General features: G+C 46.0%; 48 protein-coding genes and 1 pseudogene (1 of these 49 only partly in view). 8 read left to right on the top strand and 41 right to left on the bottom strand.

Annotation, left to right across the window (positions count from 1 at the left end; genetic code table 11):
- The 10 genes from mraY to B2751_RS13635 form a co-directional block, all read right to left on the bottom strand.
- Positions 1-239, bottom strand: partial view of a phospho-N-acetylmuramoyl-pentapeptide-transferase gene (gene mraY, locus B2751_RS13590; protein WP_290775296.1) — the 5' end (the start) only. Its footprint begins 724 nt before the window's first position; only the first 239 of its 963 coding nucleotides appear in the window; its start codon is at positions 237-239; its stop codon lies beyond the left edge, outside the window.
- Positions 240-261: 22 nt separating this feature from the next.
- The gene (locus tag B2751_RS13595; protein WP_290775298.1) at positions 262-1,581 is read right to left on the bottom strand and encodes a UDP-N-acetylmuramoyl-tripeptide--D-alanyl-D-alanine ligase; all 1,320 of its coding nucleotides are present in this window, start codon (positions 1,579-1,581) and stop codon (positions 262-264) included.
- Between the two features lie 108 nt (positions 1,582-1,689).
- On the bottom strand, positions 1,690-3,702 hold the full coding sequence (locus B2751_RS13600) for a penicillin-binding protein (protein ID WP_231496838.1): 2,013 nt from the start codon (positions 3,700-3,702) through the stop codon (positions 1,690-1,692).
- Positions 3,703-3,824: 122 nt separating this feature from the next.
- Positions 3,825-4,211, bottom strand: coding sequence for a cell division protein FtsL (gene ftsL / locus B2751_RS13605; protein ID WP_023468808.1), 387 nt, complete (start codon positions 4,209-4,211; stop codon positions 3,825-3,827).
- Between the two features lie 13 nt (positions 4,212-4,224).
- Positions 4,225-5,163: a 16S rRNA (cytosine(1402)-N(4))-methyltransferase RsmH gene (gene rsmH / locus B2751_RS13610; protein WP_056062348.1), complete on the bottom strand. Its 939-nt coding sequence runs from the start codon at positions 5,161-5,163 to the stop codon at positions 4,225-4,227.
- 161 nt (positions 5,164-5,324) lie between these two features.
- Entirely contained in the window at positions 5,325-6,887 is a 1,563-nt protein-coding gene (gene bshC / locus B2751_RS13615; protein WP_290775301.1) for a bacillithiol biosynthesis cysteine-adding enzyme BshC, read from the bottom strand.
- 29 nt (positions 6,888-6,916) lie between these two features.
- On the bottom strand, positions 6,917-7,273 hold the full coding sequence (locus B2751_RS13620) for a DUF3397 family protein (RefSeq protein ID WP_035406782.1): 357 nt from the start codon (positions 7,271-7,273) through the stop codon (positions 6,917-6,919).
- On the bottom strand, positions 7,270-8,079 hold the full coding sequence (locus B2751_RS13625; protein WP_035409503.1) for a ketopantoate reductase family protein: 810 nt from the start codon (positions 8,077-8,079) through the stop codon (positions 7,270-7,272). Before B2751_RS13625 ends, B2751_RS13620 begins: the two co-directional genes overlap by 4 nt.
- An 84-nt stretch (positions 8,080-8,163) precedes the next feature.
- Positions 8,164-8,337, bottom strand: a complete 174-nt coding sequence (gene rpmF / locus B2751_RS13630) for a 50S ribosomal protein L32 (protein WP_012370841.1) — start codon at positions 8,335-8,337, stop codon at positions 8,164-8,166.
- 46 nt (positions 8,338-8,383) lie between these two features.
- The gene (locus B2751_RS13635; protein WP_023468813.1) at positions 8,384-8,908 is read right to left on the bottom strand and encodes a YceD family protein; all 525 of its coding nucleotides are present in this window, start codon (positions 8,906-8,908) and stop codon (positions 8,384-8,386) included.
- A 162-nt stretch (positions 8,909-9,070) separates the two neighbouring features.
- Between B2751_RS13635 and B2751_RS13640 the strand changes: the two genes are divergently transcribed.
- Positions 9,071-10,243: a tRNA(Met) cytidine acetate ligase gene (locus tag B2751_RS13640; RefSeq protein WP_422653610.1), complete on the top strand. Its 1,173-nt coding sequence runs from the start codon at positions 9,071-9,073 to the stop codon at positions 10,241-10,243.
- A 25-nt stretch (positions 10,244-10,268) separates the two neighbouring features.
- Here the strand turns inward: B2751_RS13640 and B2751_RS13645 are convergent.
- The 5 genes and pseudogenes from B2751_RS13645 to B2751_RS13665 all read right to left on the bottom strand — a co-directional run.
- Positions 10,269-11,189, bottom strand: a pseudogene (locus B2751_RS13645) (SepM family pheromone-processing serine protease); the annotation flags it as partial.
- The gene (gene coaD, locus B2751_RS13650) at positions 11,186-11,680 is read right to left on the bottom strand and encodes a pantetheine-phosphate adenylyltransferase (protein ID WP_056062364.1); all 495 of its coding nucleotides are present in this window, start codon (positions 11,678-11,680) and stop codon (positions 11,186-11,188) included. The gene coaD and the pseudogene B2751_RS13645, both read right to left, overlap by 4 nt.
- The gene (gene rsmD, locus B2751_RS13655; RefSeq protein ID WP_081780349.1) at positions 11,677-12,258 is read right to left on the bottom strand and encodes a 16S rRNA (guanine(966)-N(2))-methyltransferase RsmD; all 582 of its coding nucleotides are present in this window, start codon (positions 12,256-12,258) and stop codon (positions 11,677-11,679) included. Before rsmD ends, coaD begins: the two co-directional genes overlap by 4 nt.
- 46 nt (positions 12,259-12,304) lie before the next feature.
- A complete protein-coding gene (locus tag B2751_RS13660; RefSeq protein WP_035406768.1) occupies positions 12,305-12,562 on the bottom strand; it encodes a YlbG family protein in 258 nt (85 codons plus the stop codon).
- 24 nt (positions 12,563-12,586) lie between these two features.
- Positions 12,587-13,027 (bottom strand): YlbF family regulator, encoded by a 441-nt coding sequence (locus B2751_RS13665; protein ID WP_035406766.1) that lies wholly within the window; start codon positions 13,025-13,027, stop codon positions 12,587-12,589.
- A gap of 101 nt (positions 13,028-13,128) precedes the next feature.
- Between B2751_RS13665 and B2751_RS13670 the strand changes: the two genes are divergently transcribed.
- Entirely contained in the window at positions 13,129-13,896 is a 768-nt protein-coding gene (locus B2751_RS13670; RefSeq protein ID WP_231496837.1) for an ATP-grasp domain-containing protein, read from the top strand.
- A gap of 110 nt (positions 13,897-14,006) precedes the next feature.
- A complete protein-coding gene (locus B2751_RS13675; RefSeq protein WP_035406760.1) occupies positions 14,007-14,357 on the top strand; it encodes a YugN family protein in 351 nt (116 codons plus the stop codon).
- A 143-nt stretch (positions 14,358-14,500) separates the two neighbouring features.
- Here B2751_RS13675 and B2751_RS13680 read toward each other — a convergent pair whose 3' ends face one another.
- From B2751_RS13680 to cyoE, 9 genes are all read right to left on the bottom strand, one after another.
- A complete protein-coding gene (locus B2751_RS13680) occupies positions 14,501-14,758 on the bottom strand; it encodes a hypothetical protein (protein WP_035406757.1) in 258 nt (85 codons plus the stop codon).
- Between the two features lie 6 nt (positions 14,759-14,764).
- Entirely contained in the window at positions 14,765-15,370 is a 606-nt protein-coding gene (locus B2751_RS13685) for an SCO family protein (protein ID WP_035406755.1), read from the bottom strand.
- A 12-nt stretch (positions 15,371-15,382) separates the two neighbouring features.
- On the bottom strand, positions 15,383-15,844 hold the full coding sequence (locus B2751_RS13690) for a DUF420 domain-containing protein (RefSeq protein WP_290751586.1): 462 nt from the start codon (positions 15,842-15,844) through the stop codon (positions 15,383-15,385).
- A gap of 18 nt (positions 15,845-15,862) precedes the next feature.
- Entirely contained in the window at positions 15,863-16,768 is a 906-nt protein-coding gene (gene ctaG, locus B2751_RS13695; protein WP_035406749.1) for a cytochrome c oxidase assembly factor CtaG, read from the bottom strand.
- Between the two features lie 131 nt (positions 16,769-16,899).
- A complete protein-coding gene (locus B2751_RS13700) occupies positions 16,900-17,229 on the bottom strand; it encodes a cytochrome C oxidase subunit IV family protein (protein WP_035406746.1) in 330 nt (109 codons plus the stop codon).
- Position 17,230: 1 nt separating this feature from the next.
- Positions 17,231-17,860, bottom strand: a complete 630-nt coding sequence (locus tag B2751_RS13705) for a cytochrome c oxidase subunit 3 (RefSeq protein ID WP_035406743.1) — start codon at positions 17,858-17,860, stop codon at positions 17,231-17,233.
- A 1-nt stretch (position 17,861) separates the two neighbouring features.
- Positions 17,862-19,730, bottom strand: a complete 1,869-nt coding sequence (ctaD, locus tag B2751_RS13710) for a cytochrome c oxidase subunit I (protein ID WP_052018991.1) — start codon at positions 19,728-19,730, stop codon at positions 17,862-17,864.
- Between the two features lie 35 nt (positions 19,731-19,765).
- Complete coding sequence (gene coxB, locus B2751_RS13715; protein ID WP_081780348.1) at positions 19,766-20,797, bottom strand: cytochrome c oxidase subunit II; 1,032 nt, start codon at positions 20,795-20,797, stop codon at positions 19,766-19,768.
- 64 nt (positions 20,798-20,861) lie between these two features.
- Positions 20,862-21,794: a heme o synthase gene (gene cyoE / locus B2751_RS13720; RefSeq protein WP_035406737.1), complete on the bottom strand. Its 933-nt coding sequence runs from the start codon at positions 21,792-21,794 to the stop codon at positions 20,862-20,864.
- Positions 21,795-22,118: 324 nt separating this feature from the next.
- Here cyoE and B2751_RS13725 point away from each other — a divergent pair, with 324 nt between their 5' ends.
- Positions 22,119-23,012: a COX15/CtaA family protein gene (locus tag B2751_RS13725; protein ID WP_052018990.1), complete on the top strand. Its 894-nt coding sequence runs from the start codon at positions 22,119-22,121 to the stop codon at positions 23,010-23,012.
- 48 nt (positions 23,013-23,060) lie between these two features.
- Here the strand turns inward: B2751_RS13725 and B2751_RS13730 are convergent, their stop codons facing one another.
- From B2751_RS13730 to B2751_RS13745, 4 genes are all read right to left on the bottom strand, one after another.
- Positions 23,061-24,416, bottom strand: a complete 1,356-nt coding sequence (locus B2751_RS13730; protein ID WP_290775306.1) for a cryptochrome/photolyase family protein — start codon at positions 24,414-24,416, stop codon at positions 23,061-23,063.
- A gap of 75 nt (positions 24,417-24,491) precedes the next feature.
- The gene (locus B2751_RS13735) at positions 24,492-27,926 is read right to left on the bottom strand and encodes a pyruvate carboxylase (RefSeq protein WP_056062369.1); all 3,435 of its coding nucleotides are present in this window, start codon (positions 27,924-27,926) and stop codon (positions 24,492-24,494) included.
- Positions 27,919-29,190 carry an FtsW/RodA/SpoVE family cell cycle protein gene (locus B2751_RS13740; protein WP_035406728.1) on the bottom strand — a complete coding sequence of 424 codons (1,272 nt, stop codon included), beginning with the start codon at positions 29,188-29,190 and terminating at the stop codon, positions 27,919-27,921. Before B2751_RS13740 ends, B2751_RS13735 begins: the two co-directional genes overlap by 8 nt.
- 71 nt (positions 29,191-29,261) lie before the next feature.
- Entirely contained in the window at positions 29,262-29,540 is a 279-nt protein-coding gene (locus tag B2751_RS13745) for a YlaN family protein (RefSeq protein WP_023468835.1), read from the bottom strand.
- A 123-nt stretch (positions 29,541-29,663) separates the two neighbouring features.
- Here B2751_RS13745 and B2751_RS13750 point away from each other — a divergent pair, with 123 nt between their 5' ends.
- Positions 29,664-30,125 (top strand): hypothetical protein, encoded by a 462-nt coding sequence (locus B2751_RS13750; RefSeq protein ID WP_056062372.1) that lies wholly within the window; start codon positions 29,664-29,666, stop codon positions 30,123-30,125.
- 38 nt (positions 30,126-30,163) lie between these two features.
- On the opposite strand, the gene B2751_RS13755 is transcribed toward B2751_RS13750, so the two are convergent.
- Both B2751_RS13755 and B2751_RS13760 read right to left on the bottom strand, forming a co-directional pair.
- Positions 30,164-31,480, bottom strand: coding sequence for a PhoH family protein (locus tag B2751_RS13755; RefSeq protein WP_035406722.1), 1,317 nt, complete (start codon positions 31,478-31,480; stop codon positions 30,164-30,166).
- 40 nt (positions 31,481-31,520) lie between these two features.
- The gene (locus B2751_RS13760) at positions 31,521-31,973 is read right to left on the bottom strand and encodes a hypothetical protein (RefSeq protein ID WP_290751608.1); all 453 of its coding nucleotides are present in this window, start codon (positions 31,971-31,973) and stop codon (positions 31,521-31,523) included.
- 117 nt (positions 31,974-32,090) lie between these two features.
- Between B2751_RS13760 and B2751_RS13765 the strand changes: the two genes are divergently transcribed.
- Positions 32,091-32,294 (top strand): YlaI family protein, encoded by a 204-nt coding sequence (locus B2751_RS13765; RefSeq protein WP_035406716.1) that lies wholly within the window; start codon positions 32,091-32,093, stop codon positions 32,292-32,294.
- A 43-nt stretch (positions 32,295-32,337) separates the two neighbouring features.
- Here B2751_RS13765 and B2751_RS13770 read toward each other — a convergent pair whose 3' ends face one another.
- The 3 genes from B2751_RS13770 to typA form a co-directional block, all read right to left on the bottom strand.
- Positions 32,338-33,432 (bottom strand): PQQ-dependent sugar dehydrogenase, encoded by a 1,095-nt coding sequence (locus B2751_RS13770; RefSeq protein WP_290751613.1) that lies wholly within the window; start codon positions 33,430-33,432, stop codon positions 32,338-32,340.
- Positions 33,433-33,554: 122 nt separating this feature from the next.
- Positions 33,555-33,908: a YlaH-like family protein gene (locus B2751_RS13775; protein ID WP_058264776.1), complete on the bottom strand. Its 354-nt coding sequence runs from the start codon at positions 33,906-33,908 to the stop codon at positions 33,555-33,557.
- Between the two features lie 26 nt (positions 33,909-33,934).
- Entirely contained in the window at positions 33,935-35,782 is a 1,848-nt protein-coding gene (gene typA, locus B2751_RS13780) for a translational GTPase TypA (protein WP_035406711.1), read from the bottom strand.
- 184 nt (positions 35,783-35,966) lie between these two features.
- On the opposite strand from typA, the gene B2751_RS13785 reads away from it, so the two are divergent.
- Complete coding sequence (locus B2751_RS13785; RefSeq protein WP_162236131.1) at positions 35,967-36,137, top strand: DUF5325 family protein; 171 nt, start codon at positions 35,967-35,969, stop codon at positions 36,135-36,137.
- A gap of 40 nt (positions 36,138-36,177) precedes the next feature.
- Here the strand turns inward: B2751_RS13785 and B2751_RS13790 are convergent, their stop codons facing one another.
- The 3 genes from B2751_RS13790 to B2751_RS13800 all read right to left on the bottom strand — a co-directional run bounded on the left by B2751_RS13790 (position 36,178) and on the right by B2751_RS13800 (position 37,832).
- Positions 36,178-36,963 carry an inositol monophosphatase family protein gene (locus B2751_RS13790; RefSeq protein WP_035406708.1) on the bottom strand — a complete coding sequence of 262 codons (786 nt, stop codon included), beginning with the start codon at positions 36,961-36,963 and terminating at the stop codon, positions 36,178-36,180.
- Between the two features lie 124 nt (positions 36,964-37,087).
- Positions 37,088-37,276 carry a hypothetical protein gene (locus B2751_RS13795; protein WP_023468845.1) on the bottom strand — a complete coding sequence of 63 codons (189 nt, stop codon included), beginning with the start codon at positions 37,274-37,276 and terminating at the stop codon, positions 37,088-37,090.
- A gap of 280 nt (positions 37,277-37,556) precedes the next feature.
- Positions 37,557-37,832 carry a UPF0223 family protein gene (locus B2751_RS13800; protein WP_290775308.1) on the bottom strand — a complete coding sequence of 92 codons (276 nt, stop codon included), beginning with the start codon at positions 37,830-37,832 and terminating at the stop codon, positions 37,557-37,559.
- A 133-nt stretch (positions 37,833-37,965) separates the two neighbouring features.
- Here B2751_RS13800 and B2751_RS13805 point away from each other — a divergent pair, with 133 nt between their 5' ends.
- Positions 37,966-39,453 carry an aminotransferase class I/II-fold pyridoxal phosphate-dependent enzyme gene (locus B2751_RS13805; RefSeq protein ID WP_035406702.1) on the top strand — a complete coding sequence of 496 codons (1,488 nt, stop codon included), beginning with the start codon at positions 37,966-37,968 and terminating at the stop codon, positions 39,451-39,453.
- 61 nt (positions 39,454-39,514) lie between these two features.
- Here B2751_RS13805 and B2751_RS13810 read toward each other — a convergent pair whose 3' ends face one another.
- The 5 genes from B2751_RS13810 to B2751_RS13830 form a co-directional block, all read right to left on the bottom strand.
- Positions 39,515-39,820 carry an SAV0927 family protein gene (locus B2751_RS13810; RefSeq protein ID WP_290775310.1) on the bottom strand — a complete coding sequence of 102 codons (306 nt, stop codon included), beginning with the start codon at positions 39,818-39,820 and terminating at the stop codon, positions 39,515-39,517.
- A 107-nt stretch (positions 39,821-39,927) separates the two neighbouring features.
- The gene (gene lpdA / locus B2751_RS13815) at positions 39,928-41,340 is read right to left on the bottom strand and encodes a dihydrolipoyl dehydrogenase (protein ID WP_056062389.1); all 1,413 of its coding nucleotides are present in this window, start codon (positions 41,338-41,340) and stop codon (positions 39,928-39,930) included.
- A gap of 3 nt (positions 41,341-41,343) precedes the next feature.
- Positions 41,344-42,630, bottom strand: coding sequence for a dihydrolipoamide acetyltransferase family protein (locus tag B2751_RS13820; protein ID WP_035406694.1), 1,287 nt, complete (start codon positions 42,628-42,630; stop codon positions 41,344-41,346).
- A 101-nt stretch (positions 42,631-42,731) separates the two neighbouring features.
- The gene (locus B2751_RS13825; protein WP_035406692.1) at positions 42,732-43,709 is read right to left on the bottom strand and encodes an alpha-ketoacid dehydrogenase subunit beta; all 978 of its coding nucleotides are present in this window, start codon (positions 43,707-43,709) and stop codon (positions 42,732-42,734) included.
- 3 nt (positions 43,710-43,712) lie between these two features.
- Positions 43,713-44,620, bottom strand: a 908-nt coding sequence (locus tag B2751_RS13830) for a thiamine pyrophosphate-dependent dehydrogenase E1 component subunit alpha (protein ID WP_290775312.1), incomplete at its 5' end; no start/stop codon positions are given.

Here is a 44,620-nt window from a genome sequence, read left to right on the forward strand (position 1 = left end):
GATAACTGTGTCGTTGATAAATCACCCATGACGATTGCTCCAAGAACACTGACGATCATCGCGACGAGAATGACGATCCCGCCCATCGTTGGCGTTCCCGATTTGACCTGATGCCATTGAGGTCCTTCTTCCCGAATTTCCTGACCGAACTTCAATCGGTGTAGAAACGGAATTGCCTTTGGCATAACAAGTAGTACAACAAGAAATGCAAGAATAAGACTGATGAATAATGTGATCATAGCAGACACCCTTTTTCAAAAATTAGTTTTCGTTCAGATAGGTCAATATCCGTTCGAGCGCCATCCCACGTGACGCTTTCAATAAAACGATTGTTCGTTCTCCAAGCAGCGAACGCAATTGTTCAGCAGCATCCTCAACAGATGCCGCAAATTGGATTTGGACGGATGGGTCGCTGATTCCTTCAGCAATCCACGCGCCTTTCTCCCCTACTAGAATAGCATGCGAGACCGGTAACGTAATCCGCTTTCCGACCGAGGCATGTAACAAGCGTTCCTGGTCTCCTAGTTCATACATATCGCCGAGCACGAGAACACGCGTCGTATACCCTTCTAATGCAGTGATTGTCTCAATCGCTGCATTCATCGATGTCGGACTTGCGTTATACGCATCGTTGATGACCGCCGTCTCCTCAAAGAGCAGTCGTTCCATCCGCATTGGTGTCAGTTCAACCGCGTCGAATCCTTCTTGGATCCGGGCATCCGTCACGCCAAGCGCGCGCGCTGTCGCAATCGCGTACGCTGCATTTCGGACTTGGTGTTTTCCTAACACAGGCAGATGAAAGGCAGTACCATCGTAAGCAAAGGCTGTTCCGAAAAATGTTGCTTCTGTCGTCTCGATCCGGTACGTATTCCCAATCTGATAACCGATTTTCTCCGCTTCGACTTCTGCTAGAAGTGGTTCATCCCCATCAACGAACAGATGACCTCCTGGTTTAAGACCAGACCGAATCTCAAGCTTTGCTTTGGCGATTCCACTACGTCCACCGACTTGCTCCGCATGGGATTCACCGATGTTCGTGACGAGCGCAATATCTGGTTCAGCAAGATTCGATAAGAATTCGATATCGCCAAAACCGTTCATTCCCATTTCCAGTACGGCGACTTCCGTGTCAGCCGGCATCATGAGAATCGTTAACGGCATCCCGATATCCGAATTGAAGTTCCCTTGTGTCTTATGTGTCTTGAACGTTGTCTTGAGTACACTTTCGACCATGTCTTTCGTCGATGTCTTGCCATTCGATCCAGTGATGGCAACGATTTTTGGCGCAATCCGCATTAAGTATTGTTTAGCGATCTCTTGCAAGGCAACCAGTGGTTCATCGACTTCTAAGAAAACGACATCGATGTCCGGTCGATCAATCCCTCTCTTCCATAAGGTGACGATCGCTCCTTGATTTTTTGCGCCTTCCAGGAAGCGATGACCATCGACGCGTGCTCCTTGAATTGGAACATAGAGACCATCTTCAAGATGTGCGCGTGAATCCGTTGCGAAGTGGCGGACGACCCGGTCGTCTCTGACATCAAGATGCAGCCACTCAGCAATTTGCGTAATTGTTAACATGATATATACCTCCATTCGATGACAGCAAAAGAGGACGAATGCAAAAGTCAACGAATGACTCCTGTTCGTCCTCGTCTTCCTGTAGAAATCAGGAAACTTGCCCCACCGTTATTCTTTAGGTTCAGCTAGTTCGACCGTCAACTTTCCATTTTCCTTCACTAGTGTACCAGTTCGAGCTGATTGTTTGGTTACAAAACCTTTACCGATGACATCGAGCTTCAAGTCATATAAGCTGACGAGCTTTTTGACGTCTCGCTGCGACCACCCCGTCAGATTCGGCATCTTAAATGTGTTCGCCGTCTTCAGCAAGACACGTTCTCCACTGACGAATTCTTGACCACGAGACGGAATCTGCGAAACGACCTCCGCTCCATCCCCAAGGATGATTGGAACAGCTTCTTGTTCTTTCGCCAAATCCGTTGCTTGTCGAGCGCTCTTCTTGATATAGCTCGGCGTAATCTTCGCTTTGACATCCACCGAATCTTTTTGCGTTTCCGGTTGAATGCTCCGGTACTGTAATGCTGTATTCATGACACTTTTGAACACCGGACTCATGATGAGTGGTCCTGAAACTGATGATTCATTTTTTGACGGACGATCGACCGCGATGTACATGATCAATTCCGGATCATCTTTTGGTGCCATGCCGATGAACGAGTGAATGAATTTTCCTTGAATGTATTTTCCGTTCTCAGAAATTTGAGCTGTACCGGTCTTACCGATGACACGGTAGTCTTTCAACTTATACATTTGACCCGTTCCGATTTTACTGTTGACGACACCGTCCAGTGCATCCCGCGTCGCTTTGGCCGCCTCTGCCGAAATTGGCTTACCGACGACTTCTGTTTTCGCTCGGTACGGTGCTTTATCCGTATGATCAGCTTTTTGGATGATATGCGGTTTGACCATTTCACCGTCACCAGCAATTGCTGTTGCCCCTTGGAGTAATTGCATTGGTGTGACTGCAGTCGATTGTCCCCATGAAGTGATGAGCGCATTCAGCGGTTTTGACAAATCAGACTGACTGTTTACTTCTCCCGAGATGTCTATACCCGTTCGTTGGTCAAAATGAAACTTCTTAAAGTATTCTTTATACCGTTCGATCCCAAGTTTTTCTGCTGTCAACTTCGAGAACATGACGTTCGAGGAGTGATAGACGCCCTCGATCATCGGAATTGTGCCCCAACCAACATCATTGTAATCCTTGATGACCGTTCCTTTGTAATTATAGCTACCCGATTTATACTTCTCGTTCGGACGGAAGACTCCCGCATCAATCGCTGCTGCGAGCGTAAAAATCTTCATCGTTGAACCCGGTTCGAATCGTGAGGATACGGCGAAGTTCGTAAAATCTTTCATGTCACGTAAATTCGGGTTGAACGATGGCCGATCCGCCATGGCAAGGATTTCACCAGTCTTCGCATCCATGACGATACCCGTTGCGTTTTTCGGCTTATACGTGTTGTACATTTTTTGCATCTGTTTCTCAAGCGACTGTTGAATGCGATGATCGATTGTCAAGTACAGATTCGATCCGTCCTTCGGTTCATTCGAGACACGTGAAGAACCTTGGATCAACGGATTACCACTCCGGTCTTTCTCGAAGACGCGTGCACCGTAAGACTCACTCAAGGCATTATCATACTGTTTTTCGATCCCCATTTGTCCCTGTAACGCGACACGACCATTCTCCTCGGTGATCTTTTGGACGAATCCGAGTGTATCGGACAAGAAGATACCGTTCGGATAGTATCGTTTTGGCTCTTCGATCATCCGGATTCCAGGGAGTTTTAACTTGTCGATCTTCTCTTTTTGATCGAGTGTTAAGTCATTTCCCTTTTTTCCGAATTCGATTTGCGAACGTTCTTTGTTCTCAATCAAATAGGTTTCCAGTTCCTTCGTCGTCATTCCAAGTATCGGTGCAAGACCTTCAGCCGTCTTTTTGAAGTCGACGATCGTCTCATCCGGATCCTTGACGCCACCTAGTCGGTAAATACCAATCAGGTGATACGACGGAACATTAATGGCGATTGGAGAACCGAGACGGTCAAAAATTTCACCGCGTTCTGCCCCAAGCGTCTCCTGGGACTCCCATCGCTTTTTCTCAGCATAGGCAATCATATCTTCCCCATGGAATTGTTTAGTTGTCGCTAAGTATAAAAATCTGCCAATAAACACAAAAAAGAGAGTAGCAAATATCACCATGATAAAGGCTACTCTCCAACGGGATTTTTTCAGTGGATTCATTTAGGAATCACCTTGATGTTCCCTTTACGCATATCAAGACCCTGTTCTTTTGCAATCTTATAAATCCGTTCCGGAGAGCTTAAGTTCGTGACCTCTAGTTGTAAACGTTCATTTTCTTTTTTGAGTGACTGTGTGACTTGGTTTTCTTTCGCTAAGTCACGACTGACATTGTACGCCTCGTTGTGCGTACTGATCGTCAAACTCCCAAATAACACAAGACCACCAATCATCGCACTGTATAAGAATTTTTCAAAGGGATACAAGCGATACTTCGGACGGACGGCGACGCGACGTGCGATATCTTCCGTCTTCCGTGGTTCCTGAACAGGTTGTTGACGAACGGGTTGAACCGTTTGGACCGATTTACGAAGTGGTTCTGCCATTGGAATGCTCCTCTCAAGATTCTTTCATTTTTTCAGCGATTCGTAATTTTGCCGATCGAGCGCGACGATTATCATCCAGCTCTTCGACACCAGCTGTAATCGGCTTGCGTGTGACGAGTCGGAGTTCGGGCTCCATCTCGACCGGTATCATCGGCAAGCCCGGTGGAAGCTCGGGTAGTGATGATTTTTCTTTGATCGCCTGTTTACACATACGATCTTCAAGTGAATGGAACGTAATGACACATAAACGTCCACCAACCCGTAATACATCAATTGCTTGGTGTACCGCACGGTCAAAGACGTTCAATTCGTCATTGACGGCAATTCGGATCGCTTGGAACGTCCGTTTCGCAGGGTGACCACCTTTACGTCGTGCTGGTGCTGGAATCGCATCCTTGATCAATTCGACGAGTTCGAACGTCGTCTCAATTGGTTGCTCTTCCCGCGCTTTTTCGATTTTGCGTGCAATTTGTTTTGAGAACTTCTCTTCCCCGTATGTAAAGAAGATACGTACGAGATCATTGTAAGACCATTCATTGACGACTTCGTAGGCAGAAAGTGGAGAAGATTGATCCATGCGCATGTCGAGACGTGCATCGTGATTGTAACTAAATCCCCGTTCCCCTTCGTCTAATTGTGGTGAAGAGACACCAAGATCGAATAAGATGCCGTCTACTTTCTCGACGCCATGTGCTGCTAATTGCTCTTTTAGATAAGCAAAATTACTCTTTATTAAAGTAAAGCGACCTTCATACGCCGCGAGACGTTCTGCTGCATGAGCAAGGGCGACATCATCTTGATCAAATGCGTATAGATGACCTGTCGTCAGTTGTTTGACGATCTCTTCGCTATGTCCTGCTCCACCTAATGTACAATCGACGTAAATACCGTCGGGTTTAATCGCGAGTCCTTCGATTGACTCCCATTTCAATACCGTTTCATGCTCAAACATGTCCTGCCTCACCTTTCACTGTCCTTGAAGGACGTTACTCTTTTTCAATGTATCACATTCTCTCATGAAAACGTTACGAAAATGAGACAGTTTCCTTGATTTATTTAACTTTTGTGTAATTTTCGCTAAAAAATCAAAAAAACCTGCTTGTTTCAGCAGGTTTAAAGGAAAATTTTCAGTTGTTCAGCCGCATTTGCCTCATAAGCGTTCCTTAAGTCCCGAACAAAATCAGGACCATGATGATTCAACCACGGTAAGATGGAGTGAATCCTTTCTTGTGGCGCTCCATCCGGTAGCAAATGATAGGCCGTTTCTTTATACTGTCGCGTCTGTCGATCAAATTGACGTCGATCTTCTGCTAACAAACTAGCAATCGATTGTTCGAGTTGTTTCTTGATTTTCTCACTCTTACTCGAAGTTCGCAGTAGCTGATGTTCGAGCGAAAGAAACTCGGAGACGAAGCTATCTTTCAGCATCGCTGCCGTCTGCAGGCGCCCTGTCATCTGCTCTTCCGAATAGACGGGAATCGGAACGCCTGACCGGACGATCTCTTCGAGTGATACGTCGAGTTTCATAAGCCGTTTTTCATCGCTATGACGCACGAGTAATCCGCCCATACGAGGGATTAATAACGGCATCGTCCACTTCAGATGGTGAAACAGTGGGCGTAAGCGCGTCCAGTAAGCTAATTCTCCCGGTCCACCAATGTAGGCAAGCGTCGGGAACAGATAATCCTGCATCAATGGTCGGGTCACGACACTGTTTGAGAATCGTTCCGGACTGGCGTACAGTAACGCGATCAATTCAAGTTCTGTATACCGCTTCCCTTGTTTCGTCTCAAATCCGCTTGCTGTCGGATAAAGCAACTGACGACCGTGATCATCGATGAAAAGATGCGCGGCCTCCTCGTTCAAGAATGTGTCGGGTAATTCTTTCGTCTGTGTTATTCCGTCCGTCAATGCCTGTCTGAATTCCGCATTGTCTTGAATCAATCGTTCAAAAAACGGAATCTCGAGTTCACGGACAGGGTGTGTATCAGCATCAAAGAAGACGATATCGAAATCGATCAATTCGCCGATTAATTGTGAGAAAAACATGCCATACGATGTACATTCTTCAACGAGTTGTTTCAGCCGCGCAACTAATCGTTTCGTGTGGATCGTCTCCGGCATTGCCCGGAACGTTTCTTCAATGATTTCTAGAAGTGCCGGCTGATCAAAAGACAAGCGACTGACCGAGCGGGCAATCGTTTCCGCAGGGGCGACTGCGATTTTTCGCGTTTGAAAATCTGCTGTCGGAACATAAACATGATTGATCTCATCAAAATCGTGATCTTCGGTCGCGAGCCAAAAAATCGGAACGACAGGGCGATCAAGTGTCGCTTCCGCCTGCTGCGCGACCTTAAGACAGGTCAACAGTTTATAGATGGCATATAATGGTCCGCCAAAGATGCCGGTTTGTTGCCCTGTGACCACAGCTTGTGCCTCACCTGTACGAAGTTTCGCGACACGCTCCCGCAATCGCTCCGTCATATTTGGATTTTGGCGTTCGAGTTCGTCCGTTAGCGCCGCAAGATGCGGATAGTGACGCTCTTCAAGTAAGCGGCTTCTCGACGCTAAACCACTCGTTCCGAGGTGATCGACATATGTTAAGAATTCTTCTCGTGAAGCACGATGCATCAGCGAGTTGTCATCATATAAGGCTTCAAATGGTTGTACCTTCAAACAAAATCCCTTCTTTCTTACCTAACTCGTCAGCTGATGAACAGTTGACGTATACCGAGCACGAATAACACGAAATGAACGGGTAACGCTAGCAAGATGATGATCCGCCAACTGTGCCGAATCATTTGTCTTAAATCGACATCAAGTTGCCGAATCCGTTGCCAGAGCGCGTTCAACGCAAACACTACCAACACGACGATGACGATCCATCCTAAGTAATTTGTTCCGGTCAAGGCAATCAATGCGACATGAATGGCATATAGAACAATGAATGTCCCAACGTCGAGTGCGAATCGGACTGCCTTCCCGTGTTTTCGAAACAGAAGTAAAAAGATGAGATACAACGCAAGTAGGCTGAATAAAGGAAAAATGATGAAAACCGTCACTGCGGACCCTCCCTCTGTTTGATCTGTTCATAATAAAAAGATAAACGTGGCGTCGCAGTCGTCGCCTGACGTAACGCGTATCCAAGTATCGGTTCCACTTCTGTTTGGCGTCCTTGCTCAAGATCTCGTAACATCGAAGAACGATTTTTACTCGTGTTCTCCATGATTCGCTCGATTTCGGAATAAGTAATGCTATGATTCGGAAAAATCGTCTGCATTTCGTCAAATAATTGACGTGCTTCTTGTCGATAAGGCATTTCTAACAAGGATCCATTCTCAACACCGTAATATGCCGTCACTGGATTGATGACGACGTTGATGAACAGTTTCGTCAATAAGACCGCTTCCATATCCGACTCGAATTCAAAACGGAGCTGTATTGACGACAAGTTCGAAATTTCTTGATTTCCATATCGAATACGTCCTTGTCCAGTATGCCTGACTTCAAACGGCGCAGTGCGCATGGCTCCATGTTCGACGACACCGAATAAGACTTGCGGCAATTGCTCTTTCCATTTCAAATGATCCATTCCATTTTGCAGGAACATGACGGGACACGTCAGCCGTTTGAGGAATGGAATCACACTTTTTATATCATACGACTTTGTCGCTACAAACACCAAGTCTTCTGACTCGAGTCGATCAATCTTCCGGATTCGTACAAGTCGACTTGCCTGTCCATCGCGAATGATCGAACGTTCCTCTTCTTGTTCTTGTCGAGTATAGAGCGTGACTGCATGCTCTTCCGATAAATAAGAGGCAAGCAATAAACCGATGGCTCCCGCGCCAATGATTCCAACGTTCATCTTCATCATTTCCCCTTTCATGAAAAAAGCGACCCCAAAACCGATTTCTCGATTCGAAGGTCGCTTTTATACCGATCAATCAGCTTACTTGCTGACGATTTCTTTACCTTTGTACGAGCCACATGCTTTACAAACACGGTGTGAAAGTTTCATTTCACCACAGTTTGGGCACTCGACCATACCTGGTACACGGAGTTTGAAATGAGTACGGCGAAGACGTTTGCGTGTTTTCGACGTTCTGCGGAATGGTACTGCCATCGTTGTCCACCTCCTTGAAAAAATACACTCGCCTTTACTTCAGAAATCAGGAATCCTGATCTTTTTTAAAGAACTGAGCGAGACCCGCGAGTCGCGGATCGATTTTTGGTTCGGTTTCCTCTGGATCCTCTTCAGAAAGAATCGTCCAGCCTTCCCCCTCAACCAACTGATTCTCTTCATCATCCCCATGCACTTGCACTGGCACATGAAGTAAAATCAATTCTTGCACGAGCGGTCGAAGATCGACCGTATTCCCGATCGGCACGTTGATGTCATCTGCTTCGTTCGAAACAGCATCAACCTCGAGCAGGAATGGCTCGATGGATTCAATCTCGAATGGATAAGCGACGTCATTTAGCGTCCGGGCATCCGGAAGCGTCATTTCGCCGGTAATCCGGAGATTGAATATTAATTGATTCGATGTAAACGATGCATTTGCACGAACGTGCACAGGTTGCACCGCCCGGATATCCGGATGGAGGGCGACTAGCTCATTGAGCTCGATCGTCTCGTTAACCTGAAGTTGACCCAGATTGCGCAATTTATTCAATTGCATCAGGGACCATTTCATCCGAATCACCTCAATTGCAACAATATGAATTATAGAGAGGACATCTTGTTTTGTCAATGTTTTTTCTTTACACTGAAATCGCTAGAGAACGAACACTTTTGGACGTCTTTATCCATATTACCGCACTTAATTCGGTTTGCAAAGGAGAAAGTTTTCATGAGGATGACAGCTATCATTTCAGAGTACAATCCGTTTCATAATGGACACTATTATCAAGCGACGACAGCACGACGGGAAACGGATGCCGACGTCATCGTCGCCATCATGAGCGGGACGTTCATGCAACGTGGTGAGCCCGCTTTTACAGACAAATGGACACGTGCTCAAGCAGCAGTCGCAAGTGGTGCCGTTGATCTCGTTCTTGAACTCCCCTTTTATTTTGCCGTCCAACGCGCAGATCGGTTTGCGCTCGGTGGGGTGACGATCGCTGAGACGATTGGTTGTGAGTCACTTTCGTTCGGAAGCGAATGTGGAGACATCCATCCCTTTTTGCATGCGGCATCGGAACAAATTGAAGAGACTCTTGCATATAAGCAAGCGTTACGTGACGGATTAACAGCTGGTCTTTCTTCTGCTCACGCTGCTAGTCAAGCGTTCAAGAGTGTCTCACAGACGCTTGATTTGACACAACCGAACAATACACTTGGTTATTATTATGCTCGCGCCGCGAAGACCGTTTCGCTTCATACGACAAAACGAATTGGAAGTGGCTATCATGACCTATCAACCGGAGCTATCATGAGCGCCACTGCGATACGCGCCCATTACCAGACGCACGGTCAGCTGCTCGCACTTCCCGAACAGACGGAGGACGTCCTTACAAACGCTTCTTTCGCTCATTTTTCGCATTATTATCCATGGATTCGACAACGCCTATTGACGACTCCCGTATCTGAGTTGATACGAATCGCCGGAATTGATGCTTCACTAGCTCCTCGTCTCATCGAAGGTGCCAAACAAGCAGAGACGTTCGATTTCTTTTTAAATCACGTCAAAACACGTCGTTATACGCGTACAAGCCTGCAGCGTGCCATTGTCTATCTGTTGACTTCAACGACAACGGAAGAGGTCGCACGGATTGATTATGATCATGTTGATTTCGTTCGCCCCCTCGCTTTTTCAGAACAAGGACGACTGGCACTTAAGAGTATCAAAACGCGTGTCCCTGTTTTAAGTACGTTCACGAGCCATCCTTGGCTAACAAAAGAAAGCCAAGTGACAGCTGCATACGCACTGCCCTTGGCTCGCTACGACGCGTTGCTCGAACACCGTCGTTTTCCTTATTTCGCTNNGGAAGTTCTTCCAAATAATCAATCGCATCTTCAACTGTCTTGATCGGAACGAGCTTCATGTTCGTTCCGAGTTTTTTAATGGATGGTTTTGCTTCTTTGTAGTTCTCTCCTGCTGGTACGAACATGATTTCTGCTTCTGCCTCGTCAGCAGCGACTACCTTTTGCCACGCACCACCGATCGGTCCAACTTTACCGCCTTCTTCAATCGTTCCTGTACCGGCAATCTTATGTCCTTTCGCCAAATCACCCGGCGTCAATTGATCATAGATTTCAAGCGTGAACATCATTCCTGCAGAAGGACCACCGACATCCTCGATCTGAAACTTAATAGCGGGGTCTGTCGTTACGTTTGAGATCGGTAATGGTTCATAAATACCAAGTCCGACACGTTTGACTTCTTTCGACAACTGATCCACTCGAATCGTCGTCTTCTTGACTTCTGATTTACGCGTGAACTGAATTGGAACGGCTGTTTTTGCTTTTTTCGATTGAATCGTCTTCATGAAGCCATCAAATGACGTAATCGATTTCCCATCGACGCCCGTGATCCGGTCTCCAGCTTTCAGTTTCCCTTCGGCTGGACCACCTGGAATGACACCGGACACATAGACCCCTTTAAAGTCGATATCGACCTTTTTATCAGCTAATTCATAGGCCTCGATCGTCGCATTATGTTGTGCTTCTTCCATGTATAGTTTCTGACGTGTTTCATACTGTGCATCTGACTCTCCGTCGTACAAATAATCACTTACGCTCGACGTTTCGGAAAACGGTAGGAAGAGGCTTTCTACGAGGAAGTAAGGGGTTGCTCGACGTTGGGCGATCGTCAGCATCATCAAATCGCCTGGCTCCTTGTCACCCCCAGACACATCAATCAAATCTTCAGTCGATGTCGCATCACCTGGATAGGAGATAAAATACGGAAGTGGCACGAAAAACACGAGCAAGGCAGCAATGACCGCTGCTAAGGCGGGTTTCCAAGCTTTCATCGCAGTTCTCCTCTCGTATATCTCTGACGTAGCGCCTCTTCGACGGAAGATGGCACGAGATCAACGACGGAAGCACCGTATTTGGCCGCTTCCTTGACGATCGAAGAACTTAAGAAGGAATACTGGTTATTCGTCATCATGAACAGTGTCTCGATTTGATCGTTCATCTTTTTGTTGATGGATGCGACCTGCATTTCATACTCAAAGTCCGAGACCGCCCGTAGACCACGGACGATCGCGGTTGCGCCGACTTCCGCTGCGTAATCGACGAGCAAACCATTGAAGGAATCGACCTTGATATGTGGTAGATGCGACGTCACATCTGCAATCAACTCCATCCGTTCCTCAACAGAAAAGAGCGGTTGCTTCGAAGAATTGTTCAATACGGCAACGATGATCTCATCAAAAATCGGAACAGCCCGTTCAATGATGTCTAAATGTCCGTTCGTGATTGGATCAAAGCTCCCTGGGCAAATGGCGATTCGTTTCATACGTGGTCTTCCTCCGCTTCCATAAATTCATATAACGTGATTGAGATGACAGCGGAATAACGAAGTCGACGAACGACCTCTAGCCGTCCGATCCGGTCCGGTAATACAACAGCAGAGTCATGTTCACACACGATGACACCATTGTCTGTCAGCATGTCGTGTTGCTCTATGTACGTGACGTGTTCCGTCAATCGTTCTTTTGCATAGGGAGGGTCTAAATAAATTAATTTAAATGGCTTTTCGGAGGCTAGTTCCGTCAAGGCGATCGTAACGTCTTTTTTCAACACACGTGCTTGATCCGTATAGTGCGTCGTCTGCAAGTTATCTTGAATGGTCTGAATGGCTTTATGGTGTTGGTCGACGAATACCGCCTCATCGCATCCTCTCGAAAGAGACTCGATGCCAAGACCACCACTACCCGCAAACAGATCAAGCGCTCGTCCTCCATTGAAATAGGGACCGATGACGTTGAACAACGATTCTTTTACTTTATCCGTCGTCGGTCGTGTCTGATCCCCTGGTACTGCTTTTAGCCGCGTTCCTTTCCGTTCCCCTGAAATGACTCGCATTTCCTTCATTCCTTTCAACAAAGAAGCGACGAGGATGTCCTCATCGCTCCTTGGATTATGCTTCTTCTTGCATTTTACCTTTTTTATTCGCGAACGTCTCCGTGATGAACGGTCGTTCTGAACGTTTGATCGATTCGACGAACGGAAGAGTCGAAATGACTTCCATCACCTGTTCATGCTGATCTAAATCGACATACAGATGCACGTATCGTTCACGTTTAGACGTAAAGTAGACGTTCCCGTAACGGCGTAATTGACGGGATGCTTTCATCGCATTGACATAGACGATGAGTCCCACTCGTTCCTTGATCACGCCAGCCTACCCCCTTCATCTTCATTATCCGCTACAACTGCAACTTCCACCGGTCGAACAGCCTCCGGCACATCCTTGGTCAAAGAATGGATTCCCCGTTGGTACTTTGATTTGCGGTGATACTTCACCAGCGAGTTTCAGACTAATTTGTCCAAGTAGCGTCTCGAGTTGTTTTTCTGCTTTTTTAAACTGCGCGACTTCCTCTTGTAGATCAAGTCGACGTTTGACTTCATGGACCTTTTTTGTGATCGTCTGATAGTCCGGATGGTACCGTCCAAATCGTTGCACGAGTTCGTAATCTTCTTTGACTTGATGAAAGTCTCGAATGACGGACTGTGCCTCCACTGACTCTTGCTGTGCTTGTTTCGCACATCTATATGCTTGCCCCGTTTCACTTTGAGCGAGAGATCGAATGAGGTCTTCCGCTGCGTTGATGAGGTCAATCGTCTTATCGGTATATATCACAACGAATCTCCTCCTTAACTTTACCATCTTATCATAACATTTCTCTCCCTCCTAGCCCGTTGAATTGTGTATAATTTGTTCAGAAGGAAGGAATGAACTTTATGCAACTGCTCTCTTTTAATATGTTCCGGACGATTGGAATCAAGACGGAACATGCCAAATCAGATTATCACTTTGATTCCTTGAAAAAGATTGAACAGGCGGACGTCGTCTTGTTCCCGGAATACTGGCAAATCCACTCGATCATCTATGGAATGAAGAAGCCGATTTTTCCATCTGCCGCTACGTTCCACCTAGGTCATGACAAAATCGAGATGACTCGGATTTTTCAGACCGTCATTCCGGACAATATCCCTCGGACAGGCATCTACGGGAAAAATGAGTTCACGGTCGATCGAGTCTTACGTGAATTTTCGTTTCCGTTCGTCGCTAAGACAGTCCGTAGCTCGATGGGGCAAGGTGTTCATCTCATCAAAAATGAAGCGGACTGGAAGAAATACACGGATACACACGAGACGTTCTACATCCAAGAGTACATTCCGAACGAAAAGGATTTACGTGTCGTCGTTGTCGGTGATCAAGTCCTCGCGGCATATTGGCGAGTCGGTGGTGCACAGTTCTTAAATAACGTCGCTCAAGGTGGCGTCCTTGATTTCGATGATGTGCCTCAAGGTGCAATTGATTTCGTGCTCGCGCTTGCGAAACAGCTTGATATCGATCACGCTGGTTTTGATCTTATCATCCGCGACGGACAATGGTACGTTCTCGAGTTCAACGTCTTCTTTGGTGGTGAAGGACTCAATCATCTCGGTATTCATGCACCAGATACGATCCTTGAGTACGTTGAACGAAAATACGGAAGTTCATGAATTCTTCAAAATGACTTCACAACTTTTACGTCATCGTTTCATTCATTATGGTATGATAGTTTGGAAAGACTAGTATCTACTAGCAAACTGGGGTATAGGGGGATTCAAACATGAAGTTTGAACAATATGGCATCGAAGGCAAGGAACTGAAGTTCGGTCTTCTTGAAACAATTATGGATCATCACCGTTTCGTTCGCGAAGGACAATGGGATTACGAACGTGCGATGTACGACATGAAATACGAAAAACAATCAACAGGCGAAGTATTCTATCTCCGTGTTCCAGTCTATGCGATCCAAGGTGAGATCGAAGACCGTCACGCTGTCGTCCGTATGATGACACCACTTCTAGGGAAACATTACTATCCACACGGCGTCGAGTATGATGAGACGTTCCCACCGGAAATCGTCAAGGACTGCGAACGTCGTTTAGCAGCACTGCTTGAAACACTTGAAAAATAAGCTACACGTAGAGGTTCCAATCGGGACCTCTATTTTTTTCGGTCTTTTTTCCAATAAAAAAGCCGATGACTTCGTACTACTTATGAAGTCATCGGCTCATTACCTATCTGTATAGTGATTGCGCAGCGTTCGTGTGTTTTATCTTAGCGCGTGACGAATTGTACGTAAGATACGACGTCATCGCCGAGTTGAATCTTAAGTTGTTGACGTACATGTTGATAGAGCGCATGCAGTGACGTCGCTGAGACATCCACTTTTACACTAAAAGCAATCTCTTCCCAGTCCATCCGTTTAATCCGATAGTGTCGAACCCCGTAATCTTCGATCGTACAAGCGAGTAACTCCTCGATTGCTTGAACAGAGACGATCACATCTCCTTGCATGTAATCTTCATAAGTCATCTTCCTTCACTCCTTTGCTAGTTGTGTGACTGAAGACATGACTTCTTCCAAGTCGACTGGTTCGTCCGGTGTCTTCGCCATCGAAGAGATCGCCCGAACTTTGTTCTCACGGTCTAAAATAAACATTTGCGTCCCGTGTGTCACTAAGCCGCTTTCTGCTTTTGAATAATAGAAGTTCAACTGACGTGTCAGACGATCGATGACGACTGGGTCTCCTGTCAGTACTCTCCATCCTTCAGCATCTGCTTCGAAGTTGGAAGCATACGTTTTTAAGACTTTCGGTGTATCGACTTTCGGATCGACTGTCACTGCAACGAGCTCGACGTCACTTCCATATAGCTCTTCGCTACGAAGCTTTTTCTCTAGTTTCCGATAATCATTTAGCGTCAACGGACAAATATCAGGACAGTTCGAATAGAAGAATGTCAATACCTTGACCTTTCCATCTTCCGAGTTAAACGACTTACCGTTCACGGCGTTCGTTAATTCAAACGGTGTCGGCTCAGCGATAACAGGCAATTTTTCTTTCATGAAGAAATAATAATATCCCCCGGCTGCCGCAACTAAGATGAGGACAACGGCAGCAACCGTCAAGTAACTATTTTTTTTCAAGTTGGCTCCCCCTTAATGACTCCAGATCGCCCGGAATACGTTCGTCGTCTCACCAGGATCGTAGACGACATATAATAGACAATAGACGATGACGCCGGTGATTGCCGTCAAAAACCAAATGATCGAAGCAACTGGTCCGATTTTACGATGACGCGCAAAGTTCTTCTTATAGGCATGATAGAGCGCCATCAATCCAAGCACCCCACCGGATGTCGCAAGTAGGATGTGGAAAATCAAGAATCCTGTGTAATATGGCTTGACGGATGCAGGACCACCAAAAGCGGTATTACCAAGTAGAATCGTCCGTAAGGCGTACATAATGAAAAACAGTAAAGCGAGTGCAGCAGCGATTGTCATCACGGTTTGGTGAGCTTTCATGTTGCGACGTGTCTGAGCAATCAAGAACCAGCCAATCGCTACGAAAATCGCACTGATGACAATCAGCGATACACAAATCAACGGCAAATAACTCATGTTCCAACTTCCTCCAATTTAATCCGCTTTTGGTGTGAAGGACATGCCTTCATCCACGGCAGTACTTTTCGAACGGCGTACCCATGTAAAGAAGGTCAATCCGAAGAATAGACCGTATACGAGTTCTTGACCGAGCTTCATCAGGACACCACCGAAGCGTTGATCCTCTAGTAAGTCATCAGTCGTTCCAAGCAATCGTTCCAGATTCAACCCGCTCAAATCATTGTTCGGCATACAGTAAGCGAGTACTTTCGCGAACGTCGCTGGATCCTGGTACGCTTGATACTGGAAACTTTGACTAAAGATCATGAACGCACAAGCAGGTGTCAATAAGACACCGTTCGCGACGATATAGACCATCTTCTTCAGGTCAGACAAACTATCGTTTTCGTTGACGGGTGCAATGATCGGATACCACATCGTCATGCTCAAGAAAATAAGTGTTCCATGGAACAGACGGTGAACGGTATAGTTCGTCAGGACATAATCAAAAATAAATGGCATATGATAAAACGTAAACAAGGCATTAAAGACGACGAGTGCAATCAACGGCTTGACGAAGAAACGAAGAATCTTCCCAAGATACGGTATATTGAACAAGCGCTTATAAAGCCACTCTGGTAGTGCAATCAACAAGAGCGGCGGTGCGACCATATAGACGAATACCATCTGCAACATATGTGCAGAGAAGGTGATATGCGCTAGCAGGTCTAACGGACTTCCAAAACCGATGTAAAAAACGACCAATGCCGCGAGCATCGAAAATTTTTGTCCGAGCGTTGTTTCCGGCTCGTCCGGACGACGCAGCTTTTCTGTCACGACAGCATATAGGATATACAATCCAACGAGTATCAACGCATAATACGGACTCCATAAGACAGTCCATTCGAATTGCGAAAGTGCTCCCCTTAAATTGCCTAACATATTTCTTCACCCCGTTCCTTTCTCTTACAAACTAAGATTACCGTTCCCCTATTTCATTGTAAAGGTTTCTCATAAAACGATTCCAAAATAAAAGACCATCCTGCTAAACGTTAGCAGAATGGTCACATTTCTTACCAGATTAACAGACGGAGCGTTGCGACGATCGTCAAGGCGACGAATATACCAAGACCCATCATAACTTTGATCCATGTGTTGCCTTTATTGTTCATGTGCATGAACATATAAAGCTGGAGATAAACTTGAACGATTGCCATGATGATCAAGAATCCACCAGCTGCCCAGTGAGGCATGAGATCTGCCATGACTGCACCGAAAGCGATGAGCGTCAAGAAAATCATGAGTGCGAAACTGATGAGTTGCAGTTGAGTCTCACGACCACGTTCTGCTTTCATTTCGAGTTCGACTTGATTGCGTGTTAATTGCGGTTCGTGTTTTTCCATCTTATTTCACCATCCCCATGAGGTAGACGACTGAGAAGATAAAGACCCAGACGACGTCAATGAAGTGCCAGTAAAGACTTGAAACATAATACTTCGGCGCGTTCACGACTGTAATGCCACGATTCCAGTTCCGGATCAACAATGTCGAGATCCAAAGAAGACCAAATAAGACGTGTCCACCGTGGAACCCAACGAGTGTATAGAAGGCAGAACCAAATGCACTCGACGTAAACGTATGACCGATGTGGTAGTAGTGATTGAACTCATAGATCTCACCACTTAAGAATCCAAGACCGAGAAGCAATGTGATGATGAGCCAAAGCTTCATCTTTTTCACATCGTTACGTTTCATTGCCATCATTGCAAGAACGCTTGTCAACGAACTTGTCAAGAGGAGCATCGTCATGATGAAGACGAGACCCATTTCGAAGATGTCATAACTGCGTAGACCTTCTTTAGCACCGGAGTTATGAAGTCCGATGTATGTTCCGAAGAGAGAGGCGAACAAAGTCGTCTCTCCTCCAAGGAAGAACCAGAAGGCTACATATTTATTCTTACCCTCAAGTGTTGCTTTTTCAACATGATCCGGAATACCCGTGATCGGGTTGTTTGGTACTGAATGATGACCCATCTTACTTCGCCTCCTTTTCTGCTTCAAGGCGTAGATCTTCTTCGACGACTGATTTCGGGATGTAGTATCCTTCATCGTCGATCCAAGAACGGAAGAACATCGCGATGAATGTCATCGCAAGACCGATCAAGGCAATGACCAGACCGACAGTACCGTAATCTAGGCGAAGAATGAATCCAAGACCTGCAAGGAACAGACCGACTGACATAACGAACGGCAAGATCGAGTTGTTCGGCATGTGGATATCACCGACTTCTTCCGAAACAGAGACTGTTTTGTTACCTGCCATTTTTTCGAGCCAGTACGTATCTAAACCTTTGACGAGTGGAATTTGTGCGAAGTTGTATTCTGGAGTTGGAACAGGAAGTGTCCACTCAAGCGTACGTCCATCGCCCCATACGTCGCGTTTTACATATTCTTTTGACATCAATGCGGCAACGATCGAGATGACGAGAATGATCGTCGACACACCCATGAAGGCTGCACCGATTGAAGAAAGTAAGTTCATTGTTTCCCAGCCTTGGTTTGGCAAGTACGTGAAGACACGACGTGGCATACCTGTAAGACCAAGAATATGTTGTGGGAAGAATGTCAAATGGAAGCCGATGAAGAACAACCAGAATTGAATTTTACCCCAGAACTCGTTGAGTTGTTTCCCGAACATGAGTGGGAACCAGTAGTAAAGACCTGCGAAGAGACCAAAGACGACCCCACCAACGATAACGTAGTGGAAGTGGGCAACGACGAAATAACTGTCGTGGTACTGATAATCGGCAGGTGCTACTGAAAGCATGACCCCTGTCATACCACCAACAAGGAATGATGGAATGAAGGCGACCGAATAAAGCATCGCGACTGGGAACGTCAACTTCCCTCCCCATAGCGTAAAGAGCCAGTTGAAGATCTTGACCCCTGTCGGTACAGCGATCGCCATCGTCGCTACTGCGAAGATCGCGTTCGCAACCGGACCGAGACCGACTGTGAACATGTGGTGAACCCATACCATGAATCCGAGGAAACCGATCAACATCGTCGCAAAGACCATCGTCGTGTATCCGAAGAGACGTTTACGAGCAAACGTAGGGATGATTTCAGAGAAGATACCGAATGCCGGTAAAATCAAGATGTAAACTTCCGGGTGACCGAAGATCCAGAAGAGGTGTTCCCAGATGACGATGTTCCCGCCCGCTGCCGGGTCAAAGAAATGCGCTCCGAAGAGTCGCTCGAACGTCAAGAGGAACAATCCAACCGTAAGTGGTGGGAATGCGAAAACGATCAAGGCAGAAGCAACGAATGCTGTCCATGTGAAGAGCGGCATCCGCATCAGTTTCATACCTGGTGCACGCATGTTCAAAATCGTAACGAGGAAGTTGATCCCCCCCATGAGTGTACCGAAACCAGAAATCTGTAACCCGAGTGAGTAGAAGTCAACACCAAGCGACTCTGGTACTGTCGAGAGTGGTGCGTAAGCTGTCCACCCTGCGTTTGGCGCAGCGCCGAAGAACCATGAAAGGTTCAGTAAGACTCCACCAAAGAAGAACAACCAAAAACCAAGTGCATTTAAGAATGGGAACGCAACATCGCGTGCTCCGATTTGAAGCGGTACTGCTGCGTTCATGTAACCGATCAACATCGGCATCGCTGCCAAGAAGATCATCGTCGTACCGTGCATCGTGATCAATTGGTTAAAAAGTTCACCGCTGACGAAATCGTTCATCGGTTTAATCAATTGAAAACGAATCATTAGGGCTTCTACGCCACCAACTAGAAGGAAGAACAATCCAGAGATGATGTAGAGAATCCCGATTTTCTTATGGTCGACTGTCGTTAGCCAGTCCATGATGCCGCTTTTTTTCTGCGGCATACCCATAGTATGTGTCCCCACTATGATTCCCCCTTAAAAAATTATTGGAGCTTTTTGTCCAATAGATAATCTGCCAATTCGCTCAATTCTTCATCGCTGATCTTATCTTCAGAGAATCCAGGCATTTTTGTACCTTGTTTCTCTTTTTGTGGATCGCGAATCCATTTTTCGAGGTTTTCTTTATCATGCTTGAGGTAACCCGCGATACGCTGACGATCACCGAAGTTCGTCAAGCTAGGTGCGACTTTCCCGCCGCCATGACAGCTGAGACAGTTCTGGGCGTAGACTTGCTCACCAGTCGTCCAGTTCTTTTCATTCTTTTTATCAAGCTGTTTTGTTTCTGCTTCTTTTGCAGATTTCATGTCTTTCAACCATTTGTCGTAGTCATCCTGCTCCATCGCAACGACTTTAAAGTCCATCAATGCGTGAGAAGGACCACACAACTCGGCACATTTACCGTAGTACGTGCCTGCTTCTTTTGCTTGTAACCACATTTCGTTATCAAGACCTGGGTTTGTATCTGTCTTACCAGAAAGAGCCGGTACCCAGAATGAGTGAATGACGTCTTTAGACGTCAAGTTAACCGCAACACGTTTACCGACTGGGATGACAAGTTCTTGTCCTGTCGAAACACCTTTGTCTGGATATTCGAATTCCCACCAGTAAAGGTTCGCTGTAACGTTGATTTGTTCGTTTTTCTTCGCTTCTTTTGCATCCGCAAGTTCAACCGTTGTTTTGATCGTCGGAATTGCAAGAACGATCAAGAGAAGGATCGGAATAACTGTCCAGATGATTTCAAGCGTGTGGTTCCCTTCGACTTGCTTCGGAACCGTGTTATCACCTGATTTACGACGGAATTTCATAAGTACGTAAATATAAATGACGGCTACGATCGCAAGGACAAACAACATGACCCACAAGCTAAGCTTGATGATCTCAAGTTGCATTTCAGCGCCTTCTCCGCGAGGCTGTAGCGCAGACAATTCCGGAATTCCACAACCTGATAACATGAGTGCCATCAAGCCGATTGGAAGAAGCCGGAAGAGCATTTTTACTGATTTTTTCACAACCATCCCCACTTTCTTTGTCCCCAATTTTGTCTTTCGTAATGGTGTACGTGAATTATGTCAAATCGTTTTAGAAAGAAACGAGTACGACCGTCACGATCCAAGCCGTGAAATAAAACAGTGAGAAGAAGAACATCTTCGACGCCCATTTGATTTCGGCTTGTTCATCTTGGATCTTCAGACCTTTCAGTCCCATATAGAGCCAATATCCACCGAGCAATGCCATGACGATCATGTAGATGATGCCATAGTGTGCTAAGAGGAGTGATGATGGAATAAGTACTGCAATCCACCATACAATTTGTCGTTTCGTGATCGCGAATCCGTTTACGACAGGTAACATCGGGATACCTGCTGCCCGATACTCCTCTGTCCGTCGCATCGCGAGTGCGAGGAAATGTGGTGGTTGCCACACGAACATGATGAGGAATAAAATCCACGCATCAATGTGAAGCGTCGGAGTGACTGCCGCAAATCCAATGATTGGTGGCACAGCTCCTGATATACCACCTACGACTGTATTGATCGTGTGTGTTCGCTTTAACCACATCGTATAAATCACGACGTAAACGAATGATCCGATCAATCCGAACACTGCCGCCACATGGTTGACGATCAACAACAATACCGTACCGGTCGCAAGAATCCCGAGTCCTAGCGCGAGTATTCGCTGTCCATCCATCTTCCCAGTAACGCTTGGTCTTCCCATCGTCCGTTCCATCTTATAATCGATGTCCCGGTCAATGTAGTTATTGAGGTAGCAACTTCCGGCAATGACTAATCCACTCCCGAGAAGCGTCCACAGTAACATCCACTTGGTTTGCCATAGATACAATAGGACATCATCCGTTATGTACGATGCCGCTACGACATACCCTGCGAAGACCGTAATCAGATTGGCACGGACGATCCCCATTTTTGCTAGGGTGATATAGTCCTTGAATGTGGGCTGATCCGCCTGCTCGATTGCCATATCCAGTGCCTCTCCAGTAACTTTCGCCATGCTGTTCCCTCCTTTTCACCATCTGCTTCCGTGTAGCACCTAGGCTTCACGTAATTTCTTCACAGAAATAACACAGACATGCCACGAAACGTCCTTTTCTCTATAAAAGATACCACATATTTAGGACCGTGACGTATGAAAATACTTTCGACATAATGAACAAAATGTGAAATCTATGTGATTTTCATCACAGTTCACCATATTTACCTAATACTAGAATAGCGTTGTTCTAAAAGATTGCAAGCGTTTCGAGACTTTTTATGCGATACTAGTCCTATGGAAATCCATGTATTTCGTATTTTTTAGAAAGGTGGTGTCCAAATCTTGAATCGAAAGCTTTCGATGTTTTCAGCCTTCGTCACGTTTACGATGATGATCGTCTTGCTGATGGGTGGGACAGTCACAAAAACGGACTCGGGAGATGGCTGCGGAACAGATTGGCCACTCTGTCATGGGGAACTCATCCCGACAAACCCAAGTGTTGAAACGATGATTGAATATAGTCACCGCGCTGTGACCGGAGTCGTTGGACTCCTAATCATCGCCTTATGTCTCTGGACGCTCGTTGCCTTTAAGGATCGATTAGATACGAAGATTTTTGCATTTCTTGCCTTCATCTTCATGTTGATTCAATCCATCGTCGGAGCAGGAGCTGTCGTTTGGCAACAATCAGATCTCGTCATGGCGTTACATTTTGGTATCTCCTTGATTTCCTTTGCTGCCTTATTGATTTTAACGATATTGATCATGGAGCGTCCTGGTCAGGAATTCAGGGAATCTGTCCCAGCATTCTTGCGGAAGCTCTTGTACGGTCTGCTCGTCTACACGCTGATCGTCGTCTATACTGGTGCTTACGTTCGCCATGTTGGCGCTACATATGCGTGTGTGGGTTGGCCCGTTTGTTCCCAACCGTCGATGACGTTCGAAGCCTGGGTCCAAATGATTCACCGAATCATGGCTGGGCTATTATTCCTCTATACGTTGTTCGTTCATATTACAGCCATTCGCTTAAAACACCGGACGACGACAATCGGCATGGCATTCGCGACGTTCTTCATCTCGTGTCAAGTTGCTACAGGTGCTTGGATCGTTCTCGGTGGACATGCAACATATGTACCGTTACTGCACGCCTTCTTGATTACGTGTTATTTCGGTGTCTTATCCTACTTGACGTATCATGCATTCCGAACACGTAAAGCAAATAGCCGTCTTCAATAAGGTCGTAAAAAAAAGGATGTTCCTCCGCTGAGGAATATCCTTTTTTCATTATTTGAATCGAGCGATTGCACGCTTTCGCGCTTCATCATGTGCAACGATTGGTTCTGGGTATCCAGAGTCTTCTCGTTGTTGCTGCGTCGGTTCATGAATATATTGCTTCGACAGATCTTTGATTTCCGTGACATACTGCCGAATGAACTCTCCGTCCTTATCGAACTTCTTTGATTGTGTCGTCGGATTGAAGACTCGGAAGTACGGTACGGCATCCGTCCCGACCGATGCCGCCCATTGCCAACCACCGATGTTCGAAGCCGCTTCATAATCGACGAGTTTCTGTTGGAAATAACGTTCCCCTTTTTGCCAATCGATCAATAGATCTTTTGTCAGGAACGACGCGACGATCATCCGCAGACGATTATGCATCCAACCGGTTTGGTTCAATTGACGCATCGCTGCATCGACGATCGGATAGCCGGTTTTCCCTTCACACCAAGCCTTGAATCCGTCCTCGTTTTCTTCCCACTCGATTTCTCGGTACTGGGTGTTGACCGCTTGTCGTTTCGATTCCGGGAAGTGCATTAAAATCATGTAATAGAACTCACGCCAGATGAGTTCGGTGATGAACGTCTGCTTCCCTTTCGACTCTTTTGCATCTTGAATAGCTGCATAGACCGTTCGAATCCCGATCTCACCGGTCCGTAGATAACGTGAGAGTAAACTCGTACCGTCCATCGCTGGAAGATCACGATTCTCTTCGTAGTTTTCAAGCGATTGCTCGATGAATTTCTTTAAGCGTTGTTTCGCTTGCTTCTCACCCGGATGAAATGCCGCATCAGACTGTGCCTTTTTAAAATAGGCATCAATGAAACTATTAGTGTGCTGGCGCTTATGATAATGATCCCGTAGCGTTTGCCACTTCACATCATAGGGTGTTGGAATTTCTTTTTTCATGAACGCATTCTTATACGGCGTGAATACTTTATAGAACTTTCCATCCTGCTTTTTAATGTCATGTGGATGGAGCAGATGCCGGTCTAACAAGCGCTCCGTTTGTCGTTCCTTACGTTTTTTGATGATTCCCTCATCCCGCGCCTTGAATGGTTCGACATATTCCGCGTTGAATAACAGAACGTCCGCATCAATGGTTGCATCTAAGAAAGCTTGTTCATCGCCTTCGATGAAGCGAATCGGCATCTCTTTTTCTTTACAATCATCTGAAAACAATTCGAGCGCTTGAAAGAAATATTGTTGCCGCGCTTCATATTCTCCAATGTAATCTGGATTGAGCCAAAAGACGAACTCGACTGTCGCTTTTGGATTTTCCTTCAGTAATTCAATCGCACGTGCCAACATGTGGTTGTCTTGTAATCGAAAATCGCTTCGAATCCAACAAATAATGTTCAACCGTATCCTCTCCCATTACATATTGAATGAAAAACAGGCAGCCCGCCGAGCGTGCGCCTGTTTTTCATTGTGACCTTATACGAATTCAATCAATAAGTCTTGACTCGCAATAGCTTCGCCTTCTTTAACATGGACGGCTTTGATCTCACCGTCTTCTGGTGCTTGGATCGTCGTTTCCATCTTCATCGCTTCCGTAACGAGAAGTTGTTCTCCTTTACGGACACGAGTGCCTGTCTCAACGAGTACCTTCAGCACACTACCCGGCATCGACGCACCGATCTGTTTTGCGTTACTTCGATCTGCTTTTGGACGGCTTGATGAACTTTCCTTAATACTGATGTCCTTGACTTCGACTTCACGAGGAACACCATTCATCTCATAATAGATTGTCCGCATCCCGTGATCGTCTGGCTGACCGATTTGAATCAACTTGAGATATAGTGTCTTCCCTCGTTCAATTTCGACCTCGATCGTTTCGCCTAGGCGCATACCGTGGAAGAATGTATTCGTATCAAGAACAGAGATATCGCCATATCGCGCGACATACGAACTGTAGTCCATGAAGACTTTTGGATAGAGCGCGTAAGCGAGAGCATCAAATTCAGTGACTGGTCGTTCAAGTTTCTCAAACAACTCATTTTTTATTGCATCAAAGTTGAGTGGTTGCATCATCTTACCAGGACGTTCCGTCAACGGAGCAGCTCCCTTCAAGATGGCACGTTGTACTTCTTGCGGGAAACCGTCCGGCGGAGTTCCGAGTTCGCCCTTCATCAGTTCAACGACTGAATCCGGGAAATCAAGTCCACTTGCTCGGTGCAGTACGTCTTCTTCCGTCAGATGATGTTGGACCATGAAGAGTGCCATGTCTCCAACGACTTTCGACGACGGTGTGACTTTAACGATATCGCCAAACAACATGTTGACACGCGCATACATTTCTTTGACTTCAGACCAACGATCCGCAAGCCCGACCGCTTTTGCTTGTTGCTGTAAGTTCGAATATTGCCCACCCGGCATCTCATGATCGTAGACGGTTGGATTTGGTGCGATCATATCAAGTTCGAATGCTTGATACAAATGACGCACGTCCTGCCAATAGTCCGAAATCTGTTCGAACTTCTGTGCTGAGACGAGTGGTTGACGTGGATGACCACTTAGGGCATGAATCAAGCTACCACCCGCTGGCTGACTCGTCAGTCCTGACATACTTGATGCCGCGACGTCAACGACGTCGACCCCGGCATCGATCGCACGCGCATACGTATAAATCCCGTTTCCACTCGCATCATGGGTGTGAAGATGGATTGGTAACGATACTGCATCTTTAAGTGCCGATACAAGCGCATAGGCTGCTTCCGGTTTCAAGAGACCCGCCATATCCTTGATGGCAATGATGTGAGCACCGCTCTCTTCCAGTTGTTTCGCCAGATTGACGTAATACGGCAGATGATATTTCGGACGATTCGCATCGAACAGATCCCCTGTGTAACAGACAGCTGCTTCCGCGATTTTACCTGTTGGCAAGACCGCATCGATGGCGAGTTGAATTGATTCCGGGTTGTTCAAGCTGTCGAAAATCCGGAAGACATCGACTCCCGCTTGCGCCGCTTCCTTGACGAAGGTATGGATGACATTGTCTGGATAGTTCTTGTAACCAACGCCGTTCGCACCGCGAAGTAACATCTGAATCAGGACGTTCGGCATCTTTTCACGCAATTTCATCAGACGAACCCATGGATCCTCTGATAAGAATCGATACGCGACATCAAACGTTGCCCCTCCCCATGCCTCGACTGAGAACAATTCAGGAAGCAGTTTCGCTTCCGCCTCTGCGATCGCAACGAGATCCTTCGTCCGCATTCGTGTCGCAAGTAACGATTGATGAGCGTCACGGAATGTCGTATCCGTTAACAAAACGTTGTCTTGTGCTTTCAACCATTTCGCGACAGCTTCCGGTCCTTCTGCATCAAGGATCGCTTTTGCGCCTGGCGTGTAGTCTGCCGGAAGATTTTTTGGAATTCGGACGTCACGCGCAAGTGGCTTGTCCAGTTTTCCGATTCCCGGGAATCCATTGACGGAAACCTCTCCGATGTACGTCAACAGCTTCGTTCCCCGGTCTTGACGTTTTGGGAAGATGAATAATTCTTGTGTATCATCGATAAACGATGTATTGTAATCGCCGCTGACGAACGCGTGGTGTTTCAAGACATTGCTCAAGAATGGGATGTTCGTCTTAATACCACGAATCCGGAATTCACTTAAGTTTCGACGCATTTTCGCGACCGCTTGGTCATACGTCAAACCGTGCGTCGAGATTTTAACGAGCAACGAGTCATAATACGGTGAAATTTCTGCTCCGACATAGGCATTCCCACCATCGAGACGTACACCAAAGCCGCCTGGTGAACGATACGCTTTAATCTTACCTGTATCCGGCAAGAAGCCGTTTTCTGGGTCCTCTGAAGTAATTCGGCTCTGGATCGCAAAACCAAGCATCTTAATCTCTTCTTGTTGTGGAATGCCGACAAGGTCGCTATGTAACGATTCGCCTTCAGCAACACGGATTTGAGTCTGAACGATGTCAACGCCTGTGATCATCTCCGTAATCGTATGCTCGACTTGTACACGTGGGTTGACTTCGATGAAATAGAACGATTCATCTTGTGTGACGAGAAATTCGACCGTACCCGCATTTTCGTATCCGACATGTTTCATCAACGTGACAGCCGCGTCACAGATCTTTTTACGCCCTTCTTCTGAAAGCGTGACACATGGCGCCACTTCGACGACTTTTTGGTGACGTCGTTGTACGGAACAGTCTCGTTCAAACAAATGAATGATGTTTCCATGTGCATCCCCGATGATTTGGACTTCAATATGTTTTGGTCGTTCGATTAATTTTTCAACGTAAATTTCATCCGAACCGAATGCTTTTAAAGCTTCAGATTTCGCTCGTTCAATCATGTCTGGAAGCTCTTCTTCTGTCCGGACGACACGCATACCACGTCCACCACCACCAAGCGATGCTTTGACCATGAGTGGATAGCCTGCTTCTTTTGCGAACGCATACGCTTCATCAATTGATGAGATCGGACCATCTGTTCCTGGAATGACAGGAAGACCCGCTTCAATTGCAGTCGTCCGTGCCCGTACCTTATCTCCGAACTTATACAGGTGATCTTCTTGCGGCCCGATGAAGATGATTCCTTCTTCGCGGCAACGTTTGGCTAGCTCAATATTCTCAGAGAGGAATCCATAACCAGGATGGATCGCATCACATTCGGCTTTTTTCGCTGTTGCGATGATATCTTCAATGTCGAGGTAGGCTTCGATCGGTTTTTTTCCTTCTCCGATCCGGTACGCTTCATCGGCTTTATAACGATGAAGAGAACCCATGTCCTCTCGTGAATAAATAGCAACGGTACGAATACCGAGTTCTGTCGCTGCACGGAAAACGCGAATCGCGATCTCCCCGCGGTTTGCTACGAGAATCTTCTGGATTTTAGTCAACTGATGCTCCCCCTTTAGTTAATGAGCTCGTGGCACTCATCGAACGTGCAGTTTGCACTTCTTTATGATAAGCCACCCGATATTTGTTTTGCATAGAAATGTTTGCCATTACACCAAGCATCGTACTCATGACGAGTAACGATGACCCACCGTAACTGATGAATGGCAAGGTGACACCTGTACCTGGAAACAGACCAGACATGGCTGCAATATTGATACATGTCTGGATGAAAATAATACCGGAAATCCCAAGTGCGAGCATGCTCGAATAAAGTGAGACACACCGGTTAGCGATGATCGCCCCTTGAATCATCAGGTAAAACAATAGACCGAGTACGACAAGGACCCCGATGAAGCCGAGTTCTTCCGAGATGATCGACATGATGTAGTCGGTTTCAGGCTCTGGCAGATAACCATACTTTTGAAAACTATTCCCAAGACCCACTCCGAACAATCCCCCATGGGCAATCGATATGACGGAGTTGATGAGCTGATATCCCTTACCTTCTGCGTCAAGAAAGGGATTCAAACTCGCTTGAATCCGTTGCATCTGATTATCCGAAAAATTGTTCCATGCGTACAAGAAGATGATCGGAACGGTAACGACACATAACATGATGTAACCACTCGGTAATCCTACTGCAAATAAAATCATCGCCGTGATGAGTAACAGAATGAATAATCCGCCGTCATCCGGTTGCATACGAATGATGATCGCGTAAGGTGCAAGTAACACAAGCATTGGAATCAAGATCCAGTCCGAGAAACTAAGTAAAATCCGTTTTCCGGGGGACGTCGCTGGAATTTGACGATGGATGAAGTGATGGACAATCCCAATCACGCCATCCATCTTTCCTTTGTGCTTTTGATCAAAATAACTGGCAAGCCCGACGACGAGCACGAATTTACAAAGCTCGATTGGTTGAATTAAGAAGATACCGAAGTTCAACCAGGCGCGAGCTCCGTTTAGGGGAGCCGAAAATAGTGTTGCCATCAGCATCAACCATGTAATCGCGTACAAGAGTAAACGAATGACTGGTCCACGAAATACTTCATGATTCACTTGCGAAACTAAAAGGAACAGCACGATGGCCATCGCATCGAACATCAACTGCTTCTCAAAGAAGGACGTATTCGCATAATCGCCACCGTTCCAAACGCTGGCACTATAGACCATGACTGTACTGATCGCCATGAGGATGAGCATCGTAAAGAAGAGACCGTAGTCAAAAAATGCTCGTTTTTCTTTAAACTTCGCTAACATATGTACACGTCCTTTTTTTCGTTTTCTAAAAAAAAATACCCAAACGCCGCATTTCACGTTTGAGTAGAAAATCAGCACGTCTCCGCATCATGTAAATCAGATAATTGCTGTTCAAGTGATTCGAGCAACTGTTTCCCTTCACCCGCATCAATCAGTTCAAGACGTACCGCAAAATCAATCTGACGGGACAATCCGAACATTTGTGTATCCAATACTTCCTCGTAAAGAGGACATTGTGGCATCGTTAAATTCGCAAGCTGGACCTCGATCAACCGGCGGATTTTTTGTGCATCCGCTTCTAGTAGCTCAAGAGCGCGCTGGCGATGAACTGTCTCGATTTCAGTTGACAATCCAATCCCTCCTCATCAAATGACGCGTTCCTGTTATAGCTAAACTTTACCTTACTTTCGCCAACAATTCAACGTTTCGGTATAATGGATTTGTTGGACTTACACATTTAGGGGGTATAACAAATGATTTTTCCGATTAACGGTAAAGTACGGCACCAGTTGACGATTGATCCGACAGTTTGGATCTTTGATGAACGAAAGGTTGCGATCGAGAAGATTGGCCAACCAGCAGATACGAGCGAACAAGAGGCGTACTACGCGAAAATGGGGGCAGCGTGGGATAAAGGCATCATGGAAGGCAGTCGTACGGATCATAATCGTCCGATGACACGCGCTGAAAAAGAAGCCGCGCTTCAAGGGTCATTCGCCATGGCGCTCGCACCGTTCATCCGGAATGCTGAACTCTTACCGGAAGCGACCGCTATTCGTTTCGAAGGTGAAGAAACGGTCGAACTTCCACTTGAGCAACTCGACGAAGTATACCTGCAGTTCTCACAAGACGGCAAAGTGTTAGCAGATGGACCCGTTCACCTGTTGCACGGACAACGGATCGTCAAATCTGTTCACACGGTTACCGTCATATAAGGAAAACGTGGTGCGCCTGAATAGACGCACCACGTTTTTTATAATAAGTCGGCTGCGAGGCGCGCCAGATTCGAGCGTTCCCCTTTGACGAGTTTGACGTGTCCCGTCATTTTCTCATTTTTAAGGCGTTCTACGGCGTAGGATAAACCGTTCGAATATTCATCTAAATACGGGTGATCGATCTGTTGCGGATCACCCACTAACACGATTTTTGAGTTTTCACCGACACGTGTTAAAATCGTCTTGACTTCGTGTTTCGTCAAATTCTGCGCTTCATCGATGATGATGAATTGCCCCGGCATGCTCCGTCCTCGAATATATGTCAACGCTTCCAGTTGAATCGTCTTCATTCCCGCGAGAATGTTACCAAGTTCGTCTCCTGATCCCGTATTAAAGAGATGTTCGAGGTTATCGTAGATCGGTTGCATCCACGGACGAAGCTTTTCCTCCATCTCACCTGGCAAGTAGCCAATATCATTTCCCATCGGCACGACTGGACGAGCAACGACAAGTTTTTTATATTTATGCTCGTCTTCTACTTGCAGGAGCCCCGCAGCGAGTGCAAGTAATGTCTTTCCGGTACCTGCCTTCCCAACGAGTGTAACGAGCGGTACATCGTCTCGAAGTAATAACTCAAACGCCATCCGTTGTTGAACGTTTCGGGGAATAACACCCCAGACTTGATCGACATCGATCGAAAGTGCCCGGATGATCGGCAAATTCTGATCAACGACAGCAATGGCAGAGGCTTTTGACATATTACTTTTTAGAATGATGAATTCATTTGGTTGCACTTTTTCCGGCAATACATCAACTGAAAGTCGTTTATCCTGATAGAAAGCATCGATATATTCCTGATCGACGGTCACTTCGATGAATCCTGTATAAAGACCAGTCAAGTCAGCGATATGATCCGTCATATAGTCCTCAGCGACTAATCCATACGCATCCGCTTTAACGCGGACTAAGATATCTTTTGAGACGAGAATGACATCTCGTGGCGTCGCTTCAGTTTGTTGTTCACGATGAATCGACCATGCGAGCTCGATAATCTTATTATCGTTCGATTCATGGATAAACGGCGAGCCCTCGTAAATGGAGTCACCGATATCGACGCGAAGAATGCCACCGTTACCAAGCGGAACTCCCGCATGAAGCTGACCGGTTTCCCGCAATTGGTCTAAAATGCGAGCTGTTTCTCGTGCGTTGCGCCCCACCTCATCCATGTTGCGTTTTTTTCCATCCAGTTCTTCTAGTACGATCGCTGGTATGACGACATCATGCTCTTGAAACTGAAAGAGAGAAAGTGGATCGTGCAACATGACATTGGTATCAAGTACGTATATTTTTTTCATTCCATCGTTCGCCCCTTTAGAGTCGAGTTTGTGATGAATGTTACGCTTTTAGGATGCGATGAACAAGTTGATCCAACCGTTCAGCTGCCTGTTCATCGTATGTTTTTTCAATGGTCGGTCGTTGTGTGACAGCTGCTCCGTAAAATAAGATGTCACGTACCTCTTCGACGCGCCCCTCATAAAAAGAGAGCGAAAGTGGAAGTGGTTCTTGCGGCGTAAACACCTTGACGTCCGTACACGTTAAGCTGTGTGTCGACTGCTCTGCAAAGAAGATCAAGGTGAAAACCGGATGTTCTCGTAACGTTTTGACGAGATGAGAATCTGCTTCGATCGCAAAACGAACCGTTTGTGAATCCTTCGCATATACCCAACTAATTGCATGTGTGATCGGCCAATGTTTGGATTGATCATGCGTGATCAAAAAAACAAGTGGTAATTGTGATAACGCATCTAGTTGATGTGAGCTGAGATGTTGCTCTACTTTATTTGCCATGACATCACCTCCTCTATGACTTAGTGATGATATTTCGAGATATACTTCTCGATTCCCTTTTTTACATCTGAATAATCTTCTAATATGATATACTAAGAAAAAAAGGGAGGACCCGACATGCGAGTGAAATGTACGATTTGCGATAAGCGTGAGACGATTGATGATTGGTCCTTCACGGCGAAGCGATTACGCAATAAACCAGTTCGTGTCCATCTATGTGATGAGTGTCGATCTCGCGTAGAAGAACGGACACTCGAACGCCATGCCTCTGGACAATTTCATTTATACCCTACTTGGGAAACAAAACGAAAACACTGGTAAATAAAAGGTCTGTGGGAAACTTCCCTGGCAGACCTTTTTTTGTTCACCGCTTGATTCGAACCAATCGATCATCCTCGGTCGACGGAGTCCCTCTACCATCTGTATTGTTCGTAATATAATAAATTGACGTCTTATCAATCCACACATCGCGAATCCGCCCTTGATTTTCGACAATCGTTTTGACCTGTTTCGTCTTTAAATCAATCGCTTGTAATCGTTGACCTACAAGTGTTGCAAAATACAACGTATCATCCGCTTCTGCAATCCCACTTGGTGCAACGGATCGCTCTCCCACTTCGTACCACGGTGTCACGAGTCCCTCTGCTTTCTCTGTTCCTTCAATCGTTGGCCATCCATAATTTTTTTGTTCAATTCGATTAATTTCATCGTGTCCACTTTGTCCGTGCTCACTTGCATACAGTTGGTCATCGACGAAAACAAGCCCTTGTGGATTTCGGTGACCAAGACTATAGACATAGCCTTTTTGATTCCCCTTGAACGGTTTTCCTTCAGGTGTGATGCGTAAAATTTTTCCTGCAAGTGAATCGATGTCTTGCGCCAGTTCAGGATTTGCTGCGTCTCCTGCTGTGACGTAGAGTGCACCTTCTGGACCCCACTCAAGTCGTCCTCCGTTGTGAATCGTCGCTCCCGGAATATCGTCGAGTAACACACGCTCTTCGACCCACTGATGGCCTTCCTCTTTGATTGCAATGACACGATTGGTCGCTTGATTTTGTTTTGCATACGTATGATAGACGTATGCCGTCTTATTGTTCTTAAAATCAGGGTCAAGTACCATACCGAGTAATCCACTTTCTCCTTCAGCAATTACATCTTTCTTCAGTTGCAAGCGCATCCTCTCATAATCACCTTGTTTTCCTTTGACGATTGTTCCTTCGCGCTCTGTAATATAAAAAGTCTCTCCTTCGCGAACGATATTCCATGGGGCGTTTAGCTCTTTAAATACGACTCCTTCCTGCGTTTGTGATGATTGCGTATCTTCTTGATTACCTGAATCCTGTTGATTGTTTTTTTGTGTCTTCTGATTGGTTTCCTTTGTTGACGATTCTTCTGACGTTTGTGTACAGCCGATCAGAATACCCGCTAACAGCAGGGGTATGACATACCTTATTTTCACTGTTTTCTCCCCCCTTTTAGTATCCCTGTTCCCGCTACGCTTTAAATCATGCATCTGAATTAGCACAAAAAAAGAACGAACCTCCGAAGAGATTCGTTCTTTTGATTCATGACATGCTTCCGTCAAGAAGCTGTCCGTTCACGTTCACGCTTGACCATCCACATCCGGAAGCGATAAATACCAAGTACGAAGACCATCGCAAGGAGTACTTCAGGAATCGGCCATGTCCAGAAGACAAGCGTCAATGCTGCCGAGAAGACAGCGAGCAACAGATAGACGATCAGTGATTTCCACCATGCTAGTTCCTTAGCAAATCCTAACTTAAAGACGACAAGCGTCAAGATGACGACGGTGATCATTAAAGGATAAAATCCCGTTTCGATGTTATTCGGATCACTTCCGACACCGAGAAGTTTCGCGATGAACGGAATATCGTATTTCGGAAAATCAGAAGCAACGGCAGCTTGTGCATTCATTGCCAATCCCCCTATTCGTTCAAGACTCAATCTTTACCTAGACGACGACGTTTTTCTTGCTTTTCACGTTCGTTTTTGTTCAAGACTTGTTTACGGAGACGAACCGATTGTGGTGTGATTTCACAGTACTCATCTTCATTCAAGAATGTCAACGACTCTTCAAGTGAGAAGACACGTGGACGTTTAAGAACGTTCGTTGAGTCTTTTGCAGATGCACGCATGTTCGTTAATTGTTTTGCTTTAACGACGTTGACAGCGAGATCGACATCACGGTTACATTCGCCGATGATCATACCTTCGTATACTTCAATACCAGGCTCGATGAAGATCGTTCCGCGGTCTTCAAGAGCTGAGATCGCGTAAGCAGTTGCTTTACCTGTTTCGATTGAGACCATAACACCACTACGACGTCCACCGATATCCGCTTGGATGAACGGACGGTATTCTTCGAACGTGTGGTTCATGATTCCGTATCCGCGTGTAGCAGAAAGGAATTCGTTACGGTAACCGATCAAACCACGTGAAGGAACGATGAATTCCATTTTCGTTTGACCGTTGTCCATTGTTTGCATGTTCGTTAATTCACCTTTACGGAGACCAATCGATTCCATGACAGAACCTGTGTACTCTTCTGGTGTATCGATGACGACGCGTTCGAATGGCTCGACTTTGACACCTTCTTCTTCTTTGATGATAACTTGCGGTTTAGATACTTGGATTTCGTATCCTTCACGGCGCATGTTCTCGATCAAGATCCCGAGGTGAAGCTCCCCACGACCAGAAACGATCCAGCGGTCCGGTGAATCCGTGTTTTCGATACGGAGTGAAACGTCCGTCTCAAGTTCTTTTTCAAGACGCTCTTCGATTTTACGTGAAGTAACAAGATCCCCTTCACGACCAGCGAATGGCGAGTTATTGACGATGAATGTCATTTGAAGCGTTGGCTCATCGATACGTAATAATGGGAGTGGATCAACGTGTGAAGTTGGGCAAACTGTCTCACCGACGTTGATGTCTTCCATACCAGCGATCGCAATCAAGTCTCCTGCTTTTGCAGTTTCGATTTCGACACGTTTTAGACCGAAGTAACCGAACAACTTCGTGACACGGAAGTTCTTCGTTGAACCGTCAAGTTTTGAAAGTGAAACGCTATCGCCAACTTTGATTTCGCCACGGAAGACACGACCAACACCGATCCGTCCGAGGTAGTTATCATAGTCAAGCATCGTAACTTGGAACTGAAGTGGCTCCATTGTGTTATCGACAGGTGCTGGTGTATGCTCAAGAATTAAATCAAGAACGTTCGTGATTGTATCTTCTTGTTTATCTAATTCAGGTTCGAATGAACTTGAGCCGTTGACTGCCGATGCATAAACGACTGGGAATTCGAGTTGATCTTCGTCAGCTCCGAGGTCGATCAAGAGATCCACGACTTCGTCGACGACTTCAAGAGGACGGACCATCGGTTTGTCGATTTTGTTGACGACGACAATTGGTTGAAGTCCTTGCTCGAGTGCTTTTTTCAAAACGAAACGTGTTTGTGGCATACAGCCTTCACGTGCATCGACAACGAGGATGACGCCATCCACCATACGCATGATTCGCTCAACTTCTCCACCGAAATCGGCGTGTCCTGGCGTATCAACGATGTTGATGCGTGTGTTTTTGTAGTCGATTGCAGTGTTTTTCGCAAGAATCGTGATTCCACGTTCCCGCTCGATGTCATTTGAGTCCATTGCGCGTTCTTCGACTTGTTCGTTCGTACGGAACGTACCAGACTGTTTTAAAAGCTCATCGACTAATGTTGTTTTACCATGGTCAACGTGAGCGATGATCGCAACGTTGCGTAAATCATTTCGTACTAATGTTGTCATAGGTGTGTACCTCTTTCTATTCATTTAAATAAATCTTATCATACTTTCGGTCAACTTTAAGAGTATAGCACAGGTAGAGTCCTAATTGGCAATGACTAAGATTCGACATCATCTCGAAAGCCTTTTCATTATTCTTCATTCACGCTACACTGTTAACGTACTCACGGGTAGAGGGGGAAAAAACATGCGTCTACTATTTTTGTTACTTGCCATGCTTGCAGTAGGATCCATGGCAGGCATCGGCATTTTCATCGCGGAACAAAACGTACCGATGACGATCGCCTCTGTCGTCTTGATGATAGTTGCGATGGGTGCCGGATTCGTTTTAAAGGCACGTTTGCGCAAACAAACATGACTGAGAAGGTTCCTTTCGTTTAAAACGAAAGGACCTTTTTTCAATCCTCTTGTGTTTGTACAAACGTCAATACATCTTCAACGAATGTCTGGCTCCCTGCTAATACACTCGTTTGCTCGAGAAACGACATCGGCTCTCCGGTAATCGTCCCGACACGTCCACCAAGCTCTTCAATCAATAATTGACCGGCTGCATAATCCCAAGGCATGTTACGCATCGTGATATATCCATCAACGCGTCCGGCAGCCGTCCATGCGAGTTCAAGGGAAGCTGCACCAATCGCTCGTACACCTACTGCGTGTCGCACGAGCGGAGCAAGACGATCCGTGTTAATTCGACGGTTCGGCGTCACCCAGGTAGCATTCATACAGATGATCGCTTCCTTAACGCTCCGTTCTGTCAGTTGAGGTAACCGAATACCGTTTTGATAAGCCCCTTGTCCTTTGATGACATGAAATAGCTCGTCAGCCATGACATCATAAACAAATCCGTACCGTAATTCCCCTTCCATCATGATCGCAATTGAGATGGCGAACATTCGCTTTTGACGGATGAAGTTCATCGTTCCGTCGATCGGATCAACGAACCAAATCGTACCTTCGAGTGTATCGGGTCGAGCGATGCGCCCCTCTTCACCATAAATATGATGATCCGGATAGCGATCTAGAATACCTTTAATCAATAAATCCTCGACGGCTTGATCAATCTCCGTCACTAAATCACTTTTTCCGGTTTTCTGTTCAATGTGATACGACACATCAATCTTTTCGCGAATGTATTTCCCTGCTCGCTTGATCAAGTCTATCGCATCCAACTCGATTTGCATCTTCCTTCACTCCTTCATCATCGTTTCCAGCTTCTTCTATAGTAACAAAAAAAGAAAACCAGCGAACGATTCGCTGGTTGAAGTAGTGATATTTTATTATAAGGTAGAGAAAAGGACGTTGAAATCAAGCTTCAAGACGTACCATCTCTTGACGATATTTTTCGAGGCGCTCTTTACTTGCACCAACAGCTTCTGCGTCACTTGCCACCATCGCATCATGTAATGTAGCAAGCTCATAGTCGATTTCGAGACGCAATACAGGAATGCGTTTTTCTGCATCTTTTCTCTTGTATGCTTCTATCACTTGTTTCACAGTAACCACACTCCTTCGCGGGATAAACAGAAGTTTAATTTGTCAGACAATTGCGACTTATCAGTGGATTGAATCAATAATAGTACGATTCAACTTAGATGTAAAGCATCTAATTTTAAAAAATACAGTTTCACATATTTGTAAGGATAACGTCTTGTATGTAGTATATAGCCGCTTCCCTTCCACTTTAAACAAATGATGATCATTTTCCGCACATTTCCAGTCCGTATAAAAGATAAGACTCCTATACGATCGCATAGGAGTCTTATCTTTTATGATGTCATTTTTTTTTCATGCGCACGATTGGATCTTCTTGGCGTTTTGCCTGTTGCATCGTCCGATAACTTGAGCAACCTGTCTCTTCCATATAAAACTGATCCCACTGTTTTTCCTCGGATTTCGAGGTGACGATTTGCTTAAATTCCCGATATGCCTCGAGCAAACGTTGTCGTTCTACACCTGATTCATACGCTTGTTCGACTAAATTGAAAAAGTCGATGACTTTCACAATTTCTTCCGTCGACCAATCGGAATTGAGCGGATAATTCAATGCCATCATTCCCACTTCCTTTCTGCACTTTTCTATTTTACACGGAAAAGAAGCATAAAACAGTTGCAACCGCCCGAAAACTTGTTATAGTTAGCTTGTTTGATTGTATTTTTATTCGGTTTTAAGGGGGGGAAATCTGGTGCAAACAAAAAGCTTAACACAGCTCGATACACCTTTATTCGATGCGCTACTCGCGCATGCGAAACGTCAACCAATTCAATTTCATATTCCCGGTCATAAAAATGGTCAAGGAATGGATCCAGCCTTTCGATCGTTCATCGGTCAGAATGCGCTCGATATCGATTTAATCAATATCGCTCCCCTTGATGATCTTCATCATCCAAAGGCAATCATTAAGGAAGCTCATCAATTGGCAGCTCAAGCCTTCCATGCCGACGAAACGTTCTTTTCCGTACAAGGAACGTCAACCGCAATCATGGCAATGATCATGAGCGTCGTCGGACCTGATGATAAAATTCTCGTTCCTCGGAATGTTCATAAATCGGTGATGTCAGCTATCGTTCTTTCTGGTGCGCACCCGATTTTCATTCATCCTGAATTCGATGAGACATTTGGTATCGCACACGGTATCACACCAAGCGCGGTAGAACGTGCCCTTGCACTTCATCCTGATACAAAGGCAGTGCTCGTCATCAACCCGACGTATTTCGGCGTTGCTGGCGACTTGGAGAGCATCGTCAAACTTTCCCATAGTAAGGGTATTCCGGTACTCGTCGACGAAGCACACGGCGTCCATATCGCCTTCCACGAAGATATGCCGTTATCTGCGATGCAAGCAGGAGCTGATCTCGCAGCAACGAGTGTCCATAAACTCGGTGGATCACTCACTGGAAGCTCTGTTTTAAACGTTCGCCGGGGTCTTGTCTCTCCGGATAAGGTCCAAGCGGTACTCTCGATGTTGACGACGACTTCAACATCCTATCTACTGCTTGCTTCTCTTGACTGCGCACGGCGCCATCTTGCAATCAACGGTGAAGCGATGAATCGTCGGGCACTCGAACTCGCGACACGGATGCGTTTCGGATTAGCGAAGCTTCCTTATCTCGCCGTTTTCGGCGAATCCGATCTTCATTCAAGTGCGACGTTCGCTTTTGATCCAACGAAAGTGCTCGTTTCCGTTAAGGGACTTGGTATCTCTGGTCACCTTGTCGAAGAGTTTTTGCGTGAAGAACATCGGATCGAAGTTGAACTTTCTGATTTAAATAATATCCTTGTCATCATCACTTCTGGTGACTCGGAAGAGACAATCGATGCATTCCTACATGCGATGTCTTTACTTGTTGCACGCTATCAGAATAATGGCGCTGAAACGACTGATCACTCAATCGTCCTTCCAGACATTCCAGCGCTCGCTCTCAGCCCACGTGATGCTTTCTATGAAGAAACAGAGACAATTCCGTTAGTCGATGCGGTCGGACGGATTTCAGCTGAATTCATGATGGTGTATCCTCCTGGTATTCCCATCTTTATTCCTGGCGAAATGATCACGGCAGACAATCTTGCCTATATTAAAGAAAACATTGAAGCTGGTCTTCCGGTTCAAGGTCTTGAGGATCATTCGCTCGAGACGATCAAAGTCATTCAGCAATCGAATGCAATTCGGTGAAGACAAAACAAGGCAGTAATCCTTACTAGATGAGGATTACTGCTTTTTTAATTGGATCGTTTCATTCTGCATATTCATCGTTTGGCGAACAAGGAATGAATGCCGCTAATGCTTCACCAATTAATGCAACATCCTCATGCTCAATTGCAAAAGTACGAGCTAAAACTTCTCCATTTAACACATCCTGTTGATCAAATAACGCTGACTGACCACCAGTTAAACTAACGACGAGTACTTTCCCAAAAAATTGTCCTGTACAGATGACAGCGAAATCATAGCGAGCGAATGCGGTCGTCCAGCCTACAAAGCGAACCTTATCCATCTCTGATACGTAATACAGCTCCTCTAAGGCAGTCACGGATTCCATATGCGTCCACCCTCTCCATTTTTTATTCTTTTCCTTTTTTGAATCAAGACAAAACAAAAAAAACACCTCATACACGGTCGGCTCCCCGTGCATGAGGTGTTTCGGAATTATTTAATGATATGGATCGGGCTACCGATTGCAACTTCAGCAGTTTCCATTGCGATTTCACCAAGTGATGGGTGCGCGTGGATTGTGAGTGCGATATCTTCAGCTGTCATACCAGACTCGATTGCGAGTCCCATTTCAGCGATCATATCAGAAGCGCCTGTACCAGCGATTTGCGCGCCGATCAAGAGACCATCTGATTTACGAGTAATCATTTTCAAGAAGCCGTCTGGCTCGTTGAGTGCAAGTGCACGACCATTCGCAGCGTAAGGGAATTTAGACGCGACATAGTCGAGTCCTTCTTCTTTCGCTTGTGCTTCCGTGTAACCGACTGTAGCGAGTTCTGGGTCTGTGAAGACGACCGCTGGAATCGCGCTGTAGTCGAGGTATGCAGGGTGTCCTGCAGCTGCTTCAGCAGCGATTTTAGCTTCGAATGAAGCTTTGTGCGCAAGTGGTGGTCCTGGAACGATATCACCGATTGCGTAAATGTTTTCGTTTGAAGTACGGCACTGATCGTCGATTTCAACAAGACCACGGTCGCTGACTTTGACTTCTGCCATTTCAAGACCAAGATCACTTGTGTTAGGACGACGACCAACAGTGACGAGGACGTAGTCCGCTTCAACTGTTTGTGCTTCACCGTTGACTTCGAATGTTACTTTAACACCATCTTCTGACTCTTCCACACTTTGTGCAAGTGCTTCGTTGTGGATCGTGATGTTACCTTTTTGTTTGAGCTTTTTCTTGACGACTTGTGTCATAGCAGGCTCGAAACCAGAAAGGATGTCTTTTGTTCCTTCAAGAATGACGACTTCTGTATCGAAGTTCGCATACGCTGTACCAAGCTCCATCCCGATGTATCCGCCACCGATGACGATGAGTTTTTTCGGGATTTCAGGAAGGTTCAATGCGCCTGTTGAAGAAAGAACGCGTTTTGACCATTTGAAAGCTGGAAGTTCGATTGGAGTCGAACCAGTCGCGATGATACATTTCTTGAATTTGTAAGGAGTCGAAGAATCTTCGTTGATGATACGAACTGTATCTTCTGATTGGAAGTAAGCTTCCCCAACGACAGTCTCGACTTTGTTGCCTTTAAGAAGACCACTAACGCCGCCAGTCAATTTGTTGACGACAGATTGTTTCCAAGATTGAACTTTCGAGAAATCGACAGTTGCATTCTCAGAAGTGATCCCCATATCGCTTGAACCTTTAGCGTGCTGGAAGTTATGTCCTGCAGTGATCAAGGCTTTTGATGGGATACATCCTACGTTTAAGCAGACACCGCCGACGTTTTCACGTTCAACGATTGTTACTTTCATACCAAGTTGCGCGCCGCGGATTGCAGCAACGTAACCACCAGGGCCAGCCCCGATTACGAGTAAATCTGTTTCTTGTGCGAATTCACCTACTACCATTGCTTATCCCTCCATGATGAGAAGTTGTGGGTCGTTCAATAGGCGTTTAACTAAGTTAAGCGCGTTTTGTGCAGTTGCACCATCGATGAGACGGTGGTCGAAGCTGAATGAAAGTGCAAGAACTGGTGCAGCAACGATTTCGCCGTTTTTGACGACCGCTTTTTCAGCGATACGACCGATACCGAGGATTGCAACTTCTGGGTGGTTGATGACTGGTGTGAACCATTGACCGCCAGCAGAACCGATGTTAGTGATCGTGATTGATCCGCCTTTCATCTCGTCTCCAGAAAGTTTTCCGTCACGTGCTTTACCAGCAAGGTCATTGATGTTGTCAGCAAGTGCGAAGATCGATTTACGATCTGCATCTTTGACGACTGGTACGACAAGACCGTTGTCTGTATCAGCAGCAATACCGATGTTGAAGTAGTTTTTGTAGACGATTTCTTCGTTTACATCGTCGATTGATGCGTTGATTGCCGGGTATTTTTTAGCAGCAGCAGTCAATGCTTTTACGACGAACGGAAGGTAAGTCAATTTCGTACCTTGAGCAGCCGCAACTTCTTTGAAGTTTTTACGGAGTGCAACGAGGTTCGTAACGTCCACTTCGTCCATGAGTGTTACGTGTGGAGCTGTATGTTTCGAATTAACCATTGCTTTCGAAATCGCTTTACGGATTCCTTTGATTTTCTCGCGTGTTTCAAGTTCAGGTTGAGCAGCAACGTATGGCTTCACTTCTGTTTTTGGTGCAGAAGCAGCTGGTGCTTTTTCTTCAGTTGCTGGTGCATCAGAAGTTTGTCCACCGTTTGCGAATGCATCGATGTCTTCTTTAACGACACGACCGTTGTCTCCAGAACCTTGGACTTCACGGATGTCGACACCTTTTTCACGTGCATATTTACGGACAGATGGCATCGCGATGACGCGTTCTGATTTATGGATTTGAACCTCGTTTGGTTTGTCTTCCACTTTTTGATCCGTATCTTGAACGTCTTTCGCATTTTCTTCAGCTTTTGGTTGCTCTGCTTCTTCAGAAGGAGCAGAACCTTCGCCTTCGACTTCGAAAGTGATGAGGACGTCGCCAACGACAGCTACGACACCTTCGTCAACTTTTACTTCTTTAACAGTACCATCAACTGGCGATGGAATTTCAACGACTGCTTTATCGTTTTGTACTTCAAGAAGAACATCATCTTCTTTGACAGTGTCGCCCGCTTTTACGAACCACTTTACGATTTCACCTTCATGAATACCCTCACCGATATCCGGCAATTTGAATTCAAATAAACCCATTTGAATATGCCTCCTTTTAGTTCACTCTTCTAGTCGATTGTTATCTGTAAAAACGGAAGCAAGGAGAGAATGTACCCCTCTCCTTATTTTCCGAAATGCTCTTAGAAATTGTAGACAGTCTTGACTTTCTCGACAATATCTTTGTGATCCGGGATCCAGACGTCTTCACCTTGTGCGAATGGGAAGATCGTATCTGGAGCAGCAACACGAAGAATCGGTGCTTCGAGGTCAAGGATTGCACGTTCTTGGATTTCAGTTGCAACCATTGCAGCGATACCCGCTTGTTTTTGTGCTTCTTGAACGACGACGACACGGTTTGTTTTCTTGACAGAAGCAAGAATCGTATCGATATCGATCGGGCTGATCGTCATCAAGTCGATGATTTCGACGCTGATGTTTTCTTTTTCGAGCTCTTCTGCTGCTTTAAGTGAAGCGTGCACCATCGCACCGTAAGTGACGATTGTTACATCTGTACCTTCACGTTTTACATCAGCTTTTCCGAGTTCGATCGTGTAATCGCCCTCTGGCACTTCACCGCGGAATGAACGGTAGAGTTTCATGTGCTCGAGGAATACGACTGGGTCGTTATCACGGATTGACGCGATCAAGAGACCTTTTGCATCGTATGGTGTTGAAGGAATGACAACTTTAAGTCCTGGTGACTGAGCCATGAGTCCTTCGAGGTTATCTGCGTGAAGTTCCGGTGTTTTAACACCGCCACCGAATGGTGAACGGATTGTTACAGGTGCATTGTATGTGCCACCTGAACGGTAACGGAGACGCGCGAGTTGTGCTGCAACTGAATCGAATACTTCGAATACGAATCCGAAGAATTGGATTTCCATGATTGGACGGAATCCTGTCAGACTGAATCCGACAGCAAGACCACCAATACCTGATTCCGCAAGTGGTGTATCGAAGACACGGTCTTCGCCGAGCTCATCTTGAAGACCTTCTGTCGCACGGAATACCCCACCGTTTTTACCGACGTCTTCACCGAACAAGAGAACTTGTTCGTCGCGTTTCATCTCGACGCGCATTGCGTCAGTGATCGCTTGGATCATCGTCATTTGTGCCATGGGTTATTTCGACTCCTTTGCTGTATACTCATCAAGCTGCTCTTGCAGGTTTAGTGGAAGCTTTTCAGCCATCACGTTGATGAAATCTGTAACTTTTTGTTTTGGTTCTTTGTCAGCTTGTGCAAGTGCTTCCTTAACGTCAGCTTTAGCTTGCTCGATGACTTCGTTCTCTTTATCTTCGTTCCAAAGACCTTTTGCTTCCATGAAAGCACGGAAACGGACGAGTGGATCTTGTGCTTGATACTCATCATCCATGTCTTTTGTACGGTAACGTGTTGGATCATCACCAGCGAGTGTGTGTGGTCCATAACGGTAAGTCAATGTTTCAATCAATGTCGGAACACCGTTAAGTGCTTCTACGCGTGCTTGTTTCGTAGCTGCGTATACAGCAAGAACGTCCATACCGTCGACTTGGATACCATTGATACCAGCAGCAACAGCTTTTTGAGCGATTGTTTTCGCCATAGATTGTTTTTCGACAGGTGTCGAGATTGCGAAACGGTTGTTTTGAACGACGAAGATTGCAGGTGCTTTGAAAGCTCCAGCGAAGTTCATACCTTCATAGAAGTCCCCTTGTGANNAACCACCATCACCTGTGTAAGTGATCGCTACTTGTTCTTTACCGCTTTTCTTAAGACCGAGAGCAACACCAGCCGCTTGAACGATCTGCGCACCGATGATGATTTGTGGCATTAAGACGTTAACACCTTCAGGAATCTGACCACCTGTGATGTGACCGCGTGAGAACAAGAATGCTTTGTAAAGTGGGAAGCCATGGAAGACCATTTGTGGAATATCACGGTATCCAGGAAGAATCCAGTCATCTTTATCCAAAGCGAATTGCGTACCGATCATTGACGCTTCTTGTCCAGCTACTGGAGCGTAGAAACCAAGACGTCCTTGACGGTTAA

It is taken from the genome of Exiguobacterium sp. UBA6282 (genome assembly GCF_002440475.1).
Taxonomy (GTDB): Bacteria; Bacillota; Bacilli; order Exiguobacteriales; family Exiguobacteriaceae; genus Exiguobacterium_A.

Excerpts from the sequence above, each read along its gene's own strand:
- B2751_RS13595 (WP_290775298.1), bottom strand. The coding sequence starts at position 1,581 with ATGTTAACAATTACGCAAATTGCTGAGTGGCTGCATCTTGATGTCAGA.
- B2751_RS13600 (WP_231496838.1), bottom strand. The coding sequence starts at position 3,702 with ATGATTGCCTATGCTGAGAAAAAGCGATGGGAGTCCCAGGAGACGCTT.
- ftsL (WP_023468808.1), bottom strand. The coding sequence starts at position 4,211 with ATGGCAGAACCACTTCGTAAATCGGTCCAAACGGTTCAACCCGTTCGT.
- rsmH (WP_056062348.1), bottom strand. The coding sequence starts at position 5,163 with ATGTTTGAGCATGAAACGGTATTGAAATGGGAGTCAATCGAAGGACTC.
- B2751_RS13625 (WP_035409503.1), bottom strand. The coding sequence starts at position 8,079 with ATGAACGTTGGAATCATTGGCGCGGGAGCCATCGGTTTATTGCTTGCC.
- rpmF (WP_012370841.1), bottom strand. The coding sequence starts at position 8,337 with ATGGCAGTACCATTCCGCAGAACGTCGAAAACACGCAAACGTCTTCGC.
- B2751_RS13635 (WP_023468813.1), bottom strand. The coding sequence starts at position 8,908 with ATGAAATGGTCCCTGATGCAATTGAATAAATTGCGCAATCTGGGTCAA.
- coaD (WP_056062364.1), bottom strand. The coding sequence starts at position 11,680 with ATGAAACGAATCGCCATTTGCCCAGGGAGCTTTGATCCAATCACGAAC.
- rsmD (WP_081780349.1), bottom strand. The coding sequence starts at position 12,258 with ATGAAGGAAATGCGAGTCATTTCAGGGGAACGGAAAGGAACGCGGCTA.
- B2751_RS13670 (WP_231496837.1), top strand. The coding sequence starts at position 13,129 with ATGCAACTGCTCTCTTTTAATATGTTCCGGACGATTGGAATCAAGACG.
- B2751_RS13675 (WP_035406760.1), top strand. The coding sequence starts at position 14,007 with ATGAAGTTTGAACAATATGGCATCGAAGGCAAGGAACTGAAGTTCGGT.
- B2751_RS13680 (WP_035406757.1), bottom strand. The coding sequence starts at position 14,758 with ATGACTTATGAAGATTACATGCAAGGAGATGTGATCGTCTCTGTTCAA.
- B2751_RS13690 (WP_290751586.1), bottom strand. The coding sequence starts at position 15,844 with ATGAGTTATTTGCCGTTGATTTGTGTATCGCTGATTGTCATCAGTGCG.
- ctaG (WP_035406749.1), bottom strand. The coding sequence starts at position 16,768 with ATGTTAGGCAATTTAAGGGGAGCACTTTCGCAATTCGAATGGACTGTC.
- B2751_RS13700 (WP_035406746.1), bottom strand. The coding sequence starts at position 17,229 with ATGGAAAAACACGAACCGCAATTAACACGCAATCAAGTCGAACTCGAA.
- B2751_RS13705 (WP_035406743.1), bottom strand. The coding sequence starts at position 17,860 with ATGGGTCATCATTCAGTACCAAACAACCCGATCACGGGTATTCCGGAT.
- ctaD (WP_052018991.1), bottom strand. The coding sequence starts at position 19,730 with ATGGGTATGCCGCAGAAAAAAAGCGGCATCATGGACTGGCTAACGACA.
- coxB (WP_081780348.1), bottom strand. The coding sequence starts at position 20,797 with ATGGTTGTGAAAAAATCAGTAAAAATGCTCTTCCGGCTTCTTCCAATC.
- cyoE (WP_035406737.1), bottom strand. The coding sequence starts at position 21,794 with ATGGCGAAAGTTACTGGAGAGGCACTGGATATGGCAATCGAGCAGGCG.
- B2751_RS13740 (WP_035406728.1), bottom strand. The coding sequence starts at position 29,190 with ATGTTAGCGAAGTTTAAAGAAAAACGAGCATTTTTTGACTACGGTCTC.
- B2751_RS13750 (WP_056062372.1), top strand. The coding sequence starts at position 29,664 with ATGATTTTTCCGATTAACGGTAAAGTACGGCACCAGTTGACGATTGAT.
- B2751_RS13755 (WP_035406722.1), bottom strand. The coding sequence starts at position 31,480 with ATGAAAAAAATATACGTACTTGATACCAATGTCATGTTGCACGATCCA.
- B2751_RS13760 (WP_290751608.1), bottom strand. The coding sequence starts at position 31,973 with ATGGCAAATAAAGTAGAGCAACATCTCAGCTCACATCAACTAGATGCG.
- B2751_RS13765 (WP_035406716.1), top strand. The coding sequence starts at position 32,091 with ATGCGAGTGAAATGTACGATTTGCGATAAGCGTGAGACGATTGATGAT.
- B2751_RS13775 (WP_058264776.1), bottom strand. The coding sequence starts at position 33,908 with ATGAATGCACAAGCTGCCGTTGCTTCTGATTTTCCGAAATACGATATT.
- typA (WP_035406711.1), bottom strand. The coding sequence starts at position 35,782 with ATGACAACATTAGTACGAAATGATTTACGCAACGTTGCGATCATCGCT.
- B2751_RS13785 (WP_162236131.1), top strand. The coding sequence starts at position 35,967 with ATGCGTCTACTATTTTTGTTACTTGCCATGCTTGCAGTAGGATCCATG.
- B2751_RS13790 (WP_035406708.1), bottom strand. The coding sequence starts at position 36,963 with ATGCAAATCGAGTTGGATGCGATAGACTTGATCAAGCGAGCAGGGAAA.
- B2751_RS13800 (WP_290775308.1), bottom strand. The coding sequence starts at position 37,832 with ATGGCATTGAATTATCCGCTCAATTCCGATTGGTCGACGGAAGAAATT.
- B2751_RS13810 (WP_290775310.1), bottom strand. The coding sequence starts at position 39,820 with ATGGAATCCGTGACTGCCTTAGAGGAGCTGTATTACGTATCAGAGATG.
- lpdA (WP_056062389.1), bottom strand. The coding sequence starts at position 41,340 with ATGGTAGTAGGTGAATTCGCACAAGAAACAGATTTACTCGTAATCGGG.
- B2751_RS13820 (WP_035406694.1), bottom strand. The coding sequence starts at position 42,630 with ATGGGTTTATTTGAATTCAAATTGCCGGATATCGGTGAGGGTATTCAT.
- B2751_RS13825 (WP_035406692.1), bottom strand. The coding sequence starts at position 43,709 with ATGGCACAAATGACGATGATCCAAGCGATCACTGACGCAATGCGCGTC.